At 65.5% G+C, this 57,671-nt stretch carries 41 protein-coding genes, 1 tRNA gene and 1 pseudogene (1 of these 43 running past the window's edge); 11 read left to right on the top strand and 32 right to left on the bottom strand.

The annotated features are described in order from the left end of the window. Window positions 1–479: the 5' portion of a hydrogen peroxide-inducible genes activator gene (locus ACP69Z_RS00215; protein WP_426265547.1), read on the bottom strand. The gene continues 415 nt to the left of window position 1, outside the view; the window shows 479 of its 894 coding nt (coding positions 1–479); it begins with the start codon at window positions 477–479; the stop codon falls past the left edge of the window. A gap of 187 nt (window positions 480–666) precedes the next feature. Continuing rightward, entirely contained in the window at window positions 667–1,245 is a 579-nt protein-coding gene (locus tag ACP69Z_RS00210) for a TetR/AcrR family transcriptional regulator (protein WP_426265546.1), read from the bottom strand. Between the two features lie 65 nt (window positions 1,246–1,310). Between ACP69Z_RS00210 and ACP69Z_RS00205 the strand changes: the two genes are divergently transcribed. Further along, window positions 1,311–2,198 (top strand): metal-dependent hydrolase, encoded by an 888-nt coding sequence (locus ACP69Z_RS00205; protein ID WP_426265545.1) that lies wholly within the window; start codon window positions 1,311–1,313, stop codon window positions 2,196–2,198. A 3-nt stretch (window positions 2,199–2,201) separates the two neighbouring features. Here ACP69Z_RS00205 and ACP69Z_RS00200 read toward each other — a convergent pair whose 3' ends face one another. From ACP69Z_RS00200 to ACP69Z_RS00185, 4 genes and pseudogenes are all read right to left on the bottom strand, one after another. Continuing rightward, on the bottom strand, window positions 2,202–2,738 hold the full coding sequence (locus ACP69Z_RS00200) for a GNAT family N-acetyltransferase (protein ID WP_426265544.1): 537 nt from the start codon (window positions 2,736–2,738) through the stop codon (window positions 2,202–2,204). A 173-nt stretch (window positions 2,739–2,911) separates the two neighbouring features. Continuing rightward, window positions 2,912–3,193: a 50S ribosomal protein L27 gene (rpmA, locus tag ACP69Z_RS00195; protein WP_338501121.1), complete on the bottom strand. Its 282-nt coding sequence runs from the start codon at window positions 3,191–3,193 to the stop codon at window positions 2,912–2,914. A 144-nt stretch (window positions 3,194–3,337) separates the two neighbouring features. After that, window positions 3,338–3,736 (bottom strand): annotated as a pseudogene (gene rplU, locus ACP69Z_RS00190) (50S ribosomal protein L21); the annotation flags it as partial. A 112-nt stretch (window positions 3,737–3,848) separates the two neighbouring features. Further along, entirely contained in the window at window positions 3,849–4,322 is a 474-nt protein-coding gene (locus ACP69Z_RS00185) for an Lrp/AsnC family transcriptional regulator (protein ID WP_426265543.1), read from the bottom strand. 421 nt (window positions 4,323–4,743) lie between these two features. Between ACP69Z_RS00185 and ACP69Z_RS00180 the strand changes: the two genes are divergently transcribed. Next, window positions 4,744–4,983: a hypothetical protein gene (locus ACP69Z_RS00180; RefSeq protein ID WP_426265542.1), complete on the top strand. Its 240-nt coding sequence runs from the start codon at window positions 4,744–4,746 to the stop codon at window positions 4,981–4,983. Then, a complete protein-coding gene (locus ACP69Z_RS00175; protein WP_426268008.1) occupies window positions 4,944–7,538 on the top strand; it encodes a TonB-dependent receptor plug domain-containing protein in 2,595 nt (864 codons plus the stop codon). Before ACP69Z_RS00180 ends, ACP69Z_RS00175 begins: the two co-directional genes overlap by 40 nt. Window positions 7,539–7,605: 67 nt before the next feature. On the opposite strand, the gene hspQ is transcribed toward ACP69Z_RS00175, so the two are convergent. Beyond that, complete coding sequence (gene hspQ / locus ACP69Z_RS00170; protein ID WP_426265541.1) at window positions 7,606–7,953, bottom strand: heat shock protein HspQ; 348 nt, start codon at window positions 7,951–7,953, stop codon at window positions 7,606–7,608. A gap of 70 nt (window positions 7,954–8,023) precedes the next feature. Beyond that, window positions 8,024–8,698: an SDR family NAD(P)-dependent oxidoreductase gene (locus ACP69Z_RS00165; protein ID WP_426265540.1), complete on the bottom strand. Its 675-nt coding sequence runs from the start codon at window positions 8,696–8,698 to the stop codon at window positions 8,024–8,026. Window positions 8,699–8,838: 140 nt separating this feature from the next. Between ACP69Z_RS00165 and ACP69Z_RS00160 the strand changes: the two genes are divergently transcribed. After that, a tRNA-Ser gene (locus ACP69Z_RS00160) sits at window positions 8,839–8,928 on the top strand. Between the two features lie 51 nt (window positions 8,929–8,979). On the opposite strand, the gene ACP69Z_RS00155 is transcribed toward ACP69Z_RS00160, so the two are convergent. Next, window positions 8,980–9,663, bottom strand: a complete 684-nt coding sequence (locus ACP69Z_RS00155) for a TetR/AcrR family transcriptional regulator (RefSeq protein ID WP_426265539.1) — start codon at window positions 9,661–9,663, stop codon at window positions 8,980–8,982. A 143-nt stretch (window positions 9,664–9,806) separates the two neighbouring features. On the opposite strand from ACP69Z_RS00155, the gene ACP69Z_RS00150 reads away from it, so the two are divergent. Beyond that, on the top strand, window positions 9,807–11,105 hold the full coding sequence (locus tag ACP69Z_RS00150) for a spinster family MFS transporter (protein WP_426265538.1): 1,299 nt from the start codon (window positions 9,807–9,809) through the stop codon (window positions 11,103–11,105). Then, window positions 11,102–12,715: a carboxylesterase/lipase family protein gene (locus ACP69Z_RS00145; protein ID WP_426265537.1), complete on the top strand. Its 1,614-nt coding sequence runs from the start codon at window positions 11,102–11,104 to the stop codon at window positions 12,713–12,715. The genes ACP69Z_RS00150 and ACP69Z_RS00145 overlap by 4 nt, the downstream gene beginning before the upstream one ends. A gap of 3 nt (window positions 12,716–12,718) precedes the next feature. Here ACP69Z_RS00145 and ACP69Z_RS00140 read toward each other — a convergent pair whose 3' ends face one another. The 4 genes from ACP69Z_RS00140 to ACP69Z_RS00125 form a co-directional block, all read right to left on the bottom strand. Beyond that, window positions 12,719–14,257, bottom strand: coding sequence for an AMP-binding protein (locus ACP69Z_RS00140; RefSeq protein ID WP_426265536.1), 1,539 nt, complete (start codon window positions 14,255–14,257; stop codon window positions 12,719–12,721). A gap of 70 nt (window positions 14,258–14,327) precedes the next feature. Next, a complete protein-coding gene (locus ACP69Z_RS00135) occupies window positions 14,328–16,619 on the bottom strand; it encodes a TonB-dependent receptor (protein WP_426265535.1) in 2,292 nt (763 codons plus the stop codon). A gap of 93 nt (window positions 16,620–16,712) precedes the next feature. Next, on the bottom strand, window positions 16,713–19,589 hold the full coding sequence (locus ACP69Z_RS00130) for an EAL domain-containing protein (protein ID WP_426265534.1): 2,877 nt from the start codon (window positions 19,587–19,589) through the stop codon (window positions 16,713–16,715). A 244-nt stretch (window positions 19,590–19,833) separates the two neighbouring features. Continuing rightward, window positions 19,834–20,175: a hypothetical protein gene (locus ACP69Z_RS00125; protein WP_426265533.1), complete on the bottom strand. Its 342-nt coding sequence runs from the start codon at window positions 20,173–20,175 to the stop codon at window positions 19,834–19,836. 379 nt (window positions 20,176–20,554) lie between these two features. On the opposite strand from ACP69Z_RS00125, the gene ACP69Z_RS00120 reads away from it, so the two are divergent. From ACP69Z_RS00120 to ACP69Z_RS00110, 3 genes are all read left to right on the top strand, one after another. After that, window positions 20,555–20,776 carry a winged helix-turn-helix domain-containing protein gene (locus tag ACP69Z_RS00120; RefSeq protein WP_426265532.1) on the top strand — a complete coding sequence of 74 codons (222 nt, stop codon included), beginning with the start codon at window positions 20,555–20,557 and terminating at the stop codon, window positions 20,774–20,776. Between the two features lie 48 nt (window positions 20,777–20,824). Then, a complete protein-coding gene (locus ACP69Z_RS00115; protein ID WP_426265531.1) occupies window positions 20,825–21,976 on the top strand; it encodes a tetratricopeptide repeat protein in 1,152 nt (383 codons plus the stop codon). 102 nt (window positions 21,977–22,078) lie between these two features. Further along, window positions 22,079–22,663 (top strand): PEPxxWA-CTERM sorting domain-containing protein, encoded by a 585-nt coding sequence (locus ACP69Z_RS00110; protein WP_426268007.1) that lies wholly within the window; start codon window positions 22,079–22,081, stop codon window positions 22,661–22,663. A 50-nt stretch (window positions 22,664–22,713) separates the two neighbouring features. On the opposite strand, the gene ACP69Z_RS00105 is transcribed toward ACP69Z_RS00110, so the two are convergent. The 9 genes from ACP69Z_RS00105 to ACP69Z_RS00065 all read right to left on the bottom strand — a co-directional run bounded on the left by ACP69Z_RS00105 (window position 22,714) and on the right by ACP69Z_RS00065 (window position 39,513). After that, window positions 22,714–24,630, bottom strand: coding sequence for a PAS domain S-box protein (locus ACP69Z_RS00105; RefSeq protein WP_426265530.1), 1,917 nt, complete (start codon window positions 24,628–24,630; stop codon window positions 22,714–22,716). 201 nt (window positions 24,631–24,831) lie between these two features. Continuing rightward, the gene (locus tag ACP69Z_RS00100) at window positions 24,832–27,078 is read right to left on the bottom strand and encodes a PAS domain-containing protein (protein WP_426265529.1); all 2,247 of its coding nucleotides are present in this window, start codon (window positions 27,076–27,078) and stop codon (window positions 24,832–24,834) included. 330 nt (window positions 27,079–27,408) lie between these two features. Continuing rightward, window positions 27,409–28,791, bottom strand: coding sequence for an efflux transporter outer membrane subunit (locus ACP69Z_RS00095; RefSeq protein ID WP_426265528.1), 1,383 nt, complete (start codon window positions 28,789–28,791; stop codon window positions 27,409–27,411). Beyond that, window positions 28,788–31,994, bottom strand: coding sequence for an efflux RND transporter permease subunit (locus tag ACP69Z_RS00090; RefSeq protein ID WP_426265527.1), 3,207 nt, complete (start codon window positions 31,992–31,994; stop codon window positions 28,788–28,790). Before ACP69Z_RS00090 ends, ACP69Z_RS00095 begins: the two co-directional genes overlap by 4 nt. Continuing rightward, a complete protein-coding gene (locus tag ACP69Z_RS00085) occupies window positions 31,994–33,235 on the bottom strand; it encodes an efflux RND transporter periplasmic adaptor subunit (RefSeq protein WP_426265526.1) in 1,242 nt (413 codons plus the stop codon). The genes ACP69Z_RS00090 and ACP69Z_RS00085 overlap by 1 nt, the downstream gene beginning before the upstream one ends. Window positions 33,236–33,351: 116 nt before the next feature. Next, on the bottom strand, window positions 33,352–34,344 hold the full coding sequence (locus ACP69Z_RS00080) for a DUF2891 domain-containing protein (RefSeq protein WP_426265525.1): 993 nt from the start codon (window positions 34,342–34,344) through the stop codon (window positions 33,352–33,354). Continuing rightward, window positions 34,341–35,294 (bottom strand): DUF979 domain-containing protein, encoded by a 954-nt coding sequence (locus ACP69Z_RS00075; RefSeq protein WP_426265524.1) that lies wholly within the window; start codon window positions 35,292–35,294, stop codon window positions 34,341–34,343. The genes ACP69Z_RS00080 and ACP69Z_RS00075 overlap by 4 nt, the downstream gene beginning before the upstream one ends. Then, window positions 35,291–35,962 (bottom strand): DUF969 domain-containing protein, encoded by a 672-nt coding sequence (locus ACP69Z_RS00070; protein ID WP_426265523.1) that lies wholly within the window; start codon window positions 35,960–35,962, stop codon window positions 35,291–35,293. The genes ACP69Z_RS00075 and ACP69Z_RS00070 overlap by 4 nt, the downstream gene beginning before the upstream one ends. Further along, on the bottom strand, window positions 35,959–39,513 hold the full coding sequence (locus ACP69Z_RS00065) for a hydantoinase B/oxoprolinase family protein (RefSeq protein ID WP_426265522.1): 3,555 nt from the start codon (window positions 39,511–39,513) through the stop codon (window positions 35,959–35,961). Before ACP69Z_RS00065 ends, ACP69Z_RS00070 begins: the two co-directional genes overlap by 4 nt. A gap of 99 nt (window positions 39,514–39,612) precedes the next feature. Here ACP69Z_RS00065 and ACP69Z_RS00060 point away from each other — a divergent pair, with 99 nt between their 5' ends. Then, window positions 39,613–40,875, top strand: a complete 1,263-nt coding sequence (locus ACP69Z_RS00060) for a cation:proton antiporter (RefSeq protein WP_426265521.1) — start codon at window positions 39,613–39,615, stop codon at window positions 40,873–40,875. On the opposite strand, the gene eda is transcribed toward ACP69Z_RS00060, so the two are convergent. The 10 genes from eda to ACP69Z_RS00010 all read right to left on the bottom strand — a co-directional run bounded on the left by eda (window position 40,864) and on the right by ACP69Z_RS00010 (window position 56,378). Further along, window positions 40,864–41,472 (bottom strand): bifunctional 4-hydroxy-2-oxoglutarate aldolase/2-dehydro-3-deoxy-phosphogluconate aldolase, encoded by a 609-nt coding sequence (gene eda / locus ACP69Z_RS00055; protein WP_426265520.1) that lies wholly within the window; start codon window positions 41,470–41,472, stop codon window positions 40,864–40,866. The genes ACP69Z_RS00060 and eda overlap by 12 nt on opposite strands. Beyond that, the gene (locus tag ACP69Z_RS00050; protein WP_426265519.1) at window positions 41,469–42,440 is read right to left on the bottom strand and encodes a glucokinase; all 972 of its coding nucleotides are present in this window, start codon (window positions 42,438–42,440) and stop codon (window positions 41,469–41,471) included. The genes eda and ACP69Z_RS00050 overlap by 4 nt, the downstream gene beginning before the upstream one ends. Beyond that, entirely contained in the window at window positions 42,437–44,254 is a 1,818-nt protein-coding gene (gene edd, locus ACP69Z_RS00045; protein WP_426265518.1) for a phosphogluconate dehydratase, read from the bottom strand. Before edd ends, ACP69Z_RS00050 begins: the two co-directional genes overlap by 4 nt. Next, window positions 44,247–45,689, bottom strand: coding sequence for a glucose-6-phosphate dehydrogenase (gene zwf / locus ACP69Z_RS00040; protein WP_426268006.1), 1,443 nt, complete (start codon window positions 45,687–45,689; stop codon window positions 44,247–44,249). The genes edd and zwf overlap by 8 nt, the downstream gene beginning before the upstream one ends. Beyond that, window positions 45,689–46,597, bottom strand: coding sequence for an alpha/beta hydrolase (locus ACP69Z_RS00035; protein ID WP_426265517.1), 909 nt, complete (start codon window positions 46,595–46,597; stop codon window positions 45,689–45,691). The genes zwf and ACP69Z_RS00035 overlap by 1 nt, the downstream gene beginning before the upstream one ends. Continuing rightward, a complete protein-coding gene (locus tag ACP69Z_RS00030; protein ID WP_426265516.1) occupies window positions 46,594–48,624 on the bottom strand; it encodes a glycoside hydrolase family 97 protein in 2,031 nt (676 codons plus the stop codon). Before ACP69Z_RS00030 ends, ACP69Z_RS00035 begins: the two co-directional genes overlap by 4 nt. Before the next feature lie 5 nt (window positions 48,625–48,629). Further along, window positions 48,630–50,249 (bottom strand): alpha-amylase family glycosyl hydrolase, encoded by a 1,620-nt coding sequence (locus ACP69Z_RS00025; protein WP_426265515.1) that lies wholly within the window; start codon window positions 50,247–50,249, stop codon window positions 48,630–48,632. Then, on the bottom strand, window positions 50,224–52,038 hold the full coding sequence (locus tag ACP69Z_RS00020; RefSeq protein ID WP_426265514.1) for an alpha-amylase family glycosyl hydrolase: 1,815 nt from the start codon (window positions 52,036–52,038) through the stop codon (window positions 50,224–50,226). Before ACP69Z_RS00020 ends, ACP69Z_RS00025 begins: the two co-directional genes overlap by 26 nt. Further along, entirely contained in the window at window positions 52,035–53,552 is a 1,518-nt protein-coding gene (locus ACP69Z_RS00015; RefSeq protein ID WP_426265513.1) for a tryptophan halogenase family protein, read from the bottom strand. The genes ACP69Z_RS00020 and ACP69Z_RS00015 overlap by 4 nt, the downstream gene beginning before the upstream one ends. A gap of 69 nt (window positions 53,553–53,621) precedes the next feature. After that, a complete protein-coding gene (locus ACP69Z_RS00010) occupies window positions 53,622–56,378 on the bottom strand; it encodes a TonB-dependent receptor (protein ID WP_426265512.1) in 2,757 nt (918 codons plus the stop codon). Window positions 56,379–56,525: 147 nt separating this feature from the next. Between ACP69Z_RS00010 and ACP69Z_RS00005 the strand changes: the two genes are divergently transcribed. Beyond that, window positions 56,526–57,551 (top strand): LacI family DNA-binding transcriptional regulator, encoded by a 1,026-nt coding sequence (locus tag ACP69Z_RS00005; protein WP_426265511.1) that lies wholly within the window; start codon window positions 56,526–56,528, stop codon window positions 57,549–57,551. The last annotated feature ends 120 nt before the right edge of the window (window positions 57,552–57,671 follow it).

Raw genomic sequence — 57,671 nt, 5'->3', positions numbered from 1 at the left:
ATCTCCCCGCAGTCGAACGGCAGCGCCAGGAGGGCGCAATCGACCGCGCCGCGTTGGAGGCCGTCGCAAGCCGCCCCGCTCGGCTCCTCGCGCAGGAACAGCTTGAGGCTGGGATGCTCGGCGCGCAGGCGGGGCAGGAGCGGGGGCAGGAGGAACGGGGCGATGGTCGGGATGACCGCCATCCGCAGTTCGCCCGTCAGCGGTTCGCGCTCAGCCTCGGCCATTTCGGCCAGTTCCTCGGCGGAACGCAGGACCAGCCGCGCCTTGGTCACGATCCGCTCGCCGAGCGGCGTGAACCGCATCACCCGGCGCGAGCGCTCCACCAGCGTCGAGCCGAGCAGCGTCTCCAGCTCCCGGAGCGAGGCCGACAAGGTCGACTGCGTGATGAAGCAGCTCTCGGCCGCGCGGCCGAAATGCTCATGGTCGTGCAGCGCGACCAGATATTGCAATTGCCGCAAGGTCGGGAGGAATGTGGTCATCGGCCCAATCGATCAATGCGGACGCCTTAAGTCATTTGATTGTTGAAGGCAAAGCACCCATATGGGACATAACGGAGCGCTCTGGTTCCCCTGTCGGACCGCTCCGGGCCGCCGCTGCTCGACAATGTTTCGGTCTTCCCCCCTTGGACCAGCGTTTCGCGGCGGCGGCCAGCTTTCCCGCTTTCCGTCAGTCCCGCAGCGGGCTTCCCGCCAGTGCCTCGATGGTGGTCGCCGCCACTTCGCGGATCGCGCCGCGGTCCAGGCCGCAGGCCCGCGCAACCTCTTCACCCGCCAGGCTGTCGCCGATCGCCAGCAAGGTGAGTGCCAGCGTCATCCTGTCGACCGGCCGGGTATCGCCAAGCGCGCGCATGGTGCGGATGATCCGCTCGATCGTCGAGATGACCGGCTCCAGTGCCTCGCGCTGGCGGGTCAGCGCCACCCAGCCGATCAGCTCGCCCGCGCCCTCGCGGCGAAAGGCTTCGAACATGGCGTCGACCACGTCACGCTCGGTCGCCTGGCCGGCTCGGCGCTGCTGGATCACGCCTTCGATCGAGGCAGCGACGGTTTGCGCGATATCCTCGGCCAGGGCGCGCTGCAGCCCGGCAGCGCTGCCGAAATGATGGAGCAGGTTGGCGTGGGTCCGCCCGACCCGTTTCGCCACCGCCTGCAGCGTCACCGCGGCCGCCCCTTCGCTCTTCAGCAGCGCGCGCGCGGCCGCCAGCGCTGCGCCGCGGCTTTCCTCGGGCGAGACCCTTTTCCGGACCAATGGGCTTATTGACATTCTTGTAAGCAGTCGCCAGTTGGAATCACCAAGAGGAGTGGAGGTTGTTGATGGGCGTGGCAAGTCTCGAGCGCGGATCGGTGACCCCGACCGACCTCACCATCACGCCGCGCGACCGCCGCTTTGGGCGCGAGGAGAAGACCCCGCGCTGGTGGCTCAACAACTCACCCTATGAGACCGCGCTCTACAATGCGCTGTCGGCGACCTTTCCCAAGGGCGAGGCCTATTTCATCGAAAGCATCCGTGCATTTCGCGAGGCGGCCGACGACAAGCTCGCCGGAGAGATCCGCGCCTTCACCACGCAGGAAGTGATCCACAGCCGGGAGCATGTGGCCTTCAATCGCCGCGCGGTCGAATCGGGGTACGACCTCGCTCCGCTCGAGCAGAAGGTGCAGGAGAGCCTCGACCTGCTGAAGGGCCGCCCGCCGATCCTCGATCTCGCTGCGACCATGGCGCTGGAGCATTTCACCGCCATCATCGCACATGAACTGCTCGCGAACCCTCGCCACCTCGCCAATGCCGATCAGGCGACCGCCGATCTGTGGCGCTGGCATGCGGTGGAGGAAATCGAGCACAAGGGCGTCGCTTACGACACCTGGCTGGCGGCGACCCGGGACTGGACGCGGTACCGGCGCTGGAAGGTGAAGAGCATCCTGATGCTCCTCGTGACCCGCAACTTCGTCCAGCACCGGACGCAAGGGGTGATCGAGTTGCTGCGGCAGGACGGTATTACCGGCCTGCGTGCCTGGGCTGGCGCCTTGTGGGTGATGTGGGGCCGGCCTGGAATCTTCCGAAAGGTCGGCGCGGCGTGGCTCAGCTACTTCCTGCCGCGCTTCCACCCGTGGAACGAGGACGACCGCAAGCTGATCGCCGGCTGGGACACGACCTACGATTATCGGCAGGAGCCGCCCGCGCGGAAGGTCCGGCGGGCGGCCTGAGGCTCAGGCCGCCATTACCTCTTCAGCGTCGGCGAGTTCGAGCGTGAACATCCGGCACATGACCTCGCTTCCGCGCGCGCAGCTATGCCGCGGCACGGTCCGACCGGTCGGACGGAAGCCGAGCTTCTCGAGCACCCGGCCGCTGGCCGGATTGTCGACGAAGTGGCCGGCTTCGAGCCGAGGGAGGCCAAGCGTGCGTGCGATCTCGATCAGCTGGCAGCCCGCTTCATAGGCATAGCCGTTGCCCCAATGCGCCCGCGCGATCCAATAGCCGATCTCGACCCCGCCGCCGGGCTTGCGGCCGAAGCCGGCACCGCCGACCAGCTCGGGTTCACCCTCGCCGCGGCGGAGCAACAGGAAGCTCGGCAGCACCGGGTCCGCCGTCTTGTCGAGGAACGCCCGGGCCTCGTCGAGGCCATAAGGCCACGGCGCGAGCGCCAGGTTGCGAACGATCGCCTCGTCGGCGATCGCCTTGGCGAGGGCGGGCGCGTCTTCGGCCCAGCCGGGTCTCAGCAGCAGTCTTTCGGTCCGAGCGAACATAGGTTTCGTCCTTCCCCTGTGCGGCCCCTTGGCAGGTCCGCGTGACAGTTTCGGGAGAAGAAAAAGAAAGGGAGAAGAGGGGGCTTCCCTCTTCTCCCTTCCAGAAACCTATCGCTTGGATCGGTTCTGTACCGGGCTGCCCCCTCTTGAGGCGGCCCGTTATCGACCAACCCCTATTCGGCTGCGTCTGCCATCGCCGGCATAATCGCCTGTACGTGGACGTACTTACGGCCTTGGCGGCCGTCGCTAAACGCAACTTTGCCGTCTGTAAGTGCGAACAGGGTGTGATCCTTGCCGAGACCGACATTGGTGCCCGGGTACACGCGGGTGCCGCGCTGGCGCACGATGATGTTGCCGGCGACGACAGCTTCGCCACCGAACTTCTTCACGCCGAGGCGCCGACCCTCGGAATCGCGGCCGTTACGCGACGAGCCGCCTGCTTTCTTATGTGCCATGGTGTGTTACGCCTTCGGAGTCTTCTTGGCCTTGCCCTTAGCAGGCGCAGCATCCTGAGTCGAGTTGGTCACGTCCTGGGTGGCCTCGGTGCCGGCATCGGCCGGGACAACGCCTTCGCTGGTCGCAACGTTGCTTTCATCGATATCGCTCGTAGCCGGAGCGGCCTTGGCCTTCTTCGGCGCCTTCTTGGCCTCGCCATCGGCGGTCGGAGCCGCGGCAGTCGCCGAGGACTTCTGCTCGCTCTGGCCGCCGACCGACACGATCTTCAGGATCGTATGCTGCTGGCGATGGCCGTTCTTGCGGCGATAATTGTGACGGCGACGCTTCTTGAAGACGACGACCTTTTCGCCCTTCGCCTGCGCGATGATCTCGGCAGCGACGGTCAGGCCATCGGTTCCCTTGAGGTCCGAGCCATCGCCCGCGAGCAGCACGTCGCTCAAGGTGATGCTGTCACCGGCGTTACCGGCCAGCTTCTCGACGACGATCTTGTCTCCCGGTGACACGCGATACTGCTTGCCGCCGGTGCGCACGATAGCGAACATGGGCCTCTTCTCTTTTCTAGGTGTTCGAACACATTGATTTCTTGACCCATGCGGCAGCGTGGCGCCGGCCCGCGCGGGAAAGCGTGCCCCCTAAGAGAGGATGGCCGAAAGGTCAACCAGCCGGGTCAAGGGCGACCGGATAGGCGGTCGAGCTCTTGCAGCGTTCCATCGCGAACTTCGACGTGACGTTCTTCAAGGGCCCCGCGGCGATCAGCTTGCCGTAGAAATCGTCGAAGTGCGCCATGTCGCGCACCGCGACCCGCAACCAATAGTCGGTTTCGCCTGCCATGCGCACCACCTCCAGCACTTCGGGGAGGACGGACACGCCGGCGAGGAAGCGCTGCTGCCATTCGGGGCTGTGATCGCGCGCCTCGACCTCGATGAAGACAGTCAGCCCGAGCCCGAGCGCACGCGGATCGACCAAGGCAACGGTGCGCTCGATCACTCCGCCCGCGCGCAGCTTCTGGATTCGGCGCCAGCAGGGGGTCGGCGACAGCCCGACCCGCCCGCCGATGTCGGCAACGGGCAGAGTCGCATCCTCCTGCAGGATGGCGAGTATCCGCCGGTCGGTCTGATCCATTTTCATATTTACGGCTTCTTGAGCATGAACTTGCAGCTTTGCAAGATCGTGTGCATCGCGGTTGTTATTTGCCGCGCCCCCTTGCTCTGCCTCTGTCGAAGGGGCACTTTCAACTCGTTCCGAACGGAAGACGTCTTGATCAGAGCACGCAAGATTATTCCAACTTGGGACCCCTTGCCGCCGCGGTGACGAGCCGCGGCGGCAAGACAAGCCATCGTTCCCTTGAGAGCACTTGCCCCGGCGGATTCCCTCGGTCCGTCGGGGCTCTTTCGTTGGGCGCATGGCGGGTGATGTTGCTCTTTTACTACAAGCGCCAGCAAAGCGGAGGATGGACCGGTCGGCATATTGGCGCGCCGCCAAGTTGGTCCATTCTCCGGCAAGTAAATGCGTGTCGCGGGGGCGCGGCAGGCACAACCGGGGGTTTTGCATGACCAGTCACCGTTCCGCCTTGCTCCTCACCATCAGCTCGCTGGCGCTGCTCGCCGCCGCGCCCGCCGCTGCGCAGGTGGTCACCGACCCGGACGCTCCGACACCTGAAGCCGCAGCGGCCCCGACCGACCCGAGTCCTGCGCCCGACAGCACCATTGTCGTGACCGGCACCCGCCGCACCGACCGCACGGTTGCCGAATCGCCGGTTCCCGTAGACATCATCGCGCCGACCAGCTGACGGCCTCCGGCCTTGGTGAGACCAACAAGATCCTCAACAACCTGATCCCGAGCTTCAACTTCCCGCAGCCGTCGATCACCGATGGCACCGACGCGGTCCGTCCGGCCTCGCTGCGCGGCCTGTCGCCGGACCAGGTGCTGGTGCTGGTCAACGGCAAGCGCCGCCACGTGTCGGCGCTGCTCAACATCAACGGCACGGTGGGCCGCGGGTCGGCGGCGGTGGATCTCAACAACATCCCCGCGCTCGCCATCAACCGCATCGAAGTGCTGCGCGATGGTGCCGCCTCGCAATATGGCTCTGACGCGATTGCCGGCGTGATCAACGTGCGCCTGAAGAGAGCGTCGAACGGCGGCCGCGCGCAGGTCAGCTACGGCAAGTATATCACCACGCTGGACGATGTGGCGAACGTCACCGGCCTGGTGCTGACCGGAGGACAGCCCTCGCTCGATCCGACGTCCAACAACGCTTATCTGAACGTCACCTCCAACGGTGAGCGCAAGGTCAAGGATGGGGACCTGTGGACGATCGGCGCCAACCTTGGCGTACCGCTCACGAGCAACGGCGGTTACGTCAATCTCACCGCCGAATATCGCGATCGCAGCCCGACCAACCGGCAGGGCTTCGACATCCGGCCGAACTACGTGCGGCCGACAACCACCACCTTCGACCCGCGCGAGATCACCTTCAATCGGCTGAACTTCCGGTACGGCGACGCCAAGACCGAGGATTACGGCTTCTTCGTGAACTCGGGCGTGCCGCTGGGCGGGGCCGAGCTTTACGCCTTCGCCTCGTACAACAAGCGCGATAGTGAATCGGCGGCCAATTATCGTCAGCAGTCGAACGGCGTCACTGGTGTCGGCGGCGCCAATCGCGATTATTCAACCATGTCGCCGAGCACGACCCCCTCGGCCGCGAACTTCACCCCGCTGACGCCGGACGGCTACCTGCCGCTGATCCAGACCGATTATAAGGATTATTCCGGCACGATCGGCATTCGCGGTGAGATCGGCGGGTGGAAGGCCGATGGCTCGATGCAATATGGCAAGAACAAGTTCGACTACACCATCGCGAACACCATCAACGCCTCGCTCGGCGCCGCGTCGCCGCGGATCTTCGATGCGGGCGGCATCGGTTACGGGCAGCTGCTCGCCAACCTCGACTTCAGCCACGAATATGACATGGGCTTCGCCAAGCCGCTGAGCGTTGCCGTCGGCGCCGAGTTCCGCCGAGAGGACTTCCAGATTCGTCCGGGCGAGCCAGCTTCGTTTGCCGCCGGGCCACTCTATATCGCGCCGATCCTCAATACGACACAGGCGGCCTGCACCACCGCCGGGGGCGTCTTCGCAGGCACCACCTGCTCCTTCCCCGGCCGCGCCGCGGCGCCGCGTAGCCAAGGCTTCGGCGGTTTCCCGACCAGCGCCGAACGGGATGTCGACCGCAACAACGTGTCGGCTTATGTCGAGCTCGACACCGATCCGCTGCCCGGCTGGACCACCACCGTCGCCGCCCGCGTCGAGCGTTACTCGGACTTCGGCGAACAGGTGACCGGCAAGTTCGCGACCCGCTACGAGTTCACCCCGGGATTTGCCATTCGCGGTGCCGTCTCCAACGGCTTCCGTGCTCCCTCGCTGCAGCAGCAATTCTTTACCACCGTGTCGACCAACTTCGTGTCGGGCGTCGCGGTCGACATCCTGACGCTGGGTGTCAGCGATCCGGTTGCGCAGCGCCTCGGTGCGCGGTCACTGAGGCCTGAGAAGTCGACCAACCTGTCGATCGGCACCACGCTCAACCCGCTGCGCGGGCTGACGATCACGGCGGATGCCTATCAGATCAAGCTCAAGGACCGCATCGTCCTGACCGAGAATCTCGGTGCCTCGGGTAACGCCGCCACCGACAATCTGGCGCGCACCCTGATCGGCGATCCGTCGATCGGCGCCGCCCGCTTCTTCATCAACGGCCTCGACACCACCACCCGCGGTCTCGACGTGGTTGGCACTTATCGGATGGGCATCGGCGCAAGCCGGTGGACGCTGACCGGCGCATACAACTACAACAAGACCAAGATCGACCGCCGTATCGTCGACCTCGGGCCGCTTGCCGCAGCGCCGAACATCGTTCTGTTCGGGCGTGTCGAAGGCATCCGCTTCGCCGAAGGCCAGCCGCGCGACAAGGTGGTGCTGTCGGCGGACGGCCGGCTCGACTACCTTGGCCTGACCGCGCGGACCACGCGCTACGGCCGGGTCGTCTCGCCCAACACCGCGGCGCCGATCGGAAATGCGAGCAGCCTGACCGCCTACGGGCCGGACGACGTGTTCCTCAGCCCCAAGTGGATCATCGACCTCGAATTTCGGGTCAATCCGGTCAAGTCGCTGGAGATCGCGCTGGGCGCAAACAACCTGTTCGACGTTTACCCGGACCGCCTGCCGTTCGGCGCGCGCCCCGCAGGCGTCGGCGGCTTCTATCCCGTCACGCAGGCGTTCCTGCCTTATTCGAACTTCTCGCCCTTCGGCTTCAACGGCCGGTTCCTCTACGGACGGGTGAGCGTCGACTTCTGACGACACGCAGAAAGGGCGCCTCTCCCGGCTTGCGAGAGGCGCCCTTTTCTGTGTCTGACGACAGGCCCTAGTGGCGGTGCTCGGGTCTCAACTTGTAGCGGCCAGGCTCGAACGCTTCGAACAGATTGTCGATCGCCGGGTGATCCACCGGTTCATCCTCCTCGTCGACGACGAGGTTCTGCTGCGACACATAAGCGACGTAGCTGCCTTCGCCATTCTCGGCGAGCAGGTGGTAGAAAGGCTGGTCCTTCGACGGGCGAATCTCAAGCGGGATGGCCTGGTACCATTCCTCGCTGTTGGCGAAGACCGGATCGACGTCGAAGATCACGCCGCGAAAATCGAGCAGCCGGTGGCGCACCACTTCGCCGATGCCGAAACGGGCAATGGCGATAGGAGGAGCGGAAGTCTCGCTCATAAGGGGGGGACGCATCGAAAGCGGCATGGCTGCAACTTAAGGCATCGCCTGCCGTCCGCAAGAGAGCGCGTCAGAAGGGAATGGCCTTGCTTTGCCAATCGAAGAAGCCGCCGCTGTCGGCCGGGGTGAGGCGGTCGAGCACGCCCGCGAGGGCCTCCGCTGCGCGAGACGGGGTAAACAGTCGCCCTTGCGCGACGGTGGCCTGGAAGGGCCGGCTCATCGCGGTGTCGACGGTGCCAGGATGCAATGCGACCAGCACCGCCTCGGGACGGCTACGCGCAACCTCGATCGCTGCGGTTCGCACCAACTGATTTAACGCCGCCTTGCTCGCCCGGTAGCCGTACCATCCGCCAAGCCGATTGTCGGCGATACTCCCGACCCGCGCCGACAGGACGGCGACCTCCACCCGTCCGCTGCGGGCGAGGCGGGGCACGAAATGGCGCAGCACCATGGCGGGACCGATCGCGTTGACTTGGAAGGCGCGCTCCAGCCGCTGCTGGTCGAGGTCGCGCAGCGATCGCTCGGGCGACATGCCGTCCTCGTGCAGCAACCCCGTTGCGATCACCAGCCGCTCGGCGCCGGGGAAGGGGAGAGCGTCGGCAGCCGCAGCGATGCTGGCCGGGTCGGCGAGGTCCATCCCGCCTGCCGAACGTGACAACCGGTGCACCCGGTCGCCTCTTTCTTCGTAGAGCCGGGAAAGGGCTGCGCCGATCCCGCCCGAGGCGCCGATGACGATCGTATCCATGTGCGCGGCCATGCGCTTGCGGAGTGAGGACGCCAAGCTGGTCCCTTGGGCCGAATTGCCGCTAGGCAAGGTCGAACAGCGCTGCTAGGGACCCGCCCGCGACCCCCGGCACCCGCCGGGTCCACGTCTTGGAACCTTGCGGAGAGGTGGCTGAGTGGTCGAAAGCACCGCACTCGAAATGCGGCGTGCCTTAACGGGTACCGTGGGTTCGAATCCCACCCTCTCCGCCACTTAATCTCGCCAGACAACACGCAAGAGCGGCAGCACCCGCGGGGAGCGGATCAGGGCTGACCGGTGTCGCAGATCTCGCGGAAACCAGCGGCCATGAAGCGGGCCATGCGGTCTTTCACGGCTTGGAAATCATCCGAGCGGCAAAGGCCGCCGGACAATTTGTCGACACGGCCGGTGCGGGCAAGGGTCAGCATCAGTGCGCCGGTGACGAAGTGATAGCCCCAGAAGATGTCGGCGCGCGGGCAGCCTGGCAGGGCGCGTTGCAAGAGGTCGATCAGGCGGAGAACCACGGGATCGAAATGCTGGTCCATGAGGTCGGCGCCCCATTCCGGGGTGTTCGCGACCTGGGCGCCGAGCTTGGCGTAGTTGCGCCAGCCCTCGCCGCCGGTAATGTAGGTGTCGAGGTCGGTATCGAGGAAGGCATGCAGAGCGCCTTCGACTGTGACCTGGTCGCCGACGGCGGCCTCGTAATCGTCCAGCGCCTTCATGCGGCGATCGCTGGTGACCACCGCGCGGCGGGCGAACACCGCATCGAACAGCGCCTTCTTGTCGCTGAAATAATAGTTCAGAAGCGTGTGATGGACCCCGACCTGCTTGGCGACGTCCTTAAGCGTCACCCCGTGCAGCCCGTGCTTGGAGAACAACTCCTCCGCGGCGTCGTAGATGGCTTCCATCGTCTCGGCGCGCTGCTCGGCCTTGCGGGAGCGGCGAACGGGTTGCTGTGCCTCGGTCACGTTCCTGTCCTGTGCTGCGGCGCAGCATGCGTCAAGCCGCCCGGGCACTCGGAAAAGATATTCACACGCGAGTGAGCGTGCATTGACTTAGACCTCTGGCTGCTGTCCATTCCCCCGACAAGCAGTGGAGGCGTCGGCGGCTTATGACGGTTCAGGCGGAGCATCTCGGCATCGGCGCGGTACCGGGAAGACGGCGCAGCCCAGCGCTGATCCTCACCACGCTGACCTTTGTCTATGTCCTGAACTTCCTCGACCGGCAGCTGCTTGCGATCCTCGCCAAGCCGATCCAGGACGAATTGCAGATCAGCGACGGACAGTTGGGGCTGCTCGGCGGGCTCTACTTCGCCATGTTCTATTGCTTCATCGCCATCCCGGTTAGCTGGGTGGCGGATCGCACCAACCGGGTGGCGGTGCTGAGCCTCGCCTGCGGGATCTGGAGCGCGGCGACCATCGCCTGCGGACTGGCGCGGACCTATCCGCAGCTGGCGCTGGCCCGGATGACGGTCGGGTTCGGAGAAGCAGGCGGCGTGCCCCCATCCTATGCGCTGATCACCGACACCTTTCCGCCCGGCCGCCGCGGCATGGCGTTCGGGATCTACAACCTTGGTCCGCCGATCGGCGCGGCGCTTGGTATCGCGCTGGGGGCATCGATCGCCGCCGCCTTCAACTGGCGCGACGCATTCATTGGCATCGGGGTGGTCGGGATCGTCACGGCGCTGGCGCTCCCTTTCCTCGTGCCGGAACCAGCCAAGGGAGCGACCGACGGCGGCGCGCGCGAGCCGACGGGCCATGCGCCGTTCTGGGGAACCGTGAAATCCTTTTTCGCCAACCCGGTGCTATGCCTTGCCGCCTTCGGCAGCGGCGCCACGCAGTTCGTGACCTATGGCCTCGGCAACTTCGCGGTCCTCTTCCTGATGCGGGAAAAGGGCATGGCCCTGTCGGAAGTGGCGATCTGGTATGCGCTGGTGATCGTGGTCGGCATGGGCGGCGGGATGCTCGCTTCGGGCCGCATCATCGACAAGGTGACGCGGGCCAGCCGCCGCGGCTTCGCGACCTTGCCGGCAGCGTCGCTGGCGATCGCCATGCCCTTCTACCTGGCGTTCGTATGGGCGCCCTCCTGGCCGCTGGCGCTGGTGCTGCTGACGGTCGTCATGTTTTTCAACTACTTCTACCTGTCCTGCTCCGTCACCCTGGTGCAGGAGGAGAGCGCGCCCAACCAGCGGGTGCTGGCCGGTGCCTTGCTGCTGCTGGTGATGAACTTCATCGGGCTTGGGCTGGGGCCGACCTGGGTCGGGCAGGCGAGCGACTGGTTCGCCAAGCAAGGCTCCGCCAACAGCCTGCAGCTGGCGCTCTACACACTGACACCTTTTTACGTGATTGCCATCGTCCTGTTCATGCGCCTGGCGCGGACGCTCGGGCGGCAAGAGGAGGCCCGGGCATGAAGAAGTTGCTGCTGTCGCTGGCGGTTATCGCGGCAAGTCCAGCGGCCGCGCAGGTCGTCGATGCGCCTGCCGGGATCGTGCGTGGCACGACGTCCGGCAGCCTCCGGGTATTCAAGGGCATTCCTTATGCCAGGCCGCCCGTGGGCGAGCTGCGCTGGCGAGCGCCGGTTGCACTCGACCGGTGGAGCGGCGAACGCCAAGCGGCCGAATTCGGACCGGCCTGTGTGCAGCCCTCCGGTGGCCCGCCGAACATCTACAATGGCGTCACCTTACCGATGAGCGAGGATTGCCTGTCGCTCAATATCTGGACCCCGGCCAAAGCCCGCAATGCACCGGTAATGGTGTGGATCCACGGCGGGTCGCTGCTGACCGGCAGCAGCCGCGAGGCGCTGTACGATGGGCAGCGCCTTGCCGAGCGCGGCATTGTCGTGGTGTCGATCAACTATCGCCTGGGCGTGCTCGGCTGGCTTGCCCACCCGGAGCTCGGCAAGGAGAATGCGAGCGGGCGGTCGGGCAATTACGGGCTGCTCGACCAGATTGCCGCGCTGCGCTGGGTGCAGCGCAATGTCCGGGCGTTCGGCGGGGACCCGGCCAAGGTGACGATCGCTGGCGAGTCCGCGGGCGGCCTCAGCACGCTATATCTGATGACCTCGCCGCAAGCGCGCGGGCTGTTCCGCGGCGCGATCGCGCAAAGCGCTTACATGATCTCCATGCCGGAGCTGAAGCGGGCGCGCTTCGGGCTTCCGGCGTGGGAGATGGGCGGGCAACTGCTTGGCGGGGCGCTCAAGGCGCCGACGCTTGCCGAGATGCGGAAGCTCGACGCAACTGCGCTCACCGTTGCGGCAAGCGGAGCGGGTTTCTTTCCGTTCGGCGTGGTCGATGGCGACGTCCTGCCGCGGCAGATGGTCGACGTGTTCGACCGGGGCGAGCAGGCGCGGGTGCCGGTGCTCGCCGGCTTCAACCAGGGCGAGATACGGTCGCTGCGCATGCTGGCGCCCAAGACGGCTGCCAGCCCGGCCGAGTATGAGCGCGAGATCACCAGCCGCTATCGTGATCTCGCCCCGGCCTTTCTGAGGTTGTACCCGAGCGCCGAGCATGCGGAGAGCACCATCGCCGCGACTCGCGACAGCCTGTACGGCTGGACCTCGGAACGGGTCGCGCGCAAGCAGACTGCGGCCGGCCAGCGTGCCTATCTTTACCTGTTCGATCACGGCTATCCGGCGGCGGACAGCGCCGGGCTGCACGCCTTTCACGCCGCCGAACTGCCTTACACCTGGGGGACGTTCAACGGCACGCCGCCGCGCTGGCCCAAGGTGCCGGACACGGCGGCCGAGCGGCGCTTGTCGGACACCATGATCGATTATTGGACCAGCTTCGTTGCGACCGGCCGCCCGGTCGCAAGGGGAGCGCCGAGCTGGCCTGCCTATGACCAGGCGCAGAACTATCTGCGGTTCGCTGGGACGCCGCAGGCTGGCCGGGACCTGTTCCCCGGCATGTTCGAGTTCAACGAGACGGTCATGTGCCGCCGCCGCGCGCTGGGCAAGGACGGGTGGAACTGGAATGTCGGGCTGCTTGCGCCCGAGATCGCGCCGGCGGCGACGGGCTGCTGAGCCTCACGCCGCGTTGGCGTAGTCGGCGCGAAGGCGTTGCTTGTCGATCTTGCCGGTCGTCGCAAGCGGCATGGCGGGGACCTCGATCACCCGGTCGGGAATCCACCAGTCGGCAACCCGGCCCTTTAGCAGTGCGAGCAGGTCCGAGGCTTCGCCGCTGCTAGAACGCTCCACCACCATCAGCGGGCGCTCGCCCCATTTGGGGTCGCTTCGCCCGATCACCGCGACGTGGCGGATGGTGGGGTGATCCCCGACGATCGCTTCGATCTCCGCCGGGTTGATCCACTCGCCGCCCGACTTGATCAGATCCTTGGAGCGGCCGCAGATGACGAGGTTTCCGGCTTCGTCGATCAGCGCGAGATCCCCGGTGTCGAAATAGCCTTCCTCGTCCAGCGCGTCGCTTTCCGCGCCAAGGTAACGGTCGAGGACGCTGGCGCCGCGGACCCTGAGATGCCCCTGCACTCCGCGTTGTTCTGGCAGCGCGGTGCCATGCTGGTCGGTGAGCTTGAGATCAACGCCAATGGCCGGTCGCCCGGACGTACCGGCAACAGCGGGCTCGCCGGCCGGTGACATGGTTCCGATCGGGGAAAGTTCGGTCATGCCCCAACTGGTCTGCACCCGTGCGCCCAGCCCTTGTTCAATCCGGCGCAGCAGCGCTTCGGGGCAGTTGGAGCCGCCGATGATGACGCGCTGTAGGCTGGGCAAGGTGGTCCCGCTGCGCTCGAGATGGTCGAGGAGGCCGAGCCATACGGTCTGAACGCCAACGGCGACTGTGACCTCCTCCTCCTCCATCAGCCGGGCGAGGCGAGCGCCGTCGAGTTGGCGTCCGGGCAGCACCAGCTTGGCACCTACCGCCGGCGCCGCGAACGGAAGCCCCCAGCCATTGGCATGAAACATGGGCACGGCCAGCAATAGGCTGTCGCGCGCGGTCAGGGCGACGACGTCGGCGCCAAGCGCCCGCAGCGTATGGAGGTAGTTGGAACGATGCGTGTAGGGCACGCCCTTGGGCGCGCCGGTGGTGCCCGACGTGTAGCAGAGGCCAGCCATCGCGCGCTCGTCGAAGCGGCCCCACGCGTAAGGTGTGCCAGCCTTTTCCAGCAGATCGTCGACCGTTGCAGGGCCGTCGCTGTCGAGGAGCAGGAGGTGGCCGAGGCGAGGGCAAAGCTGCATCAGCTCTTCCGCCAGCGGCAGGAGGTCGGCGGAAACAGCGAGCATCATGTCGTCGGCTTCGACCGCCATCGCCGCAAGCTGCGCCGCGGTCAGCCGCGGGTTGAGCGTGTGGCAGACAGCGCCCATCCCCATGACGGCGAAGTACAGTTCGAAGTGGTGAAGGCTGTTCCACGCCAGCGTGGCGACCCGTGTTCCTTCACCCACACCAAGCGAGGCCAGTGCACCCGACAGGCGATTGGCGCGCTCGTGGACGTGCGCATAGGTGCTGCGAACGACCGATCCGTCGGTCGTGGCCGACACGATCTCGCGTGCGCCGTACCATTTGGCGGCATGGGTCAGGAAGCGGTCAACCGTCAGCGGATAGTCTTGCATGGTGCTCACCCGCGGAAGTGACGGGATGCGCCGGCCGAGGTGGGCGCATCCGGCGAGGTGTGGCGGTTTCCTAGAAGGACTTCTGGACCTTGAGCCCATATTGCCGCGGCGATCCCGCGAAATAGAGGCCGCTGTTCAGCGCCGCCGGATAATGCTCGTCGGTGAGATTGGTCGAATAAGCGGTCACCGTCAGCGAGCCATGGCGCAGCGCGACTTGAGCGTTGACGATGTTGCGCTCCGGAATGCGGTCGCCGCGGGTGCGATCCTGGAACAAGGTCGCCCACTGCTTGCCGATGTGACCAAAGTTGACCCGCGGGGTCAGCACGGTGTCGGCGCCGAGGGCAAAGTCGTAGCTCGCGTTGGCGTTGAAGGTGAAGTTGGGGGCGTAGGTCTGGTCGTTGCCCTGCAGGTTGCGGCACAGCGGCGTCGCCGGACCCGTCTCGGGCAAGCAGGGCGACAGGCTGAGCGTGCCGCGCTGGTCAAGGGCGAAAAAGCGCCCGATCTTGCTGTTGAGCACGTTCATGCCGAGCCCGAGGTTTAGCCGTCCGAAGCGCGCTTCGATCTCACCTTCGATGCCCGTGATCTTGGTGGTGCCGGGCACGTTCACTTCCAGCCCGAACACCGGCAACGTCGGATTGCCGATGATGACCTGGAAATCCTCGTAGCTGTTGTGGAAGGCGGCAATGTTGGTGCGGATCCGGCGATCGGCGAAATAGCCCTTCCAGCCGAGTTCGTAGGACGTCACTGTCTCAGGACCGAAGGGCTCCGGCGTGCCGAACCCGACGGGAACGTTGAGGCCGCCGGGCTTGAAGCCGGTCGCCACGAAACCGTATACATAATGGTCGCGGCTGGCCTCCCAGCCGATTGAGGCCTTGTACGAGAAGTCGTCGGATTTGGTCAGTTGCTCGGCCACCAGGGGCGTGCCGAACTGCAGGATGTCGACGTCGTTGCGGCTGCGGCTGGCGGTGTAGCGTCCGCCGAGCTCGACCTTGAGCTGCGGCGTCAGCGCAAAGCCGATCTGTCCGAAGGCGGCCAGCGAGCGGTTCGGGTTGATACCCTGCAGGCGATACTCGCTCGCCGCTCCGGGCGCCGAGCTGTTGTCGGTGACGAACTGGAATGGCGCTTTGAAGTTGTACTTGTTCCACGCGCCGAACGCGCCGATCAGGTAGGTGAAACGCCCGGTGTCGGGCGAGATCAGCGTGATTTCCTGGCTGAACTGGCGCTCGTCGACGCTGTCGAAGAAGGTCCGGTCCGCCGTGACGGGCGTCAGCGCCGCGGTCCCGTCGAGGTCGGCGCGGTACTTGGTGTTGCCCTTCGAGAAGCCGCTGACCGAGCGCAGCTGCATGCCGCCGGCGAACTCGTAATTCACCCGCAGGATGGTGCGGTAGAACTTGTCGCGGGCTTCCTGCGGCGAGTTGAGGCTGATGTCGTAGAGGTCGCGATAGGTCGGGTTGGGCGTGCTCGAGCCGATCGGGAAGTTCTTGTAATAATCGCGGAACGGGCTGGCGGGATAGCCACCCATGTCGAGGTAGACGAGGTCGGTCTTGGACAGGATCGTCAACTGGCTCGACGGCTTCCACAGCAGGCTCAAACGGCCGGCAATGTGGCGCTGGTCGCCGTTGTTGCCGGTGTAAGGCGCGCCGCTCGGACCGGTGATGTTGTAGAAGCCGTCACGGCGCAGGCCGTAAGCGGCGACGCGCGCCGCAAAGGTTTCGCTGACGGGAAGGTTGACCGCGCCTTCGAACCCGGCCTGCGAATAATTGCCGATGTTGGCGGAGACGTAGCCGCGGTTGCCGCCGCCGATGATCGGATCGTTGCTGTTGACGAACACCGCGCCGCCCGTGGCGTTCTGGCCGACGATGGTGCCCTGCGGACCGCGCAGCACCTGGACGTTGGCGACGTCGTAATAAGGTTCGAGCTGGAAGTAGCCCGGGAAGGTCGGTGCGCCGTCGCGATAGGTGATGACACCGGTTGCGGTCTGCGTGTTGTGTTCGCCCTTGCCGATGCCGCGAACGTTGAAGTCGATGCCCTGGCCAAAGTTGTTGACCACGATGCTCGGCGTGCCGAACTGCAACGCGTCGACGTTGGAGATGCCTTTCTCGGCGAGATCGGTGCCCGAGAGGACCGATCCGGACAGCGGCGTGCGTTGAAGATTCTCGCTGCGGCGGCGGGCAGTGACGATGATCTCGCCTTGAGCAGGAGCAGGAGCCTCGGCCTGCTCGGAGGAGGCACCAGGGTCGGCAGGCGGCGGTGTCTGCGCAGTGGCGGCACCCGTCCACGCGATTGCGACCATCGATGCGCCGATCAGGCGATTGCGGATCCCCATTGTCCCCTCCTTCAAAGGCAGCGCGAGCCGCGCCATGAAGAGGAAGGTGCCGCACCTTTGGCAGCCTTGCAATCCTAATTCTCTTACGAGTGAATATTCGCCTTGAGTGCTTACGTTGCCGTAAGCGCGTCAGACTAGAAGCGGCGCCAGTGCTTCTTCCCAGTCCCGCTCCCCGAAGTTGCAATCGCGAAGGTCGTCGAGTTCCAGGTGCGCGAGATGGGCGCGCTGCTTGACCACTTCCCAGCTCCTGGTCAGCGTCTGGTAGGGCTTGCGGGTAGCCAAGTTCGGCAGGACGAACGGGCAGTCGCCGAGGCGCGGCAGTTCACCCACTAGCTTCAGGGCGGCGGCGTTCAGCGCATGCTGCCGCCTGCCGCTGCCATTCGGCAGGGTGATGTGCCAGGTTGCCTGCTCAAGATCGATGTCGCTCCACCGCATATTGAGGATCTCGCTGGTCCGGGCGCCGGTCAGCATCAGCAAGGCCATGATGAACTTGAGCTGCCGGTTCGGGCTGTTGCGACTGGCGATCAGAAGCTGGCGGCTTTCTTCGACGGACACCGGCGCATAGACCTGCGAGCGGCGGCCGAAGAAGCGTTCGCTGCCTTCCGGAGCCTCTTCCGCATCGACCAGCTCCAAGTCGACGGCAAGCGACCACATCCGCGCCGCCTGTTTGCGCAAGTGCTTGACGTCTTCCTCGCGCAATCCTGGAGAATTGCCGAGATCGAGTGCGGCGATGAAGCTGCTCACTTCCTTCCAACCCAGCCCGTCTGCAGGGCGATGGCCGAAGCGCGGCAGGAAGTGCTGAACCATGGCCTCTTCGGCAGCAGCAAGCGCCCCTTCGTCACCGGCAAGGCTACGTAGATATTCACGCGAAAGCTCGCGGAACGTTGCCGGTGCCGGGGCGGCGGTGACACTGATCGGAACGCCTTCGTCAGCCAACGGCACCAGTCCCAGGCGCTTGCCGAGACCGATCACGCCATCTTCCACTGCAACGCTTCGCAGCACGCGGTCGCGGTCGCCCGGCTTCGGCAGTTCAAGCGAAGCGATGCTGTAAGCAGAGATACGCCGGCGCGTGCAGAGCGTGCCCGCGCCGTCATCCACGAGCGGCTGATCGAACTGCACGCCGATGTGACCGGATTGCGCGCGTACAACGGTGGCGAAGCTTAGCTGACCCTCGCCGAGGTCGACGATGATCAGCGATTTCGCCGGAACTTCGTCGATCCCGTCGATCAGTGCGCCAGTGCTCGACAAGTTGCGGATGGTGCCCGAGCGATAGAAGTTGCCGTGAATGACGCCTGCCTTGCGGAACATCGACTGACGATTGCTTCGCTGCATTGCCGGACCGTTGGGCTCGATCGCCCATTTGCCGTCTTCGAGCCGGGCCATCAGTTCGTCGCTGGTCAGCGCCTTGCTGTAGACCCAGCCCTGCACATGGCTCACCCCAAGCCGGCGAATGAGGGCGAGTTGGTCGAGATACTCGATGCCCTCCGCCGTGGTGTCCATGCCGAGCGCCTCGGCCAGGGCCACGATGGCGGCGATGATGGCGCTGTTGCGTGAGCCTGGCAGTGTGGCTTCGCGAACAAAGGTCTGGTCGATCTTGATCTTGTCGAAGGGCGCGCTTCGCAGATAACCGAGTGACGAATAGCCGGTGCCGAAATCATCCAGCGCCAGCCGAACGCCCAGCTTCTTCAAGGTCGCGAACATGCTGGCCGCCGCCGCTGTGTCGCCGAGGAACACGCCTTCGGTGATCTCCAGCTCGAGCCGGTCGGCAGGGAGACCACTGGTGGCAAGGGCCGAGAGGATCGTATGCGGCAAGGTGCCGTCGGAGAATTGTGATGGCGAGACGTTCACCGCCACCCGCAGAGTTCCCGGCCAGCGCGCGGCATCTTCACACGCCTTGCGTAATGCCCAGTCACCAAGGCGGCCGACCAGCCCGGCTTCTTCCGCAATGGGAATGAAGACAGCGGGCGAGATGGGGCCCTCGGTAGGATGATCCCACCGCATCAGGCTTTCGACGCTGGTAATGCGGTTGGATTGGCAGTGAACCAGGGGCTGGTAAACCAGGCTCAATTCATTGCGGATGAGAGCGTCACGAAGGTCCTCCTCAAGCGCGCGCTTTCGCTCTGCGGAGGCAAGGAGATCGGTGGAGAAGAATTTGGAGCGTCCGCGGCCGTCGGACTTGGAAGCGTAGAGCGCCAGGTCGGCATTGCGGATCAGTTCAACGCGCGACGTGCCATCATCCGGGCAGACCGCGATCCCGATCGACGCGCCGATGATGCAGCGGCTGCCGTTCACGGAGTAGGGCTGAGAAAGTCCGTGGATGATGTCGGAAGCAAGGGTTTCGATCGGCTTGGGATCAGGACAGTTCTGGACCACGATCTGAAATTCGTCGCCGCCCAGTCGGAACACCCGTTCCTTGTCACCAACGATGCGAACCAGTCGACCTGCGACCTGCCGCAGAAGTGCGTCACCGGCAGGGTGGCCGAGGGTGTCATTGACCTGCTTGAAACGGTCAAGATCGACCAGCATGACCGCGCATGCCCGCCGATGGTGCTCGGCGCCGTCGAGAAACTCATCGAGCGCGGCTTCCATCTTTCGCCGATTGGGCAGCTCGGTCAGCGCGTCATAGTCGGACAAGCGCGACGCCTTGCGCGCTGAACGGCGCTGGTCGGTGGTGTCGATGGCGCTGCCGCGGAAGCCGAGAAACTCACCGGAACGGCCGAACTGCGGGCGACCCGATGCCTGCCAATAGTGCTTGCCGCTGCCATCGGGCGTCGTCAGGGTCACAGCATCGAAGGCCGCACGTCTGGTCAGCAGAAGAGGCAGGTTCTTGCGCCCGCTGTCATCCGCTTCGGAAACGAAGATGTCCGCGAAGCGCTGCCCGACGAGTTGGGCAGCCGTTGTGCCGATGAGCTGAGCAACGTTCTCGCTGATATAGAGTATCTCTCCAGCATCGCTGATCGACCAGAACCAGCCGTGTTCGGACTGCTCAAAGGTTTGAATGAGCAAAAGAGCCTCGTCGCGTGAGGCGCTTGGTGCCTGAATTTTCCGGGCCAAGTTTCCAAACAAAGCGAGGTTCCAATCAGGTTTCGAAACGATGCAGCCAAGAACCCGATCGCACCGCGTGGCGAGAGCAGACTAGAGCCGCCTCTCAGCTTGACCGTTTCAGCTATTCAGCTTTCAACCTTGTTAACGCGCAGACAAACTGGCGACTGATAACGGCCTGGGTGCAAGAGATCACCGGATGGCCACATCAGAGTTGTTCGGGAGCCTCTACAAAAACACCGCCCGCCAGGCGATCCGCGACCCACTTGATCTCACCTAAAGCTCGCGAGCCTCTTGCCGAGACAATGGTGACGACGTCGCCTTCGACCAGATCGTCACTGTGCCTGATCTTGAAGCCACAGCGCGACAGATCCAGGAAGTTCACACCGATGACGCGGCCATCTTGTGTGATAAGTTCGGCCGCCTGCGACATGTCGATGCGCGGCACTTCCCGCCGTCTATCCTTGGCCCGGCCCGGAGCTCCGGTCCGCAATGCCCGCAGTACGTTGGCCTTATGGCTCAGCGTCACTCTTCGATGCAGTTCTTCCATTCGTCACCCCCGGACGAACTATGCCAATTTGCATTGAAGAGGGTTTGAAGATTTAGACTGAAGCGTCGGTAACCATCAATTGATGCTGACGGTCGAGCATGCTCGTGGGCAATGCAGCGTTTTGGCGAGTGGTAGGGACGAAACCGGCCCTTGAGCTGCCATCCCGGCGTGTGAATGGCCCGGCGCGCCGTGCACATCAGGCCATTCAGCGGATCGGAAGCGCGTTCGGCGATCAGCCAGGTTCGCCAGCGCGCGAAGCCCGATTGCGAACAACCAAAGCCCACCTCCACCCGACCTTTTCACATGCTGGGAGGCTGATGAAGCCTGCTTGTCCTTGCTTCTTCATTGCGGCAGCTTGCACCATGAAAAGGGGACAACGATGCAGCAGGAGGGGCTCAGGAACAGCTTCAGCATCGGTGCGCTTCGGGTGCATCCTAACGAACGCATCCTGGAAACGGCGGAACGTAAGCTTAGCCTCGAGCCGCTCGTCATGCGGCTCTTCACCATCCTTGCCGAGCGCGCCGGCCAAGTGGTGGCTCGCCGCGAGCTCTTCGCGCTTTGCTGGGGCTCGTCCCTCGTCGGTGACGACAGTCTGAACTGACTGGTTCTCACCTTGCGCAAGGCCTTATCCAGCCTCTGCGCCCAGGTTGTGATCGAGACCGTGCCAGGCACCGGCTATGCACTGCGGATCGCAGCCCACGGGCAGGTCGACGATCCCGGATCAGCCGCGGCGATCCAAAGCGCCATCGACAGTTGGCGGCTTGCTCTTCCGCAGCCCGATTTCCTGTGCATCGAACAACTTGCCGCGGCCTGCCGCGCCGCTCCGTCCGACGCGCACCTGTGGGGGTGGTCTGCGCTTCTGTACCGACACGCCGCGGAATATGCGGCCCCTCAGCAGATCTCCTCCTTCACAAGCGAGTGTGAGCGCGCAAGCCGTCGCGCCTTGCAGCTTGATCCATCGCAACCCGAAGCCCTGACCGCGCTTGCAACCCTGATCCCCATGGTCGGCGAATGGGGGCTGACCAGAAACCGGCTCCTGTCGATCCTCGACGAGCACCCAGATCATCTGGTGGCGAGCCAGGACCTTGCGACGCTGGAAATGGCGACCGGCCGGGTCCGTGCAGGCAAGCAGATCCGCGACCGCCTCCTTGCACGTGATCCGCTCGCGGCTGTCACCTGCTACAAGAGCGTTTATCAACATTGGTCGGTCGGCGATCATGCCGGGATGGACCTGATTGCGGAACGAGCGATCAATCTGTGGCCGGCCCATCCCGCCGTATGGCTCGTGCGCCTCTGGACCTACGCCTACACAGGCAGGGTCGAGGCCGCCTTGGCAATGACCAGTGACAATGTCTTCCGGCCCGACGTTCCCCGACCGATGCTGACCTTCCTTGCGTCGATCCTGGGGGAGAGCGGTGACGGAAACGAGCCTGGCCGGCAGAGAATCAGGGAGGCGAGCCTCGCGTTTGCGGCGTCGGGACCAGCAGCAGCGCTTGCCGCGCTTTTCGCGCTTGGTCTCGTCGAGGATCACGATGCGCAGTTCGACGTGCTCCACGCTTATTACTTCCATGAAGGTCAGGCGCCGGTGCCAAGTCACCACACGCCTTCGGAACTCTCCTTGAACGAACAACATCGCCGCCTGACCCAGGTGCTCTTCACCCCAGCCCTGAAAAGCGCCCGGGACGATCCCCGCTTCCTGAAGGTATGTGAGCGCATCGGCCTTGTCCGCTATTGGGTGGACACGGGCCTGACTCCAGATTTCGTGTCAGGCCCGCCTCTCCCAGCGGAGCGGCGAGCGTGACGAGCGTTCGTTGCCGCTCATGACGGACCCTCATTTGTCCATCATGTGACTGGACGCATCCTTGCTGCACTGCCGGCCCTCTGTTCCACGCAGGAGGTGACCATGCTCAAGGCAACGGGGATAGCGGTGTTGGCATCAATCGCGGTGCTCACCCCAACCGACGCCAGTGCGGCGACGATAGGGTTTTCGGGAACCGCTTCGGCAACAGCAAGCCCCGCCCCGAGTTCAAGCTGCGCGCCGCTATTTCAGGGCATCGCAACAGGCAGCGGCACATCAGCCTTCGGCAATTTCAACTATAGCCACATCGCATGCACGACCGGTGCGACGGGGCCGGTCACCGGGACCTATTCGATTGATTTCGGGACAGATCAGTTCAGCGGCAACTTCGCTGGAACGTCGGCAGCGACGACGACTCTCGGCCTCTTCGATCTCGTCTTCACCTACAACATTCTTGCAGGCACAGGCCGCTTCGCCGGCGCAAGCGGGAGCTTCAATCAGGTTGGCTTCGTCGATGTGAGGGGCGGCCCTCCGTCGCGATTGACGCTGAACTTCTCGGCCGTTCCAGAACCATCAACCTGGGCGATGATGCTCCTTGGTTTCGGCGCGATAGCGTTCCGCCTCAGTCGCAGGCCCAAGCGGTCCCTGACTGTCGGGAGCTTCGGAGGACGGCAACCCGTGACAGTATGAAGCTGACGAGAGCGCGAGGGGAGGTGGCTTCACGAAGCTGCCTCCTATCCTCAAGTCGGAGCGTGCACCCGTGGCTCGCCAGCACGGCGGATCGCGGCGTTGATGGCAGTGGCCAGGTCCTTCCCGGAATAGGGCTTCAGCACGATCGGCAAGCTGCGGATGCCCTTTGCAGCCTGCTCGCTGTAGCCGGTGGCAAGGATGACAGGCACTCTCGGGTGAGCCGCGCGGATGTGCCCGGCAAGGTCGATACCGCTCATGCCGGGCATTACGATGTCCGTGAGAACGGCGTCGGGCAGTTCATCAGACAAGGCTTGCAGCGCTTCTTCCCCACACGACGCGCATCGAACCTCACACCCGAGATCCTGGAGGAGCTCAGCGCCGAATGCCTGAACTTGAGGATTGTCTTCGACGAGCAATATCCTGGTGCCCGAGGGCAAGTTTACGGCCGCGCTTTCGGCCTCAGCTTCGGTCAGCTTCTTGTCGGTGGTCGGCAGGATGATCGTCACGGTTGTGCCGCGACCTTCCTCCGAAGAGAGTTCGGCGTGCCCGCCAGCTTGCGCTGCAAAGCCGTGGATCTGGGAAAGGCCTAGTCCCGTCCCTTCGCCGACGCCCTTTGTGGTGAAGAAGGGGTCAAAGGCACGCTCCAGAACCCGCTCAGGCATACCCATCCCGGTATCGGTGACGCTGACACGGACCGACTGGCCGTTCGCATCTGTCTGGACGTGGGTGGAGATCGTCAGGGTTCCGCCCGATGGCATCGCATCACGCGCGTTCACGGCGGCGTTGAGGATCGCGTTATCGAGCTGCGCGGAATCGACCTCGACCCGGCCCGCGCTGGGGTCCAGCTTCAGTTCGAGCCGAACACGGCTCCCAAGGGTTCGTTGCAGAATCTCCGACAGGGCGTCGATCAGCGAATTGACGTCGACCACTTCCAGCTGAAGGGGGCGCCGCCTGCTGAACGCAAGCAGCTGATCGGTCAGCTTGGTCGCCCTGAGACCGGTCGAATGAATCGACTCGATATATTTCTGGCGCTTGTCGCTCGGCAGGTCCGGCTTTCGCTGCAGGAAATCGGCCGCGCCAACGATGATCGTCATCAGGTTGTTGAAGTCGTGAGCAACGCCGCCCGCCAGCTCGCCCAGAGCCTGAAGCTTCTGTGCCTGCGCAAGGGCCGCCCGCGCTTCCTCCAGCTCCTCCTGCGCCTTCCTGCGCTCGGTCGCATCACGGGTGACCTTGGCAAAGCCGACGTGGTTGCCGTGTTCGTCGTAGATCGGATCAATGAGAACATGCGCCCAGAACAGCGATCCGTCCTTACGGACTCGCCAGGCTTCGCGCTCATACTTCCCTTCGCCCAGCGCCGTCGCCAGGGCTCGGGCAGGTTCACCGGCTGCACGATCCTCTTCGGTATAGAAACGGGAGAAGTGCTGCCCGACGATCTCATCGCGCGAGTAGCCCTTGATGAGCTCTGCGCCGGCGTTCCAGTTGGAGACCGAGCCATCCTTGTCGAGCATGTAGATGGCACAGTCCCGCACGCCTTGGATCAGCAGGCGAAAGCGTTGCTCGCTTTCGAACAAGGCGATCTCTTGCTCACGGCGGCTCGTGATATCGCGCGTGATCTTGGCGAAGCCCTGCAGGGTGCCATCGTCCGCGCGAATGGGATCAATGACGACGTGGGCCCAGAACCGCGTCCCGTCCTTCCGGACGCGCCACCCTTCTGCTTCGAAGCGTCCCTCGCCAGCTGCGATCCTCAGCGCACGGGCAGGGAGCTCAGATTGCCGATCCTCATCCGTGTAGAAGGCCGAGAAGTGCTTTCCGAGGATTTCATCCCGGGTGTAGCCCTTGAAGCGTTGGGCACCGGGGTTCCAGGTGCTGACCCGTCCCGCGGGGTCGAGCATGTAGATGGCGTAGTCCGTGACGGCATTGACCAGCAGCTGCAGCCGCTGTTCTTCTGGAGTATTTTCTAGCTCCACAAACCGACACCACTCTCATGGCCCATCGGCTCGTCTCGTTCGCCAAGGGAGCGACGCTGTACCGCCTTTAGACCGTATCACAAGTGCAAACAGCGACGTGCAAGTGCAGTTCCACGGGTGGAGTAAGTGGCGCTTGGCTTCGACGCTGCAGAGGGCGCGCTGGAACAAGCGCGAGCCGCATGCAGCTCGGCCGGAAGTCCACTATCTTTCGGTCAGATGTTGCAGACAGCGGATGAGCTCTCCTGCGCGGAAAGGCTTTTCAAGCCTCGGCACGCTGGCCGGAACATCCGTGGTAGCGCTGGCATAGCCAGTGACCAGCAAGGCCGGCATCGTCGGCGCGATCTCACCTGCGCGGCGGATCAGGGCGGCTCCTGACATCAATGGCATGGCGTAGTCGGTCACAAGAACGTCGTAGGTCGGATCACCCTCAAGGATGGCGATGGCGGTTTGACCGCTATGCGCTTGATGCACCGTATGACCCACATCGGCGAGCATGTCGGCGGTCGCCGCTCGAACGAGATCCTCATCATCGACCAGGAGCACCTTGAGGGGCGCCACGCCCTCGACTTGGGCTTCAGGCGGCTTCTCGACAGGGCTGACCTGCTTGCCAAGCGGCAGCCAGAGCGTGACCTTGGTTCCCTGACCAGGTTCGCTCCAGATCGACATGCCGCCATCGGATTGGGCGGCGAGACCATGCACCATGGAGAGGCCAAGGCCGGTCCCGCGTCCAGGCTCCTTGGTGGAATAAAATGGTTCGGTGGCCAGCTTGCGAGTGCGCTCGTCCATCCCGTGGCCGGTGTCTTCGACGGTGATCCTGGCGTAGCTGCCTGGGGCTAGACCGGCGGGGTGAGTGGTGGTGACGACCTCCTTGCTGCCGCTGATGGTCAGGGTTCCGCCTTCGGGCATCGCATCTCTGGCATTCACGGCCAGATTAAGCAGCGCCAGTTCTAGCTGATTGGCGTCGACATGAACGGCAAGTTCCTCTTCCGGAAGCCGAACGTCCACCTTGATGGTCGGGCCAAGTGTTCGTTGCAGGAGGTCAACGGTGCCCAGCAGCAGGCGCCCGAAACCCATGTCCCTCGCTTCGAGGCGCTGCTTGCGGGCGAAACTCAGCAGACGGGTGACAAGGGTTCGGGCCCGCTCGGCACTGGTGGCGGCCCCTTCGATCAAGCGAAGCGAACGGGCATCTGGCGCCTTGCCTTTCAGTACATCGAGCGCACCGACGATGGGCGTAAGCAGGTTGTTGAAGTCATGGGCGATCCCGCCTGTCAGCTGGCCCAGGGCTTCCATCTTCTGGATCTGCCGCAGCTGTTCCTCCGCCGCTAGCTGCGGCGTGAGATTGCGGCTGCTCCCGATGAGCCGGAAGATGCGGCCGTCTGCGTCGCGGACCGGCACGAGAACGGTGTCCCATTGAGTGGGCGTGTCACCGATCTCGAAGTTGTCACGATATTGGTAGACCTCGCCCGTCTCGACGACGCGGCGGTAATGGCTTGCGACCTGGTCAGCCAGCGGCTGGGGAAGAAAGTCCTGGAGACGCTTGCCCTTCACGTCGGCGAGTGGGATGCCAATGTCTCTCTGGTGCGCTGGGTTGAGGTCTTCGATGGTGAAGTCCCCGTCATCGAGCACGTTCACCACGAACAGCGCTTCCGCGGTGTTTTCGAAGTATGCGCGGTATTGCTCGTCGGCGTCGCGGCGGGCGCGTTCTTCGGCGGCTACACGCTCCTGCTCGCGCAAGGCTTCTTCCGCACGAACCGTCTCGGTGACATCCTGACCCTCGACGAAGATGCCGGTCACCTTGCCGAGCTCATCGCGGACCGGTTGGTAGACAAAGTCGACCAAGCGCTTTTCAATCACCTTCTCTTCGGTCAGCAGGTCGATGGAGTTTCGGCGCCCGACGAAGGGCTCTCCGCTCTCGTAGACCCGGTCGAGAAGCTCGAAGAAGCCCTGGCCCGCGACCTCCGGCAAGGCTTCACGGATGGTCTTGCCCAGTACATCTCGCCGGCCGACGAGCTGAAGATAGGCATCGTTGGTCAGCGCAAAGACATGCTCGGGTCCGTTCAGCATCGCCATGAACCCCGGCGCCTGGCGGAACATATCAACAAGGCGATCATGTTCAGCCTTGGCGCGCTGCTGGGCCAGGACGGTATCGGTGGTCTCGGTGCAGGCGCAGAACATGCCCGCTACGTGCCCGCTTTCGTCGCGAACCGGCGAATAGGAGAAGGTGAACCAGGTTTGCTCGTCGAAGCCCTTGCGGTTCATCACCAAAGGCAGATTTTCGAAGTAACTCGCGTTGCCGGCCATGGCCGCATCGATCAGCGGCGAGATGTCGGGCCAGATTTCGGACCAGACGTCGTAGAACCGTGCGCCGAGGGCCTGCGGATGCTTGGCGCCCAGGATCTGGGCGTAGGCATCATTGTAAAGGAGGCCGAGGTCCGGCCCCCAAGACACGAACATCGGGAACTGTGAATTGAGCAGCAATCCAACAACGCTTCGGAAGGATTGCGGCCATTCTGTTGGCGCTCCGAGCGGAGATGACGACCAATCATGAGCACGCATCAGCGCACCCATCTGACCGCCTCCCGACAGGAAGGCGTCACCAACTTCGGGCACTGATTGCGTAGGTTCGGGAGGAGGAGGATGCATACGCAACAAACCTCTGCGACATGAGGACACAGGCTCTAGCCACCTGCCTGCGATCCGGAAAGAGGCGAGCCCGGGCTTGCTGGTTCGCGTGCCCTGGACTTGATCAGTCAGTTCCGGTTCGCTCGCGCTAGCGGCTCAGACCCCGTCACCACCAAGTGCCCGATAGACCGCCACCCGGTTTTGCGCCGCGGCCAATTGCACCGCAACGACGTTGCGTTCCGTTGCATAGGCCGAGCGCTGCGCGTCGAGGACGTTGAGGAACGGATCGAGCCCTTCGCGATAGCGGGCGGTAACCAGGCGCAGGGTTTCGTTGACCGCCGACAAGTTGCGCTGGTTGGCGGCCACCCGGTCGCCGAGCGTGCCACGGTCCGCAAGCGCGTCCGCCACCTCGCGGAAACCGGCCTGGATGGCGCGCTCATAGGTCGCGAGCGCGGCCTGCTGCTCGGCTCGGGCAAGCGCGACATTGGCGCGTGCCGCGCCGCCGTTGAAGATGCTGTAGCTTGCGTCGGCGCCGGCCGAGAAGTTGAAAGCGCTGCCGCTGAACAGCCCGCCAAGGGTGCTGCTGGCAAGGCCGAGCAGGCCGGTCAGCGAGATGCGCGGGAACAGGGCGGCACGGGCTGCGCCGATGTCGGCGTTGGTCGCGCGCAAGCGGTATTCGGCCTCGATTACGTCCGGACGGCGAAGCAGGATCCGGCTGTCGAGCCCGGCCGGCAGCGCGGCGATGCTGGCGGCGGCTTCGTTGATCGAGCGGGGAAGAAGACTGGGGTCGACCGGAGCCCCGACCAGCAGTTGCAGGAGGTTCGCGTCTTGCGCCCGGCGCGCCCGCTGTTCGGCCAAGTCGGCGCGGGCGGTCTCGAGCACCTGCACCGCCTGGAGGAGATCGGTTCGCGGCGCGACCCCGCCACGCAGGCGCGCTTCGGTGAGCACCCGGCTTCGCTCCGCGGCTGCCACCGTGTTCTCGGCGATGGAAAGGAGCGAGGTGTCGGCGGCGTAGGTCAGCCAGGCGTCGGCGATGTCGCCGATCAGGGCAACCCGCACCGCCCGCTCGGCCGCGCCGGTGGCGAGCAGCCGCTCCTGCTGGGCCCGAGTCTGCGAGGCGAGCAGGCCGAACAGGTCGAGCTCGAACGAAGGCAGCAGGCTAGCCGACCCGCCGACCCGAACGCCGTCGATATCGCCGTCCTGATCGCGGCGCGGGGTGACTTCGACCCCGGCGGCGCTGTCGAGCCGGGGCAGCTGGTTGGCCCGGGTGATCCGCACCTGTGCCCGCGCTGCGGCGATGTTGGCGGCGGCGATCCGCAGGTCACGGTTGTTCTGAAGCGCCTGCGCGACAAGCGTCTGCAGCCGCACGTCGCGCAGCACGTCGCGGTGCGTGAAGGCGGGCAGAGCGGGCGCTTCGGCGCGATACGGATCACCGACGGGCCAGCTGACCGGCACCGGCGCGGCCGGGGTGCGGTAAGTGGGGTCGAGCGAGGTGCAGCCGGCCAGCAGCACGGGCGCGAGGACGAGCAATTTCCTCACGTCGTTGCCTCCGTTGCTGGCGGCGGGGTGCGCCTACGCAGCCGCTCGCGGATTCTTGCCACACCATCCTTGGCGGCGCGGCGCACCAGCACGAAGAACAAGGGGATGTAGAAGATCGCGAGAATGGTCGCGGTCAGCATCCCGCCGATCACCGCCGTGCCGATCGCGATGCGGCTGTTGGCGCCAGCGCCGGTAGAGATCGCGAGCGGCAGCACGCCGAAGATGAAGGCGAAGCTGGTCATCAGGATCGGACGAAGACGGATGCGGGCGGCCTCGATCGCGCTGTCGAGCACGCTCTTGCCTTGGCGCTCCGCTTGCTCGGCGAATTCGATCATCAGGATCGCATTCTTGGCGGCCAAGCCCATGGTCGTGAGCAGTCCGATCTGCAGATAGACATCGTTTTCGAGCCCACGCAGCGTGACCGCAAATACCGCTCCGACCAGCCCGAGCGGGATCACCAGCAGAACCGCGACGGGAATGGTCCAGCTCTCGTAGAGGGCCGCGAGGCAGAGGAAGACCACCAGCAGCGACAGGCCGTAGAGTAGCGGCGCTTGACCCGCCGACAGCCGCTCCTGGAAGCTGGCGCCCGACCAGGCGACGGTTGTTCCCGGGATCTCAGCCGCAAGCGCCATCATCCGGTCCATTGCTTCGCCCGAGCTGACGCCGGGCGCCGCCTGACCCTGGAATTCGAAGGAAGGGACGCCGTTGAAGCGGCTGAGGCTGCTCGGGCCCGTGCTCCACCCAGTCTGGGCAAAGGCGCTAAACGGGGTCATCTGCCCGTCGTTGCCGCGCACGAACCATTGGCCGAGGTCGGATGGTTGCGAGCGATAGGGCGCATCGCCCTGGACGTAGACACGCTTCACCCGGCCATTGTCGATGAAGTCGTTGACGTAGCGGCCGCCCCAGGCGGTCGACAGCGTGCTGTTCACGTCGGCCTGGCTCACACCGTAAGCGGTAAGGCGCTGCTGATCGACGTCGACGTCGAGGTTGGCGACGTCGGGCAAGTCGCTCAGCCGGACGGAGGTCAGCAGCGGGTCGCCATTGGCCGCGGCAAGCAGGCGCTCGCGCGCTTCCTGGAACTCCTCGCGGCTGAGGCCGCCGCTGTTCTGGAGCTGCATGTTGAAGCCGTTGGATTGGCCAAGCCCCCGGATGGCGCCCGGCACCAGCGCGAAGACCTGCGCATCGCGGAAGCCGCGAAAGGCGCCCGAGGCACGCTCAACAATGGCGTCGGCACTGTTTTCCGACCCTTTGCGCTCATCCCACGGTGCGAGGTTGATGAAGCCCTGGCCGGTATTCTGGCCGCTTGCGCCGCCGCCGCCACCGCCGCCCGCGACGGTGAACACCACCGCGAGGTTCTTGGCTTCATATTGGTTGAGATAGCCCTCGATCTGCCGCTGCACTTCCAGCGTGCGCTGCTGGGTAGCGCCGGCGGGCAGGCGGAACTGGATGCTGGCGGCGCCCTGGTCCTCGGTCGGCAGGAAGCTGGTGGGCAGGCGGGTGAACAGGATCACGAGGATAACGCAGGTGACGCCGTAGATGCCAAGGAACAGCCACTTGCGGTTGATGACCGTCATCACGCCGCCCGTGTAGCGCTCGATCCCGCGGTTGAAGTTGCGGTTGAACCAGTCCTGGAAGCGGTGCGCCCAACGCTGATACCAACGCGCGTCGGACCGCTCGGCGGCTTCCTCTTCCGGCGGCTTGCGCGCCTTCAGCAGGGTCGCGGTGATCGCCGGGCTGAGGATCAGCGCCACCAACACCGAGAGGATCATGCAACTGATGATGGTGATTGAGAACTGCTGGTAGATGACCCCGGTGGACCCGCCGAAGAAGGCCATCGGCAGGAACACGGCCGAGAGGACCACGGCAATGGCGACCAGCGCGACCTGGATCTCCTTCATCGAGATCTCAGTCGCTTCCTTGGGGCTCATCCCCGGATTCTCTTCCATCAGGCGTTCGACATTCTCGACCACCACGATGGCGTCGTCGACGAGAAGGCCGATCGCCAGCACCAGCCCGAACAGGGTCAGCGTGTTGATGGTGAAGCCGAACAGGTAGAAGATCGCAAAGGTGCCGAGCAGCACCACCGGCACCGCGATTGCCGGCACCAACGTCGCCCGCCAGCTTTGCAGGAAAACGAACATCACGATGATCACGAGGACGACCGCTTCGAGCAGGGTCTTCACAACCTCCTCGACGGACAGCTTGATGAACGCGGTGGTGTCGTTGGCGTAGGCGACCTTGAGCCCTTCAGGCATCGACGTTGTAAGCGCCGCCACCCGTTCCTTGATCAGGCCGGCGGTCCGGAGCGCATCGGCGCCCGGTGCAAGGCTGATCGCCATTCCGGCACCCGGATGGCCATTGATCCGGCTCACCGCATTGTAGCTTTCGGCGCCGAGCTCGACCCGGGCGACGTCCTTGATCCGGACGGTGGCGCCGCTCGGCTCGGTCTTGAGGATGATGTTTTCGAATTGCTCGGGCGTCTGCAGGCGCGACTGGGCGGTGACAGTGGCGTTGAGCAATTGGTCGCGCGGCTGCGGCAGGCTTCCGACTTCGCCGGCGGCGACCTCGGTGTTCTGGTTCTGGATGGCGGTGATGACATCGCCCGGCATCAGCGCGACGCCGGCCAGCTTCTGTGGGTTGAGCCAGATCCGCATCGCCCGCTGCGAACCGAACACGTTGACGTCGCCGACCCCCTCCACGCGGGACAGCGGGTCCTGAATGTTGCTGGTGAGATAGTCCGACACGTCGATGTTGGAGCGCCGGTCGGTCTCGTCGTAAACGCCGACGATCAGCAGGAAGTCGGGATTAGACTTGGTAACCCGGACACCCTGCTGCTGGACCTGCTGTGGCAGGCGCGAGACGGCCTGCTGCACCGCATTCTGCACCTGCACCTGCGCCGTGTCAGGGTCAGTGCCCTTGGCGAAGGTCGCGGAGATGCCGACCGACCCGCGCGAGCTGGAGGTCGACGAGAAGAACAGCAGCCCGTCGATGCCGGACAATTGCTGCTCGAGGATCTGGGTGACGCTGTTTTCCACCGTCTCGGCGCTGGCACCGGGATAGGTCGCGCGAATGTTGACCTGCGGCGGGGCGACGTCGGGATATTGCTCCACCGGAAGCTGGGTGATCGCGCCGATGCCGGCCAGCATGGTGATGATCGCCAGGACCCAGGCGAAAATCGGCCGGTTGATGAACAGCTGGGACACTAAGCGCGCCCGCCGCCCTTGGTCTGGCCGGGCTTGCCCTGCCCGGAGCCCTGACCCGCCGGAGGCGGTGCGATGCGCTGCGGGGTGCCCGCCGGGACCGGGCGGATGCCAGCCCCGTCGCGCAGATTGGCGAGCCCTTGCGTGATGACCTTGTCGCCGGCGCGGAGACCGCCGGTCACTACCCAGTCATTGCCTTGCGTCCGGTCGGCCTTCACGTCGCGGCGCACCGCCTTGTTGTTGGGGCCGACAAGGAAGACATAAGCCTGCCCGCCGATATCGCGCTGCACTGCATTCTGCGGCACGAGAATGGCGTTTGGCGTGACTGCCTGGCTGAAGCGCGTCTGGACGAACTGGCCGGGCAGCAAGGTGCCCTGCGGATTGGGGAAGCTCGCCCGCAGCGTCACGGTACCGGTGCTTTCGTTCACCTGCACTTCGGAGAACTGAACCGTGCCCGTGTAGCCGTAATCGCTTCCGTCCTCGAGGAAGAGACGGACCTGCGTGCTGCCCGGAGTCACCCCGCCCTGTGCCAGCGCACGACGAAGCGCGGTCAGCTCGGCGCTCGACTGCTGGATATCGACATAGATGGGATCGGTGCGCTGGATCACAGCCAGCGGACCCGCCTGATTGGCGCTGACAAGGGCGCCTTGCGTGAACAAGGAGCGGCCGATGCGACCGCTGATCGGGGCGCGGATGGTGGCGAAGCGAAGGTTGATGCGCGCCGTCTCCAGCGCCGCCTGGTTCTGCGCCACGGCCGCGCGCGCCTGACGGGCCTGCGCCGCTGCGTCGGTATATTCCTGCTGGCTGACCGCTTCGATCTGCGCCAGCGGGCGGAAGCGGTTGGCGCGCGCCTGCGCCGCATCGGCCGCGGCACGTGCGCTGGCGACGCTGGCCGAGGCCTCGTTCACCGCGGCGCGATAAAGGCTCGGGTCGATCTGATAAAGCGGTTGGCCCTGCCGGACGAAGCTGCCCTCGGTGAAGAGGCGGCGCTGGACCAGGCCGTTGACCTGCGGCCTGACTTCCGAGGTTTCAAAGGCGACCGTGCGCCCGCCAAGCTGAGTGACAAGCGGTACGCTGGTGGTGGTAACGGTGACGAAGCCGACCTGCGTCGGGCCGCGTGCGCCACCCTTGGCGTTGCCGCCTTTCTGGGCGTCCGCCTCCGACCCGCCGGAGCAGGCGCCAAGAAGCGGCAGCAGGGCGAGCAAGGCAAATGCCGTGGCGGGTCCCGGCGATCTGTGAAACATCAAGGGTGCGCAATCTTCAAAAAAGCTAGCTACGGTCCCCCCGAACCCGTCGTGCCGGAAAATTCGCCGGGCCGATAGCCCCATCGACCAAAAGACGTATGCTTCTGCAAACGACTTCAGCGATCAGCCAGGGTCGCCAGCAGCGCGAAGCTTGCGAGCCAATGCTCCCCGGCATAGTCGCCACTGAGATGCGGCAGGGCGGCGGCGAAATTGGCATCGGCCAAGCGGGTCAGCAGCGGCTCGCATGGATGAGGTGCAAGGGCAGCGCGGATCGAGCGAAGCGCCCACGCGCGGCTGAGATTGAGCCCGTCGAGATGAGCGGTCTTGCCGTCGCTGCGATCGGAGACGAAGGCCGGCTCGAACCGGCGCTCCAGCGCGCCATTGTCGAGCAGGAACGCCTCGAACCAGGGCGTAAAGGTCTCGCGATCCCTGACGCGCGACATCAGCAGGGCGACGCTGAGCGCAGGAGAAAGGAATTCGTCGCCGCCGGGCTCCCAGCCGCGATAGTCCCGGTCCTCGGCAAAACAGCGCTCTGCCCACGCTTCGATCGCTTGAAACAGGCTGGGGTTGTGCGCTTGCGCCCAGTCATGGGCAAGCGTCAGGGCAAAAGCGGTGTTGAAGTGGGTCCCGACTGTGATGGGGTAGGTGAGCTTGTCGAGATAGCCGACGAACCGCTCGGCAAAGGCGAGCGCCAGCGGACGAAGCCGGTCGCCCCAGCTATGGTCGCCCTGCCGCTCGGCCTCGCCCTGCAGCGCCAGCAGCCAGGCCCAGCCGTAGGGCCGCTCGAACCCGGCCGATTGCGGGCGATGGAGGTAGGCGAGTTCGGCCGCGACCTTGTCTGCGGTAAAGCTCTCGTCCGCGAGGATGGTGATCCGCGCTGCCTCGGGCAGATCGGGGAACAGGCGACGGATGGTCAGCAGGGTCCACCAGCCATGGACGCAGCTGTGCCAATCGAAGCTGCCGTAGAAGATCGGGTGCAGCACGCGGGGCGGCACCGCATCGCCATCGCCGAGCAGGATGTGGTCGAGCTTGTGCGGATATTCCTGGGTGACGTGGCCGAACGCGATGCCCGCGAAACGCCCCGCCATCTCGCGGCTGAGCTCGCTCACCGGAATGCCGCCAGGTAGATGATCAGGATGTTGACGACGAGCAGCGGCAGTGCCGTCGCGACCTGCGCTTTCACCACGCCATATTGGTCCTTGAGTTCTAGCAAGGCGGCGGGGACGAGATTGAAGTTGGCGGCCATCGGGGTCATCAGCGTTCCGCAGAAACCCGCCAGCATGCCGACGGCTCCCACCACCGCCGGATCGCCGCCATAATCCTGGATCAGGAGCGGCACGCCGATCGCGGCGGTCATCACCGGGAAGGCGGCGAACGCATTGCCCATCACCATCGTGAACAGCGCCATGCCGATCCCGAACACTGCCGCGGTGAGGAAGATGCTGCCTTCGGGGATAACCGACCGGGTCAGCCCGCCGATGATATCGCCCACTCCTGCGGCTGCGAACAGCACGCCGAGCGCCGCCAGCATCTGTGGCAGCACCGCGGCCCAGCCGATCGAATCGATCAGCCGCCGTCCTTCCTGCAGCGGGGTCAGCACCGGCGGCCGCAGCCAGACGAAGATGATAAGGATGGCCAGCAGCACGCCGAGGCCGAGCAGCACATAGGTTTCGCGCTTTGCTTCGATCAGGCCCGAGGTGCCGAGGGGCGAGTAGTTGTAGAGCAGGGTGCCGAACAGCGCTGTCGCGGGGATGATCAGAGCTGGCAGGAAGAGCTTGTTGCCGAGCCGTGCGGACCAGGCGTCGCGCTCGGCCTCGCTGGTGGTCGCGGGCTGGCCGCGCCCGACGAAGCCGAAGCCGGCGAGACCCGCCAGCCCGAGCACGAGGAAGCCGTTGCCGAGATCGCCGATCAGATCTCCGGCCAGCAGGCTCAAGGCCATCAGCCCCCAAAAGGTGGCATTGCCCCAGCGTTTGGCGTTGCTGCGATCGCCGGCGCTGAGGATCGCAAACCCGGCGAACATCGCGCCGGCCAAGAGGTAGAGCCAGTGCAGCGTGATCACTTGCGCGTCCTCCGCAGCCGGCGGTCGAGCAGCAGCAGCCGCGCGCCGTGGATCAGGAAGGCGAGAATCGCCGTCGGGATGGCCCACACCGCCAGCTGCAAGGGTGCGAGATCGATGCCGTAGGTCGCGAGCGTCGCCTGGATCAGGACGATCGACCCGATGGCGAAGAAGATGTCCTCACCGAAAAACAGCCCGACATTGTCGGTCGCCGCCGACATCTCCTTGACCGTCTCGGCTGTCTCCTCGTCGAGGGTGCCATGCTCCTTCTCCGCGGCTGCGAGCGCCATTGGGGCGACCAGCGGCCGGACGGTTTGCGCTTGGCCCGCGGTCGAATGGAGGCCGATCGCAGCGGTCAGCTGGCGATAGCCGAGGTAGAGGAGGAGGAGCTTGCCGGTGGTCGCGCGCTGCATCGAGCGGATGAGGGTCGCCGCGCGCTGCTGCAACCCGAACCGCTCCAGCATCCCGATCACCGGCAGCACGATCCAGACGATGGCGATGATCCGATTGTCGTTGAACGCCTTGCCGAAGGTCGCGATCACCGCCAGCGGGTCGAGCCCGGCGAGCAGCCCGGTCGCGAGCGCGGCCACCGTGACGACCAGCATCGGGTTCAGCCGCAGCGCAAAGCCGGCGACCACCAGCAGGATGCCGAGCAGGGGCCAGTAGTTCATTCGGGCTCTCCAAAGCCGCCGCCACCCGGCGTCTCGATGATGAAGCGATCGCCGGGCGCCATGTCGGCCTTGGCGGTGGCGGTCAGTTCCTGGATGCGGCCATCCCCACGCTCGACCCAGTTGCGGCCGGGCAGGGCGTCGCCGCCACCGGCAAGCCCCTTGGGAGCAATCCGCCGCCGATTGGCGAGGATATTGGCGCGCATCGGCTCAAGGAAGGTGATCTCGCGAATGACGCCGTCGCCGCCCTTATGCTTGCCGCCGCCACCCGAGCCACGCCTGATGGCGAAGCAGTCGAGGCGGACGGGGAGGCGGGTCTCGAGAATTTCGGGGTCGGTCAGCCGGCTGTTGGTCATGTGCGTCTGGACGGCGTCGGTGCCGTCATGGCCTGCCCCAGCGCCTGACCCACCGGCGATGGTCTCGTAATATTGGTGCCGCTCGTTGCCGAAAGTGAAGTTGTTCATGGTGCCTTGGGAGGGCGCCAGGCGCCCAGTGGCGGCGAACAGGGCGTCGGTCACGACCTGGCTGGTCTCGACATTGCCGGCGACCACTGCGGCCGGATGTTCGGGTGAGAGCATCGAACGCTCCGGCAGCACCAACTCGACGGGTCGCAAGCAGCCGTCATTCAACGGAATGTCGTCGTCCATCAGCGTCCTCACCACGTAGAGCGATGCGGCGCGAGCGATGGCGCGGGGTGCGTTGAAATTGTCGGGGCGTTGCGCGCTCGTGCCGGTGAAATCGAACACCGCAGAGCGTGCCGCCTGATCCACACGGATCGCCACCGTGACCTCGCCGCCATTGTCCATCGGGTAGGTGAAGGCGCCATCCTCGAGCGTGCCGAGCATCCGCCGCACGCTTTCCTCGGCATTGGCGAGGACGTGGCCCATGTAGGCGGTGACGACCTCCGCCCCATAGTCCCGAGCAATGGCAGCCAGCATGTCCGCCCCGCGGCTGCAGGCGGCGAGCTGGGCTTTGAGGTCGGCAAGGTTGCGATCGGGGCGGCAGACCGGCCATTCGCCGCCGGTAAGCAGCGCCAGCATCTCGGCCTCACGAAGCTGTCCCTCGTCGACCAGCAACTCATTGTCGATCAGCACGCCTTCGTCCGCGATGGAGCGGCTTTCGGGCGGCATGGATCCGGGCGCGATCCCGCCGACGTCGGCATGATGCCCGCGCGCGGCGACGAACGCTGTAGGCAAGTCGCTGCCGTCGAGAACCACCGGCACGATTACGGTAATGTCGGGAAGGTGCGTGCCGCCACGGTACGGGTCGTTCAGCACATACGCATCGCCGCGCCTGAACCCGCGGCCGTCGCGGCCATCGCCGCGCGCGTCGATGATGGCGCGGATGCTCTCGCCCATCGAGCCGAGATGCACGGGGATATGCGGCGCGTTGGCGATCAGCGCGCCATCCGCGTCGAAGACGGCGCAGGAGAAGTCGAGCCGTTCCTTGATATTGACCGATGTGGCGGTGGCCTGCAGCGCCACGCCCATCTCCTCGGCAATCGCCATGAACAGATTGTTGAAGATCTCCAGCCGCACCGGGTCGACCTCGCGGCCGACCTGCCGCTGGGTCGCCAGAGGAGCCGTGCGGGTTAGCATCAGCGTTCCGTCCGGCACCCGCCTCGCGGCCCAGCCTTCATCCACTACCGTGGTCGAGGACGCATCGAGGATCAGCGCCGGACCGGCCACCTGCTGACCATCCGCAAGGTCGCCGCGCTGGTAGCTCTTCCACCGGCCATGGCGAGTTGGCGTCGCGCCTTTCCCTGGAGGATGCTTGAGCGCCCCCGGCAACCCGGTCCCGCCAACCGCTTCGGCGACAAGCGCTTCGACGATTATGGGCGAGCTCTCGTCGGTGTAGCCGAAGCGCTGGCGATGCAGCGCGTGAAAGCTCGCCGTCAGCGCTGCGCGCTCAGCCAGCGGCAGCTCGAGCGAGGTGTCGCTGCCGTCCAGCCGCAGCCGGGCGCGCTCGGCGATGCGGACGCTTTGGGCCTCGACGCCCTGATCCTCCAGCGCCCTTCGCGCTTCATCGGTCAGCGTCGCGAGCGCCTCGGCGAAGCTCTCCCCGAGCGGCTGCCGCCAGCTGCGCTCTCGAATGATCTTGCGCTCGGCCAGCCCGATCCCGAACGCCGACAGCACGCCCGCGAGCGGGTGGATCAGGATACGCCCCATGCCCAGCCGGTCGGCCACCGCACAGGCATGTTGCCCGCCCGCACCGCCGAAGCAGGCAAGCGTGTAGCGACCTACATCATGCCCGCGCGCGACCGAGATCTTGCGGATGGCGGCAACCATGTTCTCGTTGGCGATGGCGAGGAAGCCCTCGGCGATTTCCTCGGCCGACAGCGCCTTGCCGGTGGCTTCCAGCAGCGCTTCGCGGACCTCCTCGATCCGAGCGAAGGCAGCCGCCGCGTCGAGCGGCTGGTCACCATCGGGCCCGAACACCGCCGGAAACAGCTCGGGCACGATCCGTCCCAGCACCAGGTTGCAGTCGGTCACCGTCAGCGGTCCGCCGCCGCGATAGCAGGCCGGGCCCGGCTGCGCGCCGGCGCTCTCAGGACCGACCCGGAAGCGCATGCCGTCGAAACGGCAGATCGAGCCGCCGCCTGCCGCCACCGTGTGGATCTGCATCATCGGCGCGCGCACCCGGACACCTGCGACGAGGCTTTCTTCCGCCAGTTCGAGCGAGCCGGCGTAATGCGAGACGTCGGTCGACGTGCCGCCCATGTCGAAGCCGATCAGTCGGTCCTCACCCTGCGCGGCGCCGGCCGCCACCATGCCGACCACGCCGCCAGCGGGCCCGGACAGGATCGCATCCTTGCCGCGGAAGGCGTTCGCGGCGGCGAGCCCGCCGTTCGACTGCATGAAGCTCAGCTCCGCTCCTTCGCCGAGCCCCGCGGCGACCCGGTCGACGTGGCGGCGCAGCACCGGCGAGAGATAGGCATCGGCCACCGTCGTGTCGCCGCGGCTGACGAACTTGATCAGCGGGGCGACCTCGTGGCTTGCCGAGACCTGAGTGAAGCCGATCTCCCGCGCCATCCCGGCCAGCCGCTGCTCGTGCGCCGGAAAGGCCCAGCCGTGCATCAGGATGATCGCGAGGCTGTCGAAACCTTGCGCACGCAGGTCCTCCAGCGCCGCTCGCGCCGCATCCTCGTTCAGCGCCGTCAGCACCGCGCCGTCTGCCCCGACCCGTTCGGGCACTTCGGCCACCGCCGAATAGAGCATCGTAGGCAGCACGATGTGACGCGCGAAGATCTCGGGCCGCGCCTGAGTGCCGATCCGCAGCATGTCGGCGAACCCCGCCGTGGTCACCAGCGCGGTCCGCTCGCCCTTGCGCTCCAGCAGCGCGTTGGTCGCGACCGTGGTTCCCATCCGGACCGAAGCCAGCGTGCCGCCTTCCTCGGCCAGCACCTGCCGGATCGCTTCCAGTGCCGCATCGGCGTACCGGTCAGGCCGCTCCGACAGCAATTTCAGCAAGCGCTGCCGCCCATCCGAACTGGTGGCGATCACGTCGGTGAAGGTGCCACCGCGGTCGATGGCGAACGACCAGGAGCGGTTCACCCCTGCCTTTCAGCATAGCGGTGGCGCGCGCTCAAGAGGCGGCTTCCCACAATGCTCAGGCCCCGCTACGCCAGCCGTTCCAGGGGTGGAGGGGCGTTCGTGTCGCCAGCAGAGCTGAGCATCATCTTCTTTGGGCAATTGTGCCTGATCGTCGCCGCTGCGCGCGGTGTCGGCTGGCTATGCCGCCGCTTCTTCGGGCAGCCGCAGGTGGTCGGCGAAATGGTTGCGGGCGTGGTGCTCGGACCCTCGCTGTTCGGACTTCTGTTTCCGGACCTGCAAGCCGGGGTGTTCCCGGCCGAAACCCGCGGCATCCTGTTCGTCGGCGCGCAGCTCGGCGTCGGGCTTTACATGTTCCTGGTCGGTCTCGGCTTCGACCGCGCGCATTTTCGCAGCAACGTGAAGAGCGCCGGCGCGGTATCGCTGTCGGGCATGACCGTGCCGTTCTTGCTGGCGGTGCTTCTGACGCCGTGGCTGATGAGCCGTGGCGGACTGTTCTCCCCTGATCTCGGCGTTTTTCAGGCTACCCTTTTTCTCGGCGCCTGCATCGCCATCACCGCCTTTCCGATGCTCGCCCGGATCATCCACGAACGCGGTCTGTCTCACTCGCCGCTGGGCTCCCTGTCCCTCTCGGCCGGCGCGATCGATGACGCAGCGGCGTGGATCGTGCTCGCGATCGTGCTCGCAACCTTTGGCGGGGACAGCGGGGTTGCGGTGAAAGCGATCGTCGGCGCCTTCGGCTTTGCCGCTTTGGTGCTTGGACCCGGCCGCCGGCTGCTCCGTCCGCTGGGCGAGCGGGCCGAGCGCAGCGGCCTCGATCAGGGCCTGCTCGGCCTTGTGATGATGGCCTTCCTGTTCTCCGCCTTCCTGATGGATTGGGCTGGAATGCACGCGGTATTCGGCGGCTTCCTCCTCGGCATTGCCATGCCTCGCGGCCGGCTGGCGGCCGAATTGAAGGAGAAGCTCGAGCCGATCACCGTGGTGCTGCTGCTGCCGATGTTCTTCACCTTCTCGGGGCTGAACACCAAGCTCGACTTGTTGGCCGACCCGGCGCTGCTCGGGGTCGCCGCGGTGCTGCTCACCGTCTCGATCCTCGCCAAATTCGGCGCCTGCTGGGCGGCGGCACGGCTGACCGGTCAGGATAACGATACCGCGCTTGGCATCGGCGCGCTGATGAACGCGCGCGGGTTGATGGAGCTGATCATCCTCAACATCGGCTTGCAGAAGGGCATCATCGGCCCCGCTTTCTTCTCGATCATGGTGCTGATGGCGGTGGTAACGACCCTGATGGCCTCGCCGCTGTTCGAGCTGGTCTACGGCCGAAAGGCACGCGCCCGGGGCGAGCTTGGCGCCTTACCGGGGTAGCGCCGCCGCCCGCGCCGCCGCGGTGCCGATCTCGGCCAGGCTCATGCCTTTCTTCACCATCCAGCTGCCGCCGATGCAGACGACCGCGGCCTCGGCAAGATAAACGGGTGCGGAGGCTTCGGTGATCCCGCCAGTCGGGCAGAAGCGCACCTGCCCGAACGGGGCGGCGAGCGCACGAATGGCGGGGAGACCACCCGACGCTTCGGCCGGGAAGAACTTGAAACGGGTAAGGCCAAGATCCAGCCCGCGCATGATATCGCCAGCGGTCGCCACGCCCGGAAGGTAGACAAGCTCGCTGGCCATCGCCGCACGGGTCAGGCCTTCGGTCAGCCCCGGTGCCACGATGAAGCGCGCGCCGGCGCCCTCGACCTCGCGAAGCTGGCGCTCGTTCAGCACCGTGCCCGCGCCGACGATGGCGCCGGGCACCCGCGCCATGGCCCGGATCGCCTCCATCGCCTGCGGCGTGCGCAAGGTGACTTCGAGCACCGGAAGCCCGGCTTCGACCAGGGTTTCGGCCAGCGCAACGGGATCATGCTCGCCGTCGAGCACCAGCACGGGAATGACCGGCGCGGCTTGCATCAGGTCGTCGATGGTCATGCGAAGCGCCTTGCGAAGGCCGCGGCGGCGCCGAACAGGCCCGGCTGCGGATGGGTGATGAGCTTGACCGGCAGCGCGTCCATCCGCCGCTCGAACCGGCCCTTGGCGATAAAGCGGTCGCGAAAGCCCGAACGGGGCAGGTGATCCTTGAGGCGGAAGCCCAGGCCCCCGCCAATCGCCACCGCAGCAGCGCCCTGCGCCAGCGCGAGGTCACCCGCGACGGCGCCCAGCGTGAGGCAGAAGCGATCCAGCGCGGCGGCCGCCAAGCTGTCGCTCCCCTCCATCGCCGCGGCCCACAGATCCTTCTCGTCATGAATGGTCGCGGGCCGCCCCTCGATGCTGGCCAGCGCCTCGTAAAGGTTCATGAGGCCGCGACCCGACAGGATGCGCTCCACCGAAACGCGGCGGAAGCTCTTGCGAAGCTCGGCGAGGATGCGATCCTCCAGCGCGTCGAGGGGCGCGAAATCGACATGTCCCCCTTCGGTCTCGATCACCTCCGCGCCGCCCTGACGCAGCAGGAGCGCGGCAACGCCGAGCCCGGTACCGGGACCGAGGATGGTGACCATTCCCTCGCCCGGCAGCGGTTCGTCGGGACCACAGAGATGCGTGTAGGCGCTGCCGTCGAAGGCGGCGACCGCTGAGGCCACTGCGCCGAAGTCATTGACCACCACGTAATCGGTGACGCCGAGCTTCTCCGGGATCAGCGCGGGGCGGATCACCCACGGATTGTTGGTGAGCTTGAGCAATTCACCGCCGACCGGCCCGGCGAAACTGATCGCAAGGGCAGGGGGCACTGGCTCATCCGAGCGGCGCGCGAACTCTTCCCAGGCGAGCTGGAAGCTGCCGTGATCGGCGGTCTTGAGGGTGACCGGCTCGTCCATGCTGACGATGCGCTTGCCATCGAGCGTGGCAAGCCCGAAGCGGGCGTGGGTGCCGCCGATGTCGGCGGAAACAATGCGGCGGGTCATACAGCCTCGGCGTCCATCGCGTGGAGCATTGCGGAGGCGCCACGTTCAGCGTCGTCGGCCGTCCCGCGCATCAGCGCAAATAGTTCGCGCCCGGTGCCGACCGGCGGCGGGGGCGGTGCGGCAGGCTCGCGGGTGGAGAGGTTGGCGCCGATCACTTCGAGCAGGCCCTCGTTGGCACAGACCCGCACGAAATCGCCGTCCCTAATACGGCTGAGCGGACCGCCGCCGAGCGCTTCGGGCGAAACGTGAATCGCGGCCGGCACCTTGCCGCTCGCGCCGCTCATCCGTCCGTCAGTGACCAGCGCCACACGGAAGCCACGGTCCTGCAGAACGCCGAGGGGCGGGGTCAGCTTGTGGAGTTCGGGCATCCCGTTCGCCCGCGGACCCTGGAAGCGGACCACCACGACCACGTCACGCTCGAGCTCGCCGGCCTGGAACGCCTTCAGCACTTCATTCTGGTCGGAGAAGACGCGGGCGGGCGCTTCGATCGTCCAGCGCGACGGGTCGACCGCACTGGTCTTGAGCGTCGCGCGCCCGAGGTTGCCCTTGACCAGCCGCATGCCGCCGTCGGGCAGGAAGGGCTCGCTCACCGGCCGCAGCATCGTATCATTGCGACTCTCGGTAACCTCGCGCCAAACAAGGCTGTCGCCGTCCATCTCGGGATGCGAGGTCCAGGCGCCGAAGTCTTCCGCGCCCGCGGTCAGGATGTCGGTGTGCAGCAACCCCGCCGCTCCCAGTTCACGCGCGACGAAGGCGATGCCACCGGCATAATGGAAGTCGTTCACGTCACCCGAGCCGTTGGGATAAACCCGCGCCAGCAGCGGCACCGCGGCGCTCAAGTCATCGAAGTCCTGCCAGTCGATGTGAATGCCCGCCGCCCGCGCGATCGCCGGCAGGTGGATCGCGTGATTGGTCGAACCACCTGTCGCCATCAGTCCAATCATCGCGTTGACGATCGCGCGCTCGTCGACGCACGCCGCGAGCGGCCGCTCCTTCGCGCTCGCTAGTTCGGCCACACGGTGAACGGCAGCGCGGGTCAGGGCTTGGCGGAGGCCCGTGCCGGGCTGGACGAAGGCGCTGCCCGGCACATGAAGCCCCATCAGTTCCATCATCATCTGGTTCGAGTTAGCGGTGCCGTAGAAGGTGCAGGTGCCGGGCGAATGATAGCTCGCGCTTTCCGACGCCAGCAGCTCGTCGCGGCCGACCTTGCCCTCAGCATAAAGCTGGCGGATCCGCTGCTTTTCCTTGTTCGGCAGGCCCGACGGCATTGGTCCGCCCGGCACCAGCAGCATCGGCAGGTGGCCGAAGCGCAATGCGCCGATCAGCAGCCCCGGCACGATCTTGTCGCAGATGCCGAGCAGCGCCGCGCCTTCGAACATGCCGTGGCTCAGCGCCACCGCTGTGCTCATCGCGATGACGTCGCGGCTGAACAGCGACAGGTCCATCCCGTCCTGCCCCTGCGTCACGCCGTCGCACATCGCCGGCACCCCGCCTGCGACCTGCGCTGTCGCGCCAACCTCGCGGGCGTAGATCTTCATCTGCTCGGGGAAACGCGCGTACGGCTGATGCGCCGACAGCATGTCGTTGTAGGAGGTGACGATGCCGATGTTCGGCCCGGCGAAGGTACGGATTGTATCCTTGTCACCCTCCGCCGCAGCGAAGCCGTGCGCGAAATTGCCGCAGCTCATTCGGCCGCGCGAGATGCCGCGTTCGCCTTGCTGGGCCATGAGGTCTAAGTAGCGTTTGCGCCCCGGCTTCGAGCGCTCGATGATGCGGTCGGTAACGGCCGCGATGCGCGGATCGAGCCTAGTCATTCCAGCTTCTCCCGTCGCGCTCGATCAAAGCGATCGCGGCGGACGGGCCCCAATTGCCAGCGGCATAGGGACGAGGGGTGGCACCGGCCTCACCCCAGGCGGCGCGGATCTGGTCGACCCATTGCCACTGCGCTTCCACCTCGTCGCGGCGCACGAACAAGGTGGGGTCGCCCTCGATGAGGTCAAGCAGCAGCCGCTCATAGGCAATCCGCCGCCGCACGTCGGCAAAGGCGTCGGCCTGGTCGATGTCGAGCTCGACTTCACGCAAGCGGATACCGCCGCGGTCAAGGCCGGGCTGCTTGGCCATCAATTCCAGCGTGATATTCTCTTCGGGCTGGATGGCGATGATCAGCCGGTTGGGCGCCGCCTTGGCGCCGCCCGAGGCGAACATCGAATGGGGCAGCGCACGGAATTGGATCGCGATTTCGGTTCGTCGCTGCGGAAGGCGTTTGCCCGTGCGAAGGTAGAAGGGCACGCCCGCCCAGCGCCAATTATCGACATGGGCCTTCAGCGCGACGAAGGTCTCGATCCCGCTCGGCTTGCCCAGTTCCTCGGCATAGGCAGGAACCGGCTTGCCACCCACCGCGCCTGCGGTGAACTGGCCGATGACGCTGTCCTCGGCCCGCATCGGCCGGAGCGAGCGCAGGACTTTCACCTTCTCGTCGCGCACCGCGGTCGCGTCGAAGCTTGCGGGCGGCTCCATTGCGACCAGCGCGAGGAGCTGCAGCATGTGGTTCTGCACCATGTCGCGCAGCGCGCCGGCGCCGTCGTAATAGTCGGCGCGGCCTTCGAGCCCGACCGTTTCGGCGACGGTGATCTGCACATGATCGATGTGCGCGCTGCTCCATACCGGCTCGAACAGCAGGTTGGCGAAGCGCAAGGCCAGAAGGTTCTGGACCGTTTCCTTGCCGAGGTAATGGTCGATGCGGAACGTCCGCTCTTCCGGAAAGGCTTTCGCGACGGCGTCGTTGATCGACCGGCTTGACGCCAGGTCGGAGCCGAGCGGCTTTTCGAGCGCCAAGCGAACGTGCGGCCCGGCAAGGCCCACCGCTTCGAGATTGTCGATGGTCGGTTTGAACAGCGACGGGGCGGTCGACAGGAAGATGGCGATCTCACCGCCGCCGTCCACCGCATCGGCCAGCCGCTGATAGCCCGCCGCGTCCGTGGCATCGAGCGTGACGTAGCTCACCCGCTCAAGAAAGCTCGCCGCGCTGTCGGCTTCGAAATAGGCTTCGGGAACATGCGCCTCGAGCGCTGTCCGGGCATGATCGCGAAAGCTCGCATCGTCGTGCGCGGAACGTGAGGTGGCGACGATCTTGAGTGCTGCCGGCAACAGCCCGTCACGGTGCAGCCCATACAGCGAGGGGAGCAGCATGCGGGCGGCGAGATCACCCGTTGCGCCGAACAGGATCAGGGTTGTCGCCTTGTCGGGCACTAGCGCTTCCAATCCGCGAGCAGCCAACCGAGCATTTCCGGCAGCCGTGCGGCCCAGGCATTCTCCTCATGCGCCGTGCCCTTGTAGACGCGGCTCTCGAAGTCCTTGCCGCGCTTCCACCCTGCGGCGGCGACGCTTTCGTCCAGCACGGCCTGGTAGGGCCCATAGCTGGCGTCCAGCGTCTCGGTGCCGTGGTCCATCCACAGCTTGCGCCCCTTTGGCGCGCCAAGGCGGGCCGCGATGTACCGGCGCCAATCGGCCTTCACCATCTCGGCCATCTGCGGCTGCTGCTTGAGAAGGTCGGGATCGACCAGCGGCGAGTGGGTCGACACCGCCGCCGCCTTGCCGAACACGTCGCCACGCTCGCCCAGTGCATAAAGGCTGATGAGGCCACCCATGCTGCTCCCGGCGACGGCGGTGTACCGAGTCTGCGGGCGGGTGCGATATTCGCGGTCAATCCGCGGCTTCAGCGTGCCCGCGAGAAAGGTCAAATACTCGTCACCGCCAAGCTTTCCCTTGGCGAAGCGCTCGATGCCCTTGGCGAACTCGGGATTGACGACCCGGGTCGGGAAGTAGCGAAGGAAGCGCGGCGCGCCGGGGTGATCCACCGCGACGATCATGAACGGCGCAACCCTGCGGGCGTTGATGAGGCTCAGTGCCGCTTTGTCTGCCGCCCACACCTTGTTGAAGCCCGAGCGCTTGGGGAAGAACACGTTCTGGCCATCGTGCATGTAGAGCACCGGGTAGCGGCGCTTCGGTTCCTTGTCGTAGCCGGGGGGCAGCCAGACGGTGACGTGGACCTTTCCGATATCAGCCGGCTGGTCGAATTCGACGAAGCGGCCCTGCGCGCTTGCAGGGGCGGCAAAGAGGGCGAACAGGGCGGCGAGCGCGAGAAAGAAGCGTGTCATCGCCCCAGTCTTACGAAACGGATCGCAAACCCGCCACCCGGTGCCATGCGAAGCTTCATGCGGTCGGCTGCCGTCACGTTGCGCTTCTCGATCGCGATCGCGCGCGGGTTGGTGCGGAAGTCCGCGCCCTCGCCATCGCGGTAGATTTCCGCGCGATAGCGGGCGCCCGCCTCGAGGAAGGTCAGCGGAAGGTCGAGATCGCGTCCTTCCTCGTCGGTGATGCCACCCATGAACCAGATCGGCTTGCCGCGTTCCTTGCGGGCGAACACGGCATAGTCGCCAACGTCCCCGGCCAGCATGCGGGTGTCGTCCCAATCGACCGCGACGTCCTTGATGAACTGGAAGGGGCCCGGGTTCGCCTCGTAATTCTCCGGCAGGTCGGCGGCCATCTGGATGGGGGAGGCGACCGTCACATAGTAGGCGAGCTGGCGGGCGAGGGTCGACGGGATCGGCGTATTGTCGCGGCCCACCAGGCTGAGAATGCCGGGGGTGAAGTCCATCGGCCCCGCGAGAAGCCGCGTGAACACCAGCTCGGTGTCATAGTGCGGCGGGTTCTTGGGCACCCCCCACGCATTATATTCCATGCCGCGCTGGCCTTCGCGGCTGACCCAATTGGGGTAGGTCCGGCGCAGGCCGGTGTCCTTGATCGGCTCGTGCGGATTGATCGCGATGTGCCGCTTGGCAGCTTCCTCGACGACCTTGAGGTGGTGGCGGCTCATGACCTGGCCTTCGTGCCATTCGAACACCTTGCGGCCGTTGGCATCGAGCGCCTGCACGCCGCCGGCGTCGGCAACATAACCGGTCTTGATCGCTTCCATGTTCATCTCGCGCGCAAGATCGAGCGCGGGGCTCAGTTGCCGCTCGTAGTTGGCGATGTTGGCGCTGGTTTCGTGGTGCCCGATGAGGCGAACACCCTTGCGCTTGCCATAGGCGGCAAGGCCCTTGAGGTCGTAATCGGGATAAGGCTCAGTGAAGCTGAACTCGTCTCCGGTGGCGAACCAGTCGCCGTCCCAGCCCTTGTTCCAGCCTTCGACCAGCACCCCGCGGAAACCGTTCTTGGCCGCGAAATCGATCATCTTGCGGGTGTATGCTGTGGTCGCGCCATGCTTCGGCCCCGACGCCCAGCTTTGCGTGTCGAGGTGCATGCCCCACCACACGCCGACATACTTCTGGGGCTTCACCCAGCTGACATCGCCAAGCTTGTTGGGCTCGTTGAGGTTCAGGATTTCCTTGTTGGCATGGTAGAGCGAAGGCGCATCGGGCGCGATCAGAATGACCCGCCACGGCGTCTCGAACGGGGTGTCGCGGACCACCTTGGGCCCGCTCGACGACGGCGTCAGGTCGGCCTTCATCAGGCCGTCCTGAACGTGCGCGACGTTCATACCCGAATAGTCGACCAGCGCCGCTTCGTGGATCGCGATGTGAATGCCGTCGTCGCGGCGGATGGTGAACGGGGTCTGCGCGGTGCCGACGCCGGTAATCGGCGTGTCGTTGTAGAGATATTCCTCGCGGTTGCTTTCGTAGGCCGGCGCCCACCACGCGCGGCCGGTGCCGAGAACGCGAAACTGGGTCAGCTCCTCGACGATGTTGGCGGTCTTGAGGTTCTCCTGTTCCGGAAGCTCGTAGCGGAAGGCGACCGCGTCATCGAACATTCTGAAGCGCACGCGCATCGTGCGGCGCAGCTTGTCCTTCTCCTGAAAAGTCAGCGCAACCTCGTTGTGATGATCGCGGACCTGCCGCCACTCGCCCCACGGCTGCTCCCAGGTGGTGTCGACCTTGGCCTCGGTCTTGGCTTGAAGCTCCATGTTGCGGAGCATCTGGCGGCTGTCGGCGAAGAGGAAGCCGAGGTGGCTTTCGCCGATCACCGGCGTGTTCCCGCGCGCTACCGCATAGCCGACCCGGCCTTCGCCATTGGTCGTGACCGTCAGCGTCAGCGTACCGGAGGGCGAGCTGGCGGTAGCGACCGTGGTTTGCGCGAGCACCGGCGCGGAGAGCAACAAAGCGGCGAGGGCAAGCAGCATACGCATGGGTGTCAGAGTTCCTCGATCAGGGCCGCATAAGGCCCGAGGTCGCCGCCGGCCTGCTCGCCGGTGGAGAAGATGGTGGTGCCGGCCGGCACGACGGACGCGCGGTCGGGCGACAGGTTGAAGGTGGAGCGGAGGCGCTGGCCGCCGCGGGTCCGCTCGAAGATCAAAAGCTGCTCGCTCGCCTCGATCACCTCGAGCGAACCCCAGCGCAATGCTTCATGCCCGTTGCGGAGCGCGATAACCGCGCGGGTGAAGTGCAGCAGCGAGTGCGGGTCCGCCGCCTGCGCCTCGACGCTGAGCGCGGCGTGATCGGGGCCGAACGGAAGCCAGGGCGTGCCGCTGGTGAAGCCATGCCCAGCCTCGTCGGTGGTCCACGGCATGGGCGTGCGCACCCCGTCGCGGCTCAGCGTCTGCGGCCAGTTGGCGATCGCCTCGGGGTCCTGCAACAGTTCAAAGGGCACCTCGACCTGGGTCAGGCCAAGCTCTTCGCCCTGGTAAAGGATGATCGACCCGCGCAGCGCTGCCAGCAGCAGCATCTTGGTCCGGGCGAATTGGGCCGCGTGCGCTCCGTCGACCCAGCGCGACAGCGCGCGCGGGGCGTCGTGGTTCTCGAACGCCCAGCTCGGCCACCCCATATCCGGGCGGTCGGGCCAGCGCCCGGCGCTCTCCGCCACCAACGCGGGCGTCAGCCGGTCGGCGTAGAGGAAGTCGAAGCCGTAGGCGCTGTGGAGACGGCCCGGCGCGGTGTAATCGGCCATTTCCGCCCGCGCCTGTTCGCCGCCGACCTCGGCCAGCGCGAACGCCGCGCCATGATCGTCGCACAGCGCGCGCAGCCGCTCGAGGAACGGCAGGATCTCGGGCTGCGACTGATTGTGAAAATGGTGCTGGAGGTCGAACGGTCGGGTCCGCTGCGTCGGGTTCGCGACCGGCGGATTATCGGTGAGCATGGGATCGTGCATCATGAAGTTCACCGCGTCGAAGCGGAAGCCGTCGACCCCGCGGTCGAGCCAGAAGCTCACGATGTCGAGCAGGGCCTGCTGCACCGCCGGGTGATGGCCATTGAGCTGCGGCTGCTCCTTCAGGAAGTTGTGATGATAATATTGCTCGCGCCGCGCGTCCCAAGTCCAGCTCGGGCCGCCGAACACCGACTGCCAGTTGCTTGGCGGTGAGCCATCCGGCTTGGGATCGGCCCAGACATACCAGTCGGCCTTGTCGTTGCTCCGGCTCGACCGGCTTTCGACGAACCAGGGATGCTGGTCGCTGGTATGCGAGAAGACGAGGTCGATCAGCACCTTGAGACCAAGCGCATGGGCGCGGGCGATCAGCGCGTCGAAATCGGCCAGCGTGCCGAAGATCGGGTCGACGTCGCGATAATCGGCAACGTCATAACCGAAGTCCTTCATCGGCGAGGTGAAAAAGGGCGACACCCACACCGCATCGGCGCCAAGGTCCGCGACATGGGACAGGCGCGCGGTGATGCCTTGCAAGTCACCGACGCCGTCGCCGTTGCTGTCGCAAAAGCTGCGCGGATAGATCTGGTAGATGGTCGCACCGCGCCACCAGGGCTCGGCGGCCGCCGGCGCCCTGCTCACGGGCGGGTCAGCGAGCGGCGCGGCAGATGACATGGCCGAACGCGGGCAAGGTGATGCGGACAGTCCCCGGGGCGATTGGGGCGGCGGGGCAGGTGCCCGACAGTGACGCGAGGGCGCTGATATCGGCGGCGACTGCGACATTGCGGGTGATGGGCTGGGCGGAGGTGTTAACCGCGACGATCACTTCTTCCGATGGCGCCGAACGGCTGAAGGCTAGGAGCCCGGGCTTGTCCTCGGCGGCCAGCAGGCGGCTGTCGCCGCGACGCAGCGCCTCGCTGCCCGTGCGGATCTTCGCTAGTTCGGCGATCAAGCGATAGAGCGGATGGCCGGTCTCGAAGTTCGCCACCGCATTGGTGCGGGTGGTGCCGAGCAGCTTGTTGTCGAGATAAACCGCAGTCTTCGACGGGAACATGGTCTCACGAGAATCCTGATCGCCGCCGTCGCCGACGAAGCCCTGCTCGTCGCCGTAATAGACAGTCGGCACCCCGCGCCAGGCGAACATCAGCACATGGCCAAGGCTGACCCGCGCCAAAAGCTCTTCGGGCGAGGCATTCTTGTTCCCCTCACGCACGTAGTAAGCGAACCGCCCCTGGTCGTGATTGCCAAGGAAGGTCGGCAGCTGACGCGCGCTCGCCTTGCCGCCGGCGTAAAGCACGTCCTGATTGAGGAACTCGCGCCAGATTTCGGTCGGCTGCCCGCTCGCCAGGCTGCGCAGCGCGGCCTGCTTGAACGCGAAGTCGAGCACGGCGGGCAGCTTGTCCTCGACCGTATGCTTGGCGAGGAAACCGGGCGAGAAATCGTCGTTCGCAACTTCGCCGAAGATATGAAAGTTGGGAATGCCCTTGGCCTTGGCGCGGGCCAGCATCGCCGGCGCGAACTGCTGCCAGAATTCCGGGTTCACGTGCCGCGCGGTGTCGATGCGGAAGCCGTCGATCCCGAACCGGTCGATCCAGCTGCCGTAGACCTCGATCATGCCCTGAACGACGCGTGGATTCTCGGTCATCAGATCGTCGAGCCCGACGAAATCGCCTTGGGTCGAGCTTTCACCCGAGAACGTGCTGTCGCCGCGATTGTGGTAGAGCAGGGGATCGTTGAGCCAGTCCGGAACCTTGACGTTCCGCTCCTTGGCGTCGGTGTTCAGCGAGTAGGCGTAATTGGGGTCGGTCAGCTTGGCAAAGTTCTCCGCCGTGCGGATAGTCTCGCCCAAGAAGCCCGAATTGATCGCCTTGCCGCCAACACCGCCCTGACGCTGATACGGATAGTCCGCGATTGAGCGATACGGGCAGGCATTCGCCGCCTCGCATTCGGCGAACTTGATGACGTCGGCCGTGTGGTTGGTGATGATGTCCATGTAGACCTTCATGCCGCGCGCGTGCGCTGCATCGACGAAAGCCTTGAAGTCATCGTTCTCGCCGAAATGTGGGTCGACGCGGGTGAAGTCGGTCACCCAATAGCCGTGATATCCCGCGCTTTCCTGACCCTTGCCGCCCTGCACCGGCTTGTTCTTGAAGATGGGCGCGAACCAGATGGCGGTGATGCCCATGCCTTGCAGATAATCGAGCCGGCGGACGAGGCCCTTCAAGTCGCCGCCCTGGTAGAAGCCCTTGCGGGTCGGATCGAACCCCGTCTGCAGCGGGCCGCCCTTCAGCCCCCCGCGATCGTTCCTGATCTCGCCATTGTCGAAGCGGTCGGGTAGCAGGAAGTAAATTACTTCGTCTTCCGGCAGCCGCGCGCGGAAGTCGGCGGCGGCGGGAACGGCGGGCGCCGGCACGGTCGCCGCGGGCTGAGCCGCGGCAAGCGACAGGAACAGGGCAGGCGTCATGAGCGGGCACCGTTGTTGGTCATGGGAGCGAAATTGCGGAGGTAAGCGGCGTGGTGGGGAAGCCGCGCCGCGTCGGCCACGTAAGCGCGTTCGAGCGAGCCGAGGAACTGCGTCAGCCCCGCCTCGGATACCTGCGCGGCGATCGGATGGGCATGGCGCGGCCGTAAATTCTGGCCGATCATGACCTGCGACCAGCCCGGAATATCGAATAGCTCATCGCCATCGCGCAGGATCGCGCCGTTGTCCTCGAACAAGGCGATCCGCCGCTTCAGGCTGTCGGGGATCGGCATGGCTCGAACCTCATCCCAGAACGGCAGGCCTTCGCGCTGATTGGCATGGTAATGCAGCACGATGAAGTCGCGCAGCCGCTCCATTTCGAAATCGAAGCGGCGGTTGTATTCATCGCGCGCGGCGTCGGTGACCGGCCCGCTCGACAGAAGGTCGAGTACCCGGTTCACGCCGGTCTGAATAAGGTGGATGCTGGTTGATTCCAGCGGTTCGATGAAGCCCGACGACAAGCCGATCGCAACCACGTTCCCGACAAAGGCGCGGCGCCGCTTGCCGGTGGTGAAGCGAAGCGTGCGCGGGTCGGCAAGCTGTTCGCTATCGAGAGTGGCGAGGAGCAACGCGCACGCCTCGTCCTCGCTGGTGAAGGAGGAACAGAAGACGTGGCCGTTGCCGGTGCGGTGCTGCAGCGGAATGCGCCATTGCCAGCCGGCGGTTCGCGCGGTCGCGCGGGTATAGGGCACCAGCGGCGCGGTGCTTGACGAGGGGACAGCAATCGCGCGGTCGCACGGCAACCAATGCGACCAATCGTCGTAGCCGGCGGCAAGCTCGCCTTCGATCAGGAAGCCTCGAAAGCCCGAGCAGTCTACGAACAGGTCGCCTTCGACGCGTCGGCCGTCGCCGAACATCACTGCTGTGATGTCGCCCGTTTCTCCGTTGCGCTCGGCCCCGGCAAGCTTGCCTTCAATGCGGGTGACACCTCGTGCTTCCGCGAAACGCCGGAGAAAGGCCGCGTAGAGCCCGGCGTCGAAATGGAAGGCGTAGGGGAGGGGCGGCAAAGGGCTGTCGTCGGCGCGCGTGACGTGGGCGAATCGATTGCCTTCGGCGACCACCTTGTTCAGCGCATAATGACCAAGCGGCTTAGCTAGGCCGAGCGCTTCGGCACGGCACCAGTAATGGTGGAATGGCAGAAGTCCGAGGCCTCGTCCGAGCAGCCCGAACGCATGGTGATAGGTTTCGCCCTCACGGCCCCAATTGCGGAACTCGATGCCGAGCTTGAAGGTCGCGCCCGTTGCGGCGACGAACTCCGCTTCGTCGATGCCAAGCGCATCGTTGAACACGCGAATGGCAGGAATGGTGGCCTCGCCGACGCCGACCGTGCCGATCTCGTCGGATTCGATCAGCGTGATGTCGGTGCCCGGCGCCAGGAAGCGGCTGAGCGCCGCTGCGGTCATCCACCCGGCGGTGCCGCCGCCGACGATCACGATCCGGCGCAGGGCGCTATCCATCGGTGATCCTCCCGGCGGCGCGAATTCGGCGGGCGGCCGCCCCGTGGGAAGCCGCCGCCCGCCTCATCCTCAGAACTTGAAGGTCGCGCCTGCGAGATAGCGGCGACCATAGCGCTGGTAGTTCAGGACCTGCACCGGATCCCGATTGTCGTAGCTGACGAACGGTTCGTTGGTGAGGTTCTGAGCCTGGAGATAGACCGACAGGCCCTGCAGCATGCTGCCCTGAGCGAAGTCGTAGCCGACCTGCGCATCGAAGATCATCTCCGGCTTCACCGTCCGGCGGGTCGCTTCCCCGTCGAAGTTGCTGAAGTCGCCGAGATACTTCGACCGGTAGCGCATCGAACCACGCAGGTTGAAGCCGTTGTTCTCGTAATAGGCCGTCGCATTGCCGACCCAGCGCGAATAGCCGGGGATCTGCTCGGCCGGTGCGTCGTTCGCGCGCCGGATCGACGACACGGTGTAGCTGACGCCGCCGGTCAGGCCGAAGCCGTTCAATGCGCTCGTTAGTGTCTCAAGCGGAAGCGTGCCTGCCGCTTCCCAGCCGTAGATCTTGCCGCTACCGATGTTGACCGGCGAGTTGAGCACACCCTGGAAGCTGGGGTTGGGGATGCCAACCGGGAAGCCAGGGCTCGGGAAGCCGGTGTAATCGAACGCCTGCTGCCCGTTGTAGATGAAGTTCTTCATGTCCTTGTAGAACAATTGGAACGCCAGATAGCCCTTGACCCCGAAGTAGCGTTCGATGGTCATGTCATAGGCATTGGCCCGATAGGGGCGCAGCCGCGGGTTCTGGCCACTGCCTTCAATGATCAGTCGTTCGGTGTTGAAGCCGTAGCTGAACTCGGTCGACAGCTGGTCGAACCGCGGACGCATGATCTGGCGCGCGGCCGCAAGGCGAACGACCAGGTCGCTGTCGGTACGGAACGACAAGTTGAGGCTCGGCAGCAGGTCCCAGAATTTGGCACCGTCGGCGAACGGCTGGAGACCGGCGGAGGAGACGGTGAAGCCGTCGCTGCTCTGGTCCGTGTGCTCGGCGCGAAGGCCGATGTTGCCGGTCAGCGTGCCCGTGTCGAAGCGGTGCTCGAGGTCGACCATGCCGTAGAGGCCGGTGACCCGCTCCCGCACGCTGTAGGCCTTGGAAAGCACATTCGCGGTCGTGTTTGCGACGCGGTTGAAGAAGCCTGCGTTCAGCAGCGCGCGCGGATCGTAGGTCAGGATCGGGCCCAAACCGACCCAGCTTTCGATCGGATCGAGAAGATATTGCGCCGGAACCGGAGCCTGAAGCGCGCCGCCGGCGATCTGCAGATAATATTCGTCAGGGGTCAGCGTCTTGTCGCGGCGGACGTGGCTGGCACCGAGGCGCACGGACTTGACGAAGTTGCTGCCTTCGAACTCGCGCTGGAGTTCGCCGCTCAACTGCAGGATCTCATCGTCGATCGTGCGGTTGTTGAGATAGCCGTGCTGACGGCCACCCGGCGCGCCGCCACCCCAACCGTTCGGATCGGTGATGAAGATCTGCGACGGGTTGGAATAATCGAGGACGTTGTTGGTGACGTAGATGCCGTTGTCGCGGATCTCGAAGCTGACCGTGTCGTTCGCGCCGAGATCGCCCGGGCCGGTGCCGGCATTGGTCTGGAGATCGGTCTCGCGGCGATCGGTGCGCGACCAGCCGATGTCGGCGGTGGCGTTCCAGCCGTTATCGCCCTGGTAGCGGATGTTGCCGCCGAACGAATACAGGTCGGCCTTGCGGTCATAAGCCTTGTTGTTGACGACCGCCGGCACGTTGGCGAACGTCCCGCTGACGACCACGCCGTCGCGGATCACCGCGTTGGAGATGCTGGCGCCGCCCCATTCCAGCGGGATTTCCACGCCGCGGCGGATCTGCTTGTCCTTGAACTTGGAATAAAAGCCGTCGAGCGAGACGACGAGCTGCGGGGTCACTTCATACTGAAGCGTGCCGGTCAGCCCCAGACGGGTAAGCTGGGTCGAGGTCGCATTGGTCTCGAGACCGCCGAGCAGATAGGGCGAACCCGGCAACGAGTCCTTGCGCGGATAACCCCAGCCACGCTCTTCCTCGGTCTGATACGGCTCGTCGACGTAGGCGGCCGAGAAGGCGACGCCGAGACGATCGTCGAGGAAGCGGTCGATGTAGGCGCCGTTGACGCGGTAACCGTACTTTTCGCTGTCTGGATTGACCTTGCCGAGATCGGCGACGACGCCCTTAACGCCGACCGCGATCACGCGGTCCTTGACGTTCAGTGGACGAACGGTGCGGATGTCGACGGTACCGGCGAGGCTCTGGCCGACCAGGCTGGCGTTCTGCGTCTTGTAGACATCAACCGCGCTGACGACTTCCGACGGATACTGGTCGAATTCGACCCCGCGCGCATCGTTGGTCGAGGTCTGCAGCCGGCCGTTCAGCGTGGTGGTCGAAAAGTCGGGGCCGAAGCCGCGAACGGTGATGAAGCTGCTGCGGCCGGCGCCCGGAATGCGCTGCGACGTAAGGCCGGGAAGACGGGCAATCGATTCCGCGATGGATGCGTCGGGCAGCTTGCCGATGTCTTCGGCCGAGACCGATTCAACCACCTGTTCGTTGCGCTTCTTGGTGTTCACCGCGTTCTGAAGCGAAGCCCGGAAGCCGGTAACGATAACCGTGTTCTCGTCGGCCTCTTCGGTGGTCGCGGGCTGCGCATCGGCCGCGGTCTGCGCGGCATCAGTGGTCGCCGCCGTTGCATCCTGCGCCGCGGCCGGTGTGGCGATCAGCGCGGCGCACAGCGCCAGCGGGCTCGCGGCAAACCAGAAACGATCGCTGTTGGCGTGGAATGTCATCGTGGTCTTACCCCTCCTCGACGATCGGGCACGGCGGAACGGGCGCGCGTCACGTCATCAATCTGTGAAGCCTATCAAGGATCGCGGAGGTGGCTAGATTGGCGCGGCGCTATACATACGTATTCAGCCCGCTACACTGTGGCGGCAATGACGCAGCGGCGCCCGACATCGTTTGACATCGCGGCTTTGGCGGGTGTGTCGCAGCCGACGGTGAGCCGCGCTCTGTCGGGAAATCCGGCGGTGTCGGCCGAGACTCGGGCACGCGTGCTCGCCGCCGCCGAACAGCTGCAATACAAGGTCGACAAGAATGCGAGCGGTCTTCGCCGGCAGCAGAGCCGGACATTGGCCCTGTTGTTCTTCGAGGATCCAACCCCCGACGAAACACTGATCAATCCCTTTTATCTCTCGATGGTCGGCTCAATGGTCCGCGCTTGCGCTGGGCATGGCTACGACTTGCTGATCAGTTTCCAGCAGCTTTCCGACGATTGGCACGTCGATTATGAAGACAGCCGCAAGGCGGACGGGATCATCCTGCTCGGCTACGGCGACTATCTCCAATATCGTCCGCGGCTGGAAGCGCTGGTCCGGCGCGGCACGCATTTCGTCTGCTGGGGCAATCCACGTGCCAACGAATTCGGGGCGATGATCGGCTCGGACAATGAGGCGGGCGGGCTTGCGGCGACCCGCCATCTGCTTGAAGAAAACCGCCGCCGCATCGGCTTTGTCGGGACGGTCAGCGAAGCCTATCCAGAGTTCCTCGATCGATACCGAGGCTATGTCCGGGCGCACGACGAAGCGAGCCTGCCGGCCTTCGATCGCCTGCGCGTCGATGCGGGGCCGAGCGAGGAAGAAGGACGCTCGGCCGTTGCCGAGCTTGAGCGGCGCGGCGTGGAGTATGACGCGCTGTTCGCCGCCTCGGACCTCGCCGCGATCGGGGCGATGAAGGCGCTTCAGGAGCGCGGCAAGCGCGTTCCCGAAGATGTCGCTATCGTCGGTTTCGACGACCTTGCGGCCGCAGGCTATGCCAACCCGCCGCTCACCACGGTGGCACAGGACGCGCGCGCGGCGGGGACAGCGCTGGTGGAAGCGCTGATCGAGCGGATCGAAGGCCAGGAAGGCGAGCCGCGGCTGCTTCCGGTCACCCTGAAGGTGCGCGGTTCAAGCCAGGTCTGACGCCGGCCGCCGCGCGTAGAAGCCATAGCCGGCGATGACGGCATAGCAGGCGGCCGGCAGCAGCAGCGCGATTGCCAGGCTGCCGCTCGCATCGGCCAGCATGCCGGTCAGCAGCGGGAT

Origin of the sequence: Sphingomonas sp. LHG3443-2 (genome assembly GCF_049896405.1) — a bacterium.
Lineage (GTDB): Bacteria > Pseudomonadota > Alphaproteobacteria > Sphingomonadales > Sphingomonadaceae > Sphingomicrobium.
This window is presented reverse-complemented; position numbering and strand designations above follow the sequence as displayed.

Excerpts from the sequence above, each read along its gene's own strand:
- ACP69Z_RS00010 (WP_426265512.1), bottom strand. The coding sequence starts at position 56,378 with ATGACATTCCACGCCAACAGCGATCGTTTCTGGTTTGCCGCGAGCCCG.
- ACP69Z_RS00015 (WP_426265513.1), bottom strand. The coding sequence starts at position 53,552 with ATGGATAGCGCCCTGCGCCGGATCGTGATCGTCGGCGGCGGCACCGCC.
- edd (WP_426265518.1), bottom strand. The coding sequence starts at position 44,254 with ATGACTAGGCTCGATCCGCGCATCGCGGCCGTTACCGACCGCATCATC.
- ACP69Z_RS00005 (WP_426265511.1), top strand. The coding sequence starts at position 56,526 with ATGACGCAGCGGCGCCCGACATCGTTTGACATCGCGGCTTTGGCGGGT.
- ACP69Z_RS00110 (WP_426268007.1), top strand. The coding sequence starts at position 22,079 with ATGCTCAAGGCAACGGGGATAGCGGTGTTGGCATCAATCGCGGTGCTC.
- ACP69Z_RS00185 (WP_426265543.1), bottom strand. The coding sequence starts at position 4,322 with ATGAAAATGGATCAGACCGACCGGCGGATACTCGCCATCCTGCAGGAG.
- ACP69Z_RS00150 (WP_426265538.1), top strand. The coding sequence starts at position 9,807 with ATGACGGTTCAGGCGGAGCATCTCGGCATCGGCGCGGTACCGGGAAGA.
- ACP69Z_RS00085 (WP_426265526.1), bottom strand. The coding sequence starts at position 33,235 with ATGTTTCACAGATCGCCGGGACCCGCCACGGCATTTGCCTTGCTCGCC.
- ACP69Z_RS00200 (WP_426265544.1), bottom strand. The coding sequence starts at position 2,738 with ATGTTCGCTCGGACCGAAAGACTGCTGCTGAGACCCGGCTGGGCCGAA.
- ACP69Z_RS00145 (WP_426265537.1), top strand. The coding sequence starts at position 11,102 with ATGAAGAAGTTGCTGCTGTCGCTGGCGGTTATCGCGGCAAGTCCAGCG.
- ACP69Z_RS00135 (WP_426265535.1), bottom strand. The coding sequence starts at position 16,619 with ATGGCGCGGCTCGCGCTGCCTTTGAAGGAGGGGACAATGGGGATCCGC.
- ACP69Z_RS00180 (WP_426265542.1), top strand. The coding sequence starts at position 4,744 with ATGACCAGTCACCGTTCCGCCTTGCTCCTCACCATCAGCTCGCTGGCG.
- ACP69Z_RS00205 (WP_426265545.1), top strand. The coding sequence starts at position 1,311 with ATGGGCGTGGCAAGTCTCGAGCGCGGATCGGTGACCCCGACCGACCTC.
- ACP69Z_RS00030 (WP_426265516.1), bottom strand. The coding sequence starts at position 48,624 with ATGCGTATGCTGCTTGCCCTCGCCGCTTTGTTGCTCTCCGCGCCGGTG.
- ACP69Z_RS00165 (WP_426265540.1), bottom strand. The coding sequence starts at position 8,698 with ATGGATACGATCGTCATCGGCGCCTCGGGCGGGATCGGCGCAGCCCTT.
- ACP69Z_RS00125 (WP_426265533.1), bottom strand. The coding sequence starts at position 20,175 with ATGGAAGAACTGCATCGAAGAGTGACGCTGAGCCATAAGGCCAACGTA.
- ACP69Z_RS00140 (WP_426265536.1), bottom strand. The coding sequence starts at position 14,257 with ATGCAAGACTATCCGCTGACGGTTGACCGCTTCCTGACCCATGCCGCC.
- ACP69Z_RS00070 (WP_426265523.1), bottom strand. The coding sequence starts at position 35,962 with ATGAACTACTGGCCCCTGCTCGGCATCCTGCTGGTGGTCGCCGGCTTT.
- eda (WP_426265520.1), bottom strand. The coding sequence starts at position 41,472 with ATGACCATCGACGACCTGATGCAAGCCGCGCCGGTCATTCCCGTGCTG.
- hspQ (WP_426265541.1), bottom strand. The coding sequence starts at position 7,953 with ATGAGCGAGACTTCCGCTCCTCCTATCGCCATTGCCCGTTTCGGCATC.
- rpmA (WP_338501121.1), bottom strand. The coding sequence starts at position 3,193 with ATGGCACATAAGAAAGCAGGCGGCTCGTCGCGTAACGGCCGCGATTCC.
- ACP69Z_RS00050 (WP_426265519.1), bottom strand. The coding sequence starts at position 42,440 with ATGACCCGCCGCATTGTTTCCGCCGACATCGGCGGCACCCACGCCCGC.
- ACP69Z_RS00120 (WP_426265532.1), top strand. The coding sequence starts at position 20,555 with ATGCAGCAGGAGGGGCTCAGGAACAGCTTCAGCATCGGTGCGCTTCGG.
- ACP69Z_RS00025 (WP_426265515.1), bottom strand. The coding sequence starts at position 50,249 with ATGTCATCTGCCGCGCCGCTCGCTGACCCGCCCGTGAGCAGGGCGCCG.
- ACP69Z_RS00035 (WP_426265517.1), bottom strand. The coding sequence starts at position 46,597 with ATGACACGCTTCTTTCTCGCGCTCGCCGCCCTGTTCGCCCTCTTTGCC.
- ACP69Z_RS00020 (WP_426265514.1), bottom strand. The coding sequence starts at position 52,038 with ATGACGCCTGCCCTGTTCCTGTCGCTTGCCGCGGCTCAGCCCGCGGCG.